This is a genomic window from Acinetobacter sp. AG1, from assembly GCF_001005525.1.
Lineage (GTDB): Bacteria > Pseudomonadota > Gammaproteobacteria > Pseudomonadales > Moraxellaceae > Acinetobacter > Acinetobacter modestus.
Genome location: NZ_LBMZ01000122.1, coordinates 115,343 through 162,467, shown reverse-complemented (window position 1 = coordinate 162,467; position 47,125 = coordinate 115,343). Strand labels below are relative to the sequence as shown.

The 47,125-nt window shown below is 38.3% G+C and carries 51 protein-coding genes (1 of these 51 only partly in view); 20 read left to right on the top strand and 31 right to left on the bottom strand.

Annotated elements, in window-relative coordinates; translation table 11 throughout:
* Positions 1–36: 36 nt before the first annotated feature.
* A complete protein-coding gene (locus AAV96_RS15835; RefSeq protein ID WP_046739997.1) occupies positions 37–1,311 on the bottom strand; it encodes a hypothetical protein in 1,275 nt (424 codons plus the stop codon).
* 121 nt (positions 1,312–1,432) lie between these two features.
* On the opposite strand from AAV96_RS15835, the gene AAV96_RS15830 reads away from it, so the two are divergent.
* On the top strand, positions 1,433–2,212 hold the full coding sequence (locus tag AAV96_RS15830; protein WP_046739996.1) for a class I SAM-dependent methyltransferase: 780 nt from the start codon (positions 1,433–1,435) through the stop codon (positions 2,210–2,212).
* A 19-nt stretch (positions 2,213–2,231) separates the two neighbouring features.
* On the top strand, positions 2,232–2,807 hold the full coding sequence (locus AAV96_RS15825) for a hypothetical protein (RefSeq protein ID WP_046739995.1): 576 nt from the start codon (positions 2,232–2,234) through the stop codon (positions 2,805–2,807).
* 45 nt (positions 2,808–2,852) lie between these two features.
* Here AAV96_RS15825 and AAV96_RS15820 read toward each other — a convergent pair whose 3' ends face one another.
* Positions 2,853–3,416 (bottom strand): hypothetical protein, encoded by a 564-nt coding sequence (locus AAV96_RS15820; RefSeq protein WP_004660247.1) that lies wholly within the window; start codon positions 3,414–3,416, stop codon positions 2,853–2,855.
* A gap of 169 nt (positions 3,417–3,585) precedes the next feature.
* On the opposite strand from AAV96_RS15820, the gene AAV96_RS15815 reads away from it, so the two are divergent.
* Entirely contained in the window at positions 3,586–4,209 is a 624-nt protein-coding gene (locus AAV96_RS15815) for a class I SAM-dependent methyltransferase (RefSeq protein WP_046739994.1), read from the top strand.
* 14 nt (positions 4,210–4,223) lie between these two features.
* Here AAV96_RS15815 and AAV96_RS15810 read toward each other — a convergent pair whose 3' ends face one another.
* Complete coding sequence (locus AAV96_RS15810) at positions 4,224–4,691, bottom strand: Holliday junction resolvase-like protein (protein ID WP_005156416.1); 468 nt, start codon at positions 4,689–4,691, stop codon at positions 4,224–4,226.
* Between the two features lie 128 nt (positions 4,692–4,819).
* On the opposite strand from AAV96_RS15810, the gene AAV96_RS15805 reads away from it, so the two are divergent.
* The 3 genes from AAV96_RS15805 (at position 4,820) to sodC (ending at position 7,369) form a co-directional block, all read left to right on the top strand.
* Positions 4,820–5,464 (top strand): ParA family protein, encoded by a 645-nt coding sequence (locus tag AAV96_RS15805; RefSeq protein WP_046739993.1) that lies wholly within the window; start codon positions 4,820–4,822, stop codon positions 5,462–5,464.
* 122 nt (positions 5,465–5,586) lie between these two features.
* Positions 5,587–6,684: an AI-2E family transporter gene (locus AAV96_RS15800; protein WP_046739992.1), complete on the top strand. Its 1,098-nt coding sequence runs from the start codon at positions 5,587–5,589 to the stop codon at positions 6,682–6,684.
* Positions 6,685–6,787: 103 nt separating this feature from the next.
* Positions 6,788–7,369, top strand: a complete 582-nt coding sequence (sodC, locus tag AAV96_RS15795) for a superoxide dismutase family protein (protein WP_046739991.1) — start codon at positions 6,788–6,790, stop codon at positions 7,367–7,369.
* Between the two features lie 95 nt (positions 7,370–7,464).
* Here sodC and AAV96_RS15790 read toward each other — a convergent pair whose 3' ends face one another.
* Entirely contained in the window at positions 7,465–8,697 is a 1,233-nt protein-coding gene (locus tag AAV96_RS15790; RefSeq protein ID WP_046739990.1) for an MFS transporter, read from the bottom strand.
* Positions 8,698–9,055: 358 nt separating this feature from the next.
* Positions 9,056–9,427 carry a hypothetical protein gene (locus AAV96_RS15785; RefSeq protein WP_046739989.1) on the bottom strand — a complete coding sequence of 124 codons (372 nt, stop codon included), beginning with the start codon at positions 9,425–9,427 and terminating at the stop codon, positions 9,056–9,058.
* A 181-nt stretch (positions 9,428–9,608) separates the two neighbouring features.
* On the opposite strand from AAV96_RS15785, the gene AAV96_RS15780 reads away from it, so the two are divergent.
* The 3 genes from AAV96_RS15780 to AAV96_RS15770 all read left to right on the top strand — a co-directional run bounded on the left by AAV96_RS15780 (position 9,609) and on the right by AAV96_RS15770 (position 11,507).
* Positions 9,609–10,481: a DUF4349 domain-containing protein gene (locus AAV96_RS15780; protein ID WP_046739988.1), complete on the top strand. Its 873-nt coding sequence runs from the start codon at positions 9,609–9,611 to the stop codon at positions 10,479–10,481.
* 108 nt (positions 10,482–10,589) lie between these two features.
* Positions 10,590–11,180, top strand: coding sequence for an NAD(P)H-dependent oxidoreductase (locus AAV96_RS15775; RefSeq protein WP_046739987.1), 591 nt, complete (start codon positions 10,590–10,592; stop codon positions 11,178–11,180).
* Between the two features lie 12 nt (positions 11,181–11,192).
* Positions 11,193–11,507 (top strand): putative quinol monooxygenase, encoded by a 315-nt coding sequence (locus tag AAV96_RS15770; protein ID WP_046739986.1) that lies wholly within the window; start codon positions 11,193–11,195, stop codon positions 11,505–11,507.
* Between the two features lie 259 nt (positions 11,508–11,766).
* Here AAV96_RS15770 and AAV96_RS15765 read toward each other — a convergent pair whose 3' ends face one another.
* Positions 11,767–12,531 (bottom strand): DNA polymerase beta superfamily protein, encoded by a 765-nt coding sequence (locus AAV96_RS15765; RefSeq protein ID WP_046739985.1) that lies wholly within the window; start codon positions 12,529–12,531, stop codon positions 11,767–11,769.
* 489 nt (positions 12,532–13,020) lie between these two features.
* Positions 13,021–14,430 (bottom strand): FAD-binding oxidoreductase, encoded by a 1,410-nt coding sequence (locus AAV96_RS15755; RefSeq protein ID WP_046739983.1) that lies wholly within the window; start codon positions 14,428–14,430, stop codon positions 13,021–13,023.
* Positions 14,431–14,787: 357 nt separating this feature from the next.
* Here AAV96_RS15755 and serA point away from each other — a divergent pair, with 357 nt between their 5' ends.
* The 3 genes from serA to AAV96_RS15740 all read left to right on the top strand — a co-directional run bounded on the left by serA (position 14,788) and on the right by AAV96_RS15740 (position 17,963).
* Positions 14,788–16,020, top strand: a complete 1,233-nt coding sequence (gene serA, locus AAV96_RS15750) for a phosphoglycerate dehydrogenase (RefSeq protein WP_004660223.1) — start codon at positions 14,788–14,790, stop codon at positions 16,018–16,020.
* A 115-nt stretch (positions 16,021–16,135) separates the two neighbouring features.
* Entirely contained in the window at positions 16,136–17,005 is an 870-nt protein-coding gene (locus AAV96_RS15745; protein ID WP_046739982.1) for an EamA family transporter, read from the top strand.
* 91 nt (positions 17,006–17,096) lie between these two features.
* Positions 17,097–17,963, top strand: a complete 867-nt coding sequence (locus AAV96_RS15740) for an EamA family transporter (protein WP_046739981.1) — start codon at positions 17,097–17,099, stop codon at positions 17,961–17,963.
* A 37-nt stretch (positions 17,964–18,000) separates the two neighbouring features.
* On the opposite strand, the gene AAV96_RS15735 is transcribed toward AAV96_RS15740, so the two are convergent.
* The 3 genes from AAV96_RS15735 to truB form a co-directional block, all read right to left on the bottom strand.
* Positions 18,001–18,447, bottom strand: coding sequence for a hemerythrin domain-containing protein (locus AAV96_RS15735; RefSeq protein ID WP_046739980.1), 447 nt, complete (start codon positions 18,445–18,447; stop codon positions 18,001–18,003).
* A gap of 151 nt (positions 18,448–18,598) precedes the next feature.
* Positions 18,599–19,369: a sulfite exporter TauE/SafE family protein gene (locus AAV96_RS15730; protein ID WP_046739979.1), complete on the bottom strand. Its 771-nt coding sequence runs from the start codon at positions 19,367–19,369 to the stop codon at positions 18,599–18,601.
* Positions 19,370–19,379: 10 nt separating this feature from the next.
* Positions 19,380–20,273 carry a tRNA pseudouridine(55) synthase TruB gene (truB, locus tag AAV96_RS15725; protein WP_046739978.1) on the bottom strand — a complete coding sequence of 298 codons (894 nt, stop codon included), beginning with the start codon at positions 20,271–20,273 and terminating at the stop codon, positions 19,380–19,382.
* 137 nt (positions 20,274–20,410) lie between these two features.
* On the opposite strand from truB, the gene AAV96_RS15720 reads away from it, so the two are divergent.
* Together AAV96_RS15720 and AAV96_RS15715 are read left to right on the top strand one after the other, a co-directional pair.
* The gene (locus tag AAV96_RS15720; RefSeq protein ID WP_046739977.1) at positions 20,411–21,454 is read left to right on the top strand and encodes a lipase secretion chaperone; all 1,044 of its coding nucleotides are present in this window, start codon (positions 20,411–20,413) and stop codon (positions 21,452–21,454) included.
* Between the two features lie 103 nt (positions 21,455–21,557).
* The gene (locus AAV96_RS15715) at positions 21,558–22,532 is read left to right on the top strand and encodes an esterase/lipase family protein (protein ID WP_046739976.1); all 975 of its coding nucleotides are present in this window, start codon (positions 21,558–21,560) and stop codon (positions 22,530–22,532) included.
* A gap of 58 nt (positions 22,533–22,590) precedes the next feature.
* On the opposite strand, the gene rplS is transcribed toward AAV96_RS15715, so the two are convergent.
* From rplS to ispH, 12 genes are all read right to left on the bottom strand, one after another.
* Positions 22,591–22,962: a 50S ribosomal protein L19 gene (gene rplS, locus AAV96_RS15710; protein WP_004660214.1), complete on the bottom strand. Its 372-nt coding sequence runs from the start codon at positions 22,960–22,962 to the stop codon at positions 22,591–22,593.
* 196 nt (positions 22,963–23,158) lie between these two features.
* Complete coding sequence (trmD, locus tag AAV96_RS15705) at positions 23,159–23,899, bottom strand: tRNA (guanosine(37)-N1)-methyltransferase TrmD (protein WP_046739975.1); 741 nt, start codon at positions 23,897–23,899, stop codon at positions 23,159–23,161.
* Between the two features lie 45 nt (positions 23,900–23,944).
* Positions 23,945–24,493: a ribosome maturation factor RimM gene (gene rimM / locus AAV96_RS15700; protein ID WP_046739974.1), complete on the bottom strand. Its 549-nt coding sequence runs from the start codon at positions 24,491–24,493 to the stop codon at positions 23,945–23,947.
* Between the two features lie 16 nt (positions 24,494–24,509).
* Positions 24,510–24,767 carry a 30S ribosomal protein S16 gene (gene rpsP, locus AAV96_RS15695; RefSeq protein WP_046739973.1) on the bottom strand — a complete coding sequence of 86 codons (258 nt, stop codon included), beginning with the start codon at positions 24,765–24,767 and terminating at the stop codon, positions 24,510–24,512.
* 261 nt (positions 24,768–25,028) lie between these two features.
* Entirely contained in the window at positions 25,029–25,487 is a 459-nt protein-coding gene (locus tag AAV96_RS15690; protein WP_004660207.1) for a type IV pilin protein, read from the bottom strand.
* Positions 25,487–26,074 carry a type IV pilin protein gene (locus AAV96_RS15685; protein ID WP_171249168.1) on the bottom strand — a complete coding sequence of 196 codons (588 nt, stop codon included), beginning with the start codon at positions 26,072–26,074 and terminating at the stop codon, positions 25,487–25,489. Before AAV96_RS15685 ends, AAV96_RS15690 begins: the two co-directional genes overlap by 1 nt.
* On the bottom strand, positions 26,062–30,264 hold the full coding sequence (locus AAV96_RS15680; RefSeq protein ID WP_046739972.1) for a PilC/PilY family type IV pilus protein: 4,203 nt from the start codon (positions 30,262–30,264) through the stop codon (positions 26,062–26,064). Before AAV96_RS15680 ends, AAV96_RS15685 begins: the two co-directional genes overlap by 13 nt.
* A gap of 18 nt (positions 30,265–30,282) precedes the next feature.
* A complete protein-coding gene (locus AAV96_RS15675; RefSeq protein WP_046739971.1) occupies positions 30,283–31,116 on the bottom strand; it encodes a PilX N-terminal domain-containing pilus assembly protein in 834 nt (277 codons plus the stop codon).
* A complete protein-coding gene (locus tag AAV96_RS15670; RefSeq protein ID WP_046739970.1) occupies positions 31,113–32,123 on the bottom strand; it encodes a PilW family protein in 1,011 nt (336 codons plus the stop codon). The genes AAV96_RS15675 and AAV96_RS15670 overlap by 4 nt, the downstream gene beginning before the upstream one ends.
* Positions 32,124–32,666: a type IV pilus modification protein PilV gene (gene pilV / locus AAV96_RS15665; RefSeq protein ID WP_046739969.1), complete on the bottom strand. Its 543-nt coding sequence runs from the start codon at positions 32,664–32,666 to the stop codon at positions 32,124–32,126.
* Complete coding sequence (locus tag AAV96_RS15660) at positions 32,663–33,181, bottom strand: GspH/FimT family pseudopilin (RefSeq protein ID WP_046739968.1); 519 nt, start codon at positions 33,179–33,181, stop codon at positions 32,663–32,665. The genes pilV and AAV96_RS15660 overlap by 4 nt, the downstream gene beginning before the upstream one ends.
* A 140-nt stretch (positions 33,182–33,321) precedes the next feature.
* Entirely contained in the window at positions 33,322–34,272 is a 951-nt protein-coding gene (gene ispH / locus AAV96_RS15655; RefSeq protein ID WP_004660189.1) for a 4-hydroxy-3-methylbut-2-enyl diphosphate reductase, read from the bottom strand.
* A gap of 102 nt (positions 34,273–34,374) precedes the next feature.
* On the opposite strand from ispH, the gene gmk reads away from it, so the two are divergent.
* The 6 genes from gmk to bfr all read left to right on the top strand — a co-directional run bounded on the left by gmk (position 34,375) and on the right by bfr (position 39,325).
* A complete protein-coding gene (gmk, locus tag AAV96_RS15650) occupies positions 34,375–34,998 on the top strand; it encodes a guanylate kinase (protein ID WP_004660188.1) in 624 nt (207 codons plus the stop codon).
* A gap of 70 nt (positions 34,999–35,068) precedes the next feature.
* Positions 35,069–35,347 (top strand): DNA-directed RNA polymerase subunit omega, encoded by a 279-nt coding sequence (gene rpoZ, locus AAV96_RS15645; protein WP_004660187.1) that lies wholly within the window; start codon positions 35,069–35,071, stop codon positions 35,345–35,347.
* A gap of 208 nt (positions 35,348–35,555) precedes the next feature.
* Positions 35,556–37,664, top strand: a complete 2,109-nt coding sequence (locus AAV96_RS15640; RefSeq protein WP_046739967.1) for a RelA/SpoT family protein — start codon at positions 35,556–35,558, stop codon at positions 37,662–37,664.
* 172 nt (positions 37,665–37,836) lie between these two features.
* Positions 37,837–38,226 (top strand): RidA family protein, encoded by a 390-nt coding sequence (locus tag AAV96_RS15635; RefSeq protein ID WP_004660185.1) that lies wholly within the window; start codon positions 37,837–37,839, stop codon positions 38,224–38,226.
* A 172-nt stretch (positions 38,227–38,398) separates the two neighbouring features.
* Positions 38,399–38,593, top strand: a complete 195-nt coding sequence (locus tag AAV96_RS15630; protein ID WP_004660183.1) for a bacterioferritin-associated ferredoxin — start codon at positions 38,399–38,401, stop codon at positions 38,591–38,593.
* Between the two features lie 267 nt (positions 38,594–38,860).
* Positions 38,861–39,325, top strand: a complete 465-nt coding sequence (bfr, locus tag AAV96_RS15625; protein WP_004660182.1) for a heteropolymeric bacterioferritin subunit Bfr — start codon at positions 38,861–38,863, stop codon at positions 39,323–39,325.
* Positions 39,326–39,378: 53 nt separating this feature from the next.
* Here bfr and AAV96_RS15620 read toward each other — a convergent pair whose 3' ends face one another.
* The 9 genes from AAV96_RS15620 to AAV96_RS15580 form a co-directional block, all read right to left on the bottom strand.
* Positions 39,379–41,013: a PglL family O-oligosaccharyltransferase gene (locus tag AAV96_RS15620; protein ID WP_046739966.1), complete on the bottom strand. Its 1,635-nt coding sequence runs from the start codon at positions 41,011–41,013 to the stop codon at positions 39,379–39,381.
* Between the two features lie 75 nt (positions 41,014–41,088).
* Positions 41,089–41,832 (bottom strand): TfpX/TfpZ family type IV pilin accessory protein, encoded by a 744-nt coding sequence (gene tfpZ, locus AAV96_RS15615; RefSeq protein WP_046739965.1) that lies wholly within the window; start codon positions 41,830–41,832, stop codon positions 41,089–41,091.
* Between the two features lie 24 nt (positions 41,833–41,856).
* Positions 41,857–42,387, bottom strand: a complete 531-nt coding sequence (locus AAV96_RS15610) for a pilin (RefSeq protein ID WP_046739964.1) — start codon at positions 42,385–42,387, stop codon at positions 41,857–41,859.
* 200 nt (positions 42,388–42,587) lie between these two features.
* Complete coding sequence (locus tag AAV96_RS15605) at positions 42,588–43,124, bottom strand: pilin (protein ID WP_413772449.1); 537 nt, start codon at positions 43,122–43,124, stop codon at positions 42,588–42,590.
* Between the two features lie 412 nt (positions 43,125–43,536).
* Positions 43,537–44,097: a TPM domain-containing protein gene (locus tag AAV96_RS15600; RefSeq protein WP_046739962.1), complete on the bottom strand. Its 561-nt coding sequence runs from the start codon at positions 44,095–44,097 to the stop codon at positions 43,537–43,539.
* Positions 44,091–45,101 (bottom strand): TPM domain-containing protein, encoded by a 1,011-nt coding sequence (locus AAV96_RS15595; RefSeq protein WP_413772448.1) that lies wholly within the window; start codon positions 45,099–45,101, stop codon positions 44,091–44,093. The genes AAV96_RS15600 and AAV96_RS15595 overlap by 7 nt, the downstream gene beginning before the upstream one ends.
* A gap of 85 nt (positions 45,102–45,186) precedes the next feature.
* On the bottom strand, positions 45,187–45,777 hold the full coding sequence (locus AAV96_RS15590) for a LemA family protein (protein WP_004660169.1): 591 nt from the start codon (positions 45,775–45,777) through the stop codon (positions 45,187–45,189).
* 181 nt (positions 45,778–45,958) lie between these two features.
* Positions 45,959–46,849: a metal-dependent hydrolase gene (locus AAV96_RS15585; protein ID WP_046739960.1), complete on the bottom strand. Its 891-nt coding sequence runs from the start codon at positions 46,847–46,849 to the stop codon at positions 45,959–45,961.
* Between the two features lie 167 nt (positions 46,850–47,016).
* A protein-coding gene (locus AAV96_RS15580; protein ID WP_004660164.1) for an FAD-dependent oxidoreductase crosses the window boundary here: on the bottom strand, positions 47,017–47,125 show its 3' end. 1,313 nt of this gene lie beyond the right edge of the window; the window shows 109 of its 1,422 coding nt (coding positions 1,314–1,422); its start codon lies beyond the right edge, outside the window; its stop codon occupies positions 47,017–47,019.

Sequence of the window (47,125 nt, the reverse complement as noted above, 5' to 3'; positions counted from 1 at the left end):
CCCTTTGCTTAAGCAAAGGGCTTTTGATTATATGATTTAATCTATCAATTGTAGTTTGGTCTGCTCATCCGCATGATCTTCAATAAAATGTCCCTGCCCATGATCATCACAACTCAAGGTTAAGTTTTTATAACTGAGTTGATAAAATTCAGGATAACGTTTAAAAATCAATAAAGACTGATCCAAAGCCAAAGCTTCACCGACTTTAACTAACTTATGAATCCCACGATCATTCATCGTCAAAACATAAGATTCTGCGTTTAAATCAAGTTCAACAACGGCATTCGCACTGACTTTCAATGGCAGCAGATATTGTTGATTCGCCTTAATTGCTTCAGCGTTATAAGCCTCTAGCTTTAAGCTGACTAAATTAAAAACTAACCATGTATTTTGAATCGTGCGAATGGTTGGCACTGAGCTGTCCATCTGTTGGATAAAATGCGGATGAATACCTAACTTCCGTAAATTTTGTTCAGTACCCTGTTGTAGATTAAATAATTGTTGAACCAATTTTTGCTTAAGAACAGCATCAAAATAACGTTCATCTAATTCAAAATCGTTATTTTGCAAGATTCGCAATAAAGCCTGATGATGTCTGCTCAATAATGCATCTAGTACATGGCGATAGTAGAACTTACTTTGCTTTTTAACCTCTCGAACGCGCTTATAAAAATAAGTAATCTCAAAAGGTTGCTCAACAAAATCATTGAGTAATTGCGAACTTGCCAAAACCGAGAGTGCTTCATGTCCTGTAAAAGGCAAATGAATCACATGCATCTTTGGTAATAAGGGCTGTATTTTTAAGAAATGTTCTTTATCTTCTGCATAGTATGGATCATAGACAATGATGTATTCACGAGATGAATCCACTTCATCCGCCTGAATCTGCATATTTTGATGAATAGATGCGTCAAAAAATTCTGCATAACGGCGATCATGAACCACATCAGGGTCTATCGAATATTGTGGTACAAAAGCAACGATTTTATGCATATTCAATAAATTAGAATATTTAATCGCAGCATAGCCTCCCATTGATCCACCGTAACCCACAATCTGCTCAAACTGTTGTAAGATCGGATGAATCTGTCGCTGCATCTCAAGCATGCTGCTTTTAGGAAACCAAGATTTTTGCTTCGGCATAATACCGATGACATTGTATTGATATTTTATGAGTGATTTTTCAGCATTAATTGACATTCCTTTGGCACGACTAATCAAATCGCCAAACGAAACCACCAAAGTGTCACTTGAACCTTTTAAAAAAATAACGCGAATATGTTCATCTTCAAATATTATTTGCTTATCCATGCTCACACTGAAAAATTAATCCTAGGCTTGTCGCAAAAAGCCATCAAATGATGTCTTTGCCAAACCCTATTTGCGGAGTATCTTATTTTATAGAGATAAGACAGATTAAAAAGCGCAAAAAATGACACAATCCTTACATCCTTCCGCTCAAAAAGGCTTTAGTTTAGGGGCTGAACTGTACCAGCAAGTTCGTCCCAGTTACCCACCAGAAATCCTCGTTTGGCTGCAAGATCAGCTCAAAGTCGGTGAAAATTCCACTGTTATTGACCTCGGTTCAGGGACTGGCAAATTCTTACCTCTCCTACTTCAAACACAGGCAAAAGTGATTGCTGTTGAACCTGTGACGGCGATGCGAGAACAACTGCAGCAAAGCTATAGCACAGTAGAATGTCTACAGACTTCAAGCGATCAACTTCTGGTGAAGGATGAATCCATTAACGCCATTATTTGTGCCCAATCTTTCCACTGGTTCTCAAATATCGAAACGCTCAAAGAAATGTATCGGGTATTAATTCCTGCGGGGCATCTTGGACTGGTTTGGAATCAACGTGATATTACTGTTGACTGGGTCAAAGCGTTGGCCGATGAAATCGCCCCATTTGAAGCAGATACACCACGTTATCATAGTGAGAAATGGAAACAGGTTTTTGAGCAACAACAGCTCTTTCAATTCAACGGTCTTCATACCTTTCAACTCCAACATACAGGCACAGTAGAACAAGTGGTCAGCAAACGGTTACTTTCCACGAGTTTTATTGCAGCAATGCCAGAACATCAACAACAGCAATTAAAAGCAAGATTTGAACAAATTGTATTTGATCTTACAGGGCGAACTGCTCAAGATCAGATTGATTTTCCTTATACAACCTTTGCCTACCATTTCCAAAAAATAGCAAAGTAACAATAAATCAGGTGTTTCTATGACCTTTAAATTTAAATCCACGATTGCACTCAGTTGCTTGATCAGCTCTACACTATTACTGAGTGCTTGTAACAAAGACCCCAAAGCCTCCTCTCCGCAAGAACAGCAAACTCAAAATTCTAATGATGCCATTGGTCAGCTTAAACAAATCCCTATTAAACAGTTCCCTACAACAGCTGACGATGCGCACGATATTGCGATTTTAGATGACTATGACCGTCGTTTTACCGAAATGAGCGACAGCATGGAAATAGAGCTGGCGAAGATGAAAGAAGCCAATACGCTCACGCCAGCGTTTGAACAGCAACGCCAAAAAGATAATGTTCAATCGGCACTAAATATGCTGAAAGAGTTAGAACTTAAAACAGAACAAGGTCGATATATTCAAGGACTTTTATATGAATACTGGGATAATCAAGCCAAAGTACTCGAGCAAAGCACCTTAGCGAGTACCACAGAAAATACTGATGCGGCTAAACAAGTTGATCATTTAAATGAATATCTACATGCGCAAAGCCAACTACACCATTGGAAAAGTTCTCAACCAACAGAAACTAAAAAGGCTAGTGAGTGATATAAAAAATTGAGGGTCATACGACCCTCTCTTATTTCAACAAGATTAGATTTTTTGTTTTTCTATCCACTGAATTGAATTAACACGGAATAGCTCACAAGCACCATCACCCGTATCCGTAGGTGTTAGAGAAGATCGCCAAACCAAATCTTTATCCCGAATTTCAACCAACTCACCTTTCAACTGCACCAAATCCCCACGCTTCACTTGTTTGATTTGTTGGGCAATTTCAGGATTTGCGGGAATAATATGCATATTGGAAACCATTTGCATGGCTTGATTTGCAGGAACAGGTAGCTTATCTATTTTCCAATTCAAATAGCGGTCATACTGATTTACTGAAATTTTACGTGCGATCTCGGGCTTGGCAAACAAACCCCAACTCACGGCATAATCAATCGGAGAAAATTTTGCTTGTTCGTCATCTTGATACATTTTAGAACCAAGAATACGGAAGTTGCCATAAAAAGGCTGTAACACCGAAATAGACTGATCCTTTGCGATCGGCGATAAACCATTGGCAATGTTATATTCTATTCCGCTGGTCGATGCATGTGCCTGCCCAAGCATAACCACCATGCCTAAACTCATCCATAGACGTTTTTTCATGGCTCATCACCCTCAAAATCTAACTAAATTCTTAGAAAAGCGTATCTCTTCATAGTATGCTTAGACGATGAAAAAAATTACTTTTTTTAGTAACAATCAAACTTACTTTAGTCATATTTTTGTGGCTTTGTTACTGATTTCTCTAATCTGAATCAACGAATGGATCTCTATGATTTATCAATTCTATCAACGTCGAGTTTTCCCACATTTACTCAACCAAGTCATGCAGACTGCAAGTCTAATGGATAAGCGTCGTGAATTATTGGTTCCTATCGAAGGTGAAGTCCTCGAAATAGGCTTTGGTACAGGTTTAAATATTCCTTTCTATGGCAATGTTGACTCACTTTATGCTTTAGAACCCAACCCAGATATTTATCATCTTGCCGTTGAACGAGTTCAGCATGCGCCTTTTTATATTAAGCATGTACAATCCAGCGCAGAGAAACTTCCATTTGCCGATGCAAGTTTAGATCATATTGTTTCCACATGGACACTCTGTAGTATTCCAAAACTTGATGTTGCCTTAGCAGAAATTTATCGTGTGTTGAAACCTACAGGCACCTTTCATTTAATTGAACATGTGAAGCATCCTGACTCGATCAAATTACAATCCTTACAGACCCTACTCACTCCGATACAGAAAAGAATTGGAGATGGATGCCATCTCAATCGTGATATTGAACGACACCTTGCACAAGCTAAATTTAAATTTCTTGAGAAAGAATATTTTGATGCAGATGGTATTCCCGCGATTGCACAAAAAATGCTATTGGCTCGCGTGCAAAAGTTATAAATTCAAAGCAGTCATTAATTTTCAAAATCAATTCTTAGCGTCTCAAAACGAATACGTCCTTCACGTACTGCTTGAGCAATTGCCTGCTGTCCTTTGCTCAAGCGCGCACCGCCACTTTTAATATCAAGTAGAATCACTTCAATATCGTCCGCAGTCCCATCTCCATCACGAAAATCGGTATAGCCATCAAAAACCACGTAATCGACAGGATCACCGAGAAATTTTGCATCACTAGGTAAATACTGAAATTCAGGTAAAATCGGCGCAAACTGTTCTGCCATTTTTCCTTTTAACACCGCACGACTGGTATTTACACTACGTTTCTGTGCATCTAGTAAAGCTTGCTTATGTTCTAATTCTAATTCAGCAATATATTTTTCATATTCCGCCTGAATACGACCATTCCGCGTATTGGACAAAATCAGCGTGGTAATCACAACACCAATACAACCACCAATTAACATTGCAAGCCAAACCGACATAAAACTTTCCTTTTTCTGAATCTGCTATTTAACTGCAACATTAAACTTTTGTCATGTGTCACACACTCTACTGAAAAAGATGCTAAGGTATAGTTGAATACAAAACGCTTGTTAAAAAATCTAATTTCATGAAGACAATATTAATTGCAAATCAAAAAGGTGGCTGTGGTAAAACCATGACAGCCATTACGCTTGCCGCAGCACTCTCACAAAAGGGCTATAAAGTCGCGTTAGCTGATGCTGATAACCAAAAATCATCATTACAATGGTTAAAACAACGCCCTGAAACTGTTGCTGCTATTCAAAGCCTCGACTGGAGGCATGAAAAATCAATTGGTGATGCACCTAAACATCTCGATTATTTAATCATTGATGCCCCTGGGGCACTGTCAGGCGAGCATGCAGAACAATTGGTCAGCGAAGCCCATGCGATTGTGACCCCTTTACAGCCCTCATTCTTTGATATTGATAGTACGCGTCGTTTCCTAAAACATTTACAAGACATCAAACGTATACGTAAAGGAAAAGTACAAATTCTGTTGATTGCCAATCGTGTAAAAGCGAATAGCTCTAGTTCAAAAGACATTCAAGACTTCTTTAATAAGATTGAACAAGAGCCTGTCACATGGATTTCAGAACGTAGTGCTTATGGCACGTTGGCTATGCAAGGTTTAAGTATTTTTGATAAGCCACAGAAAAACTTCGTTAGTATTCAAAGCCAATGGCAACCCGTTCTGAATCAGTTAGTCGATGATCCAAGTGAATGGTTTTAAGCTTTGCAAAGAAAGGTAATCTTTTGATATTGAATCTTTAAATAAGGAAATGAAAATTTCCCTAGACTAGTTTTTCAGTTAATATGGTTTTACTTATCTGCTAGTACTAGAGAAATATTATCGTGCAACAATACGCCCCAACATTACAACGCGTTTTGCTGTTTGGACTATTTTTTGTCTTAATGTTCCTCGGATTCAGTATCCTCAAATACTTTATCGTTCCTGTTCTTTGGGCAGCGATTATTGCTTATATGACATGGCCTGTTTATTTATGGGTACAACGTCGTTTTTTTGGTGAAAATCGACCAACGCTAAATGCAACAATCATGATTACGTTGGTCATTTTAGTGATTGGGGTTCCCTTTATTTGTGCCATTTTCATGCTGCAACTCGAAGGCCGAAATTTATATTTTAATTTACAAAAACAATTATTCTCAGGTCATATTCAAGTCCCCGAATTTATTAAAACACTACCAATTGTCGGTAAAGATATCAGTCGTACAGTCAATGAATTAAGTGCCGATCCGAATAGTATTGCGAAGAATGTTGCCGAATGGATACAAGGTCATTTGAGCTATGGTCGTTTTGTACTGAGCGAGATTAGTCGAAATTTAGTTAAGCTGACCTTTGCGATCATGACGCTGTTCTTTTTCTATCGTGATGGGCAAATGATTTTGTCTCAAGTGAGTCGCGCCTTAGAAAAGATAATTGGCCCTCGCGTACATCATTATTTAGAAACCATTTCAGAAACAACACGCGCTGTAGTATATGGTGTGGGGTTAACTGCTGTGGCACAAGCCATTTTAGCGGGTCTCAGTTACTTTGTAGCAGGTGTGCCTAACCCTATGCTGCTCACCATGGTGACTTTTATTTTGGCCTTAATTCCATTTGGAACTCCCATCTCCTATTTAGGGGTTGGTTTATGGCTATTTGCTCAAGGCCAAACTGTCGAAGCAATTGGTGTGATTACATGGGGTGTCTTGATTGTAAGTAGCTCAGATAATGTGATTCGACCTTTAGTTATCTCAGGCGCAACTCAAATTCCATTCATTTTAATTATGTTTGGTGTGCTAGGAGGAATCGCAAGTTTTGGTTTAGTGGGCTTATTTATTGGTCCAGTCATCTTAGCTATTTTATTGGCGATCTGGCGTGAATGGTTACATGAAAATGTTCAGGAGCCAATCGCTGCTATTGAAGCGCCACCTGAAACAAAGTTGTAATCTATTTACACGACTTACCATTTAATCTTACTGACAACTTGCGAGTTATCCCATACTTTGTTTGAATCAAACAAATAAAGATGATAGATAAGGATAATTTGCAATGATTTCAACGGTACAAAAGTCTTGTCTTCTGGCAAGTTTAGTTTTAATGATGAGTGCGTGTTCGTCTATTAACTTAGACAACAATGCATCTAAAATTCAAACACAGCCAACGACAACAGATCAGAAACAACTCATACAAGTTTACCAAGTCGATGCCAAAGGTGTAGGTGCATCGATTGGAACAGTAACATTTAAGCAAACAGCAAAAGGTTTATTAATTACTCCTGCACTTTGGAAACTTTCCCCAGGTGAACATGGTTTTCATATCCATGAAAACGGCTCATGTGAAGCAGCATTAAAGGATGGCAAAATGGGAGCAGCCCTTGCTGCTGGTAGTCACTTCAACCCAGATCATATTGCCAATCATGGTACACCTGAGAATGGGCATTTAGGAGACTTACCTGTGTTGGTGGTCAATAATAAAGGTTTTGCGGTTACACCCGTCATTGCTCCTCGCCTAAAACTTTCAGATATTCAAGGTCGTGCGATCATGATTCATGCGGGTGGAGATAATTATTCAGATACACCTAAGCCTTTAGGTGGTGGTGGCGAGCGAATTGCCTGCGGTGTTATTCAATAATAAAAGCACTGTGGGTATCTAAAAAGATATCCACAGTTTCGTAGATATTTTATGCAGCTACAAATGACTACGCCACTGGTTCAGCATATTATTCACTAATTGATTCCCTTGGCTTTACGTTCTTGCATCACTTGTTTGAGTACAGCTCTTGGTTGCATAAACCAAAAACCGATCAAACTGACACTCGTTAAAGCAAAAGCCCAAATATGGAAATGCGTATAAAGTACACGCACCAATTCTATAATCACAAAGAAACTCATCATCAATAGCAGTGAAACAGCTGCAGCGACTGTCCCTTTGGATACTTCTGAAGACATTAATGCAAAACGATATAAAACTGAAAAACTAATCCCCTCTCCTAAGCTTATTAAGGTCATACCCATCAATAAACACGGCACTAGATAAATTTGCCAAATCACACCTAATATCAGAAATAAGGTTCCAAGCAACATAATGGGTAGACCCATCAAAATCGTTTTACCTAATGGAAAGCGATCAATAATCTTAATCAGAATAATATTTCCCGCGATAAGCCCAAAAAATACAGGAAATTGCGCTAAACCATATTGCACACTACTGAGCTTTAACTCATCGACCAAGATAATGGGTGACAGCGCGATCCATAGCATTAATGGCATTCCAACCAAAGGTAAAGCAATGCTTAATCCTAAGAAACGGCGATTGGTGAATACTTTTTTAAAATCATCAAAAATATAAATAAAAGGTTGTCTAGCTCGACGCTCTTGGGTTGCTGGCATAAATTTATTTAGACCAAACCAACTCAGGAATGAAACGATTGCAATTGCAACAAAACCCCAATGCCAAGATACATAGTCAATTAAAAATGCACCAAGAACAGGCCCAAGTAATGGCGCGAGCAATGAGATATTGGCCATTAATGCCATCACTTTAATGGCATCACGTTCCTCAAATGTTTCCTGAATTGCAGCATAACCCACTGCCGAAATGACCGTAAGGCCAATTCCCTGTAAGAAACGTAAAGTCAGGAATTGTTGGATATTCTGGGTCAATAAGATCAGCAAACAACAGATGGTAAAGAAAGCTACGCCTGCCAATAATACCTTCTTACGTCCAAGACGGTCTGACAGAGGTCCAAGCAACCAAGCAACGCTTGCTCCACCCAATAAATAAAAAGACATGGAAGATGGTGCCCATGTTGCACTAACACCGAATTGTTCTGTAATTGCCAACATTGCTGGCTGAATTAAGTCATTACCGATATATACTGAAAATTCGAATAGCACTAAAGCTAATGGAAACATGAGCGTTATACGGTTTAACGCCATGCTTTGATTATTCGTCATCATGTTCTATTCACAAAAATAACCAATTCGCGTGCGGCCCATTCCCTTGAAAAAAAGAAAATAGATTCCGCACCACATCATTTTATGGTTTTGATTTAAATTAAATTTTGATTTCCATGCAGTGAGAGCGCATGTAAAAATGTGAAAACACCGTATTCACAAGGTGTATTAAGAAAACAATTTATTTACGTGAGATTGGTAAAAATTTTACCTATTGGAAAAATTTCCAAGCGCAACTTTAGCACTTTTTAAAAATGCCTGCAATTTAAGCAATAAAAGGAATTGTGTGGATATGTGAATAACCTAAAAGTTATCCACATTTTTGTTTGGTTTTTATTCATCGTCAATTTATCAAAGCGATTCAGGAACACAATTCAAACTGGAATTTATTGGTATTGTCCCCTCTCGCACACTGATAGCTTTGTTTTTTATTTACAACCTTCCAGACTTCTTGATCACGCTTTAACTCATATTCGGTACGAATAGCTGCAACAGAATCATCTAATTGGGCTTGCTCAACAGTGATTTCCGCGTCTGTTGGGTTTTCAGCACGATTAAACTGCTGATCAATTTTGAGATTAGTTTCATCATGAAATAAATTTGGTTGATCGAGTAAAACTGCATGTATTGCCGTACTTTTTTGTACCGCTGCTTGTTGCTGTGACTGTGCAATCGGCTGATTACATGCGGCTAAAAATAAGCTACACCCTAAAACCATCCAAATTTTATACATTTTGTACCTTTCCTATTTACCACATGTATTTATGCTACTATGCAAAACTTAATTTCAAAGCAACAAAATGTATGTGACTTATGAGAGATTTGTTGTATTTATCAATCATTTGAACATCATCACAAGTCACCAAAAAAACAAATTTTATAACATGAATATCACCACGGATTAGGCATCACCAATGTCAGATTTAGCAAAACAATTAGCAATTATTTTAGTCGTCAGTAGTACGATTGTCGGCTGCTCGAAAAAAGAAGAAGGTGCTGCAAGCGATGCATCTGTAGCGACAGAAAGTGCGGCACCTAATAGTGAAACAATTCGAGCAAATGCAGCAAAAAATCCTGAACAGCTGGTAAGCACACAACTAAGTGCTCTCGAACAAAATCGGCAATTAATTAAAAGTGCTGAATTGAAATTTGAAGTGAACGATGTATTAAAAACCACATCTACTCTTGAGCAACAGTTATTGCAATACAATGGCTATATTGAGAATAAGCAAATTGACTATCAAGTGAGTGACCGTTCTCAACATGATCGTATCGATGGAACCGTGGATATTTATGAAAAAATCACGCCGACGGTACAACTGACGGTACGTATTCCAAATGATCAAGTGACAACATTTCTAAATCATTTACTGCCTTTAATGCTGAACTTTAATACACAAAGCTACGAAGCTAAACGTTATGAATTAAAACTTTTAGAAGAGAAACTCAATACAGCGAACCAAAATAATAGCACATCCAATACGGTAAATAATCAATTACAACAGCTCACTGATTTAGAAGTGAAAGATCGCCTAGCGTATAGCACCATTCGTTTAGAATTTTTCCAACAGCCAAAAGTTCGTAAGAGTCACGACCTAAATATTCATCGTATTGCATCACTAGACAGCGATCCATTACTCACCCGAATAGCCGAAGCATTCAAAATCGGACTATCATATTTTAAAGAAACGCTCATATGGTTGATCCAATTTTGGGCGTTTTATATAGTGATTATTGCAATTTGGTTGATCCGTAAAGCCTATAAAACACGAAAACAGAACCCATAATTATTGATTATTAGTCAATAGTATTTTGCTTATTTATACATTTTTACTCATGAATAGATTCTCTAAAATGTGTCCAAGTTTTAGAAATCTATTTTTGAGTTTAATTTTATGAGCAATATTTTAATTATTAATGGCGCTAAACAATTCGCTCACTCGAATGGTGAATTGAATGACACCTTAACCGATTTTTCCGAATCACATTTAAAAACCTTAGGTCATACGGTACAAGTAACACGTACCGACAGTGACTATGACATCCAAGCCGAAATTGAAAAATATTTATGGGCAGATGTAGTGATCTATCAGATGCCAGGCTGGTGGATGGGTGCGCCATGGACAATGAAAAAATACGTTGATGATATCTTTACCATTGGTCATGGTTCACTTTATGCTAACGATGGACGTAGCCGTTCTGATGCTTCTAAGAAGTATGGTTCAGGTGGTTTAATCCAAGGTAAAAAATACATGTTGTCGTTGACATGGAATGCACCAATGGAAGCGTTCACTGATCCTGATCAATTCTTTCACGGCGTTGGCGTTGATGGTGTTTATTTACCTTTCCATAAAGCCAATCAATTCTTGGGTATGGAATCATTACCTACATTTATCGTGAATGATGTCATCAAGGCACCGAATGTGCCAAGTTACCTTGAAGCCTACAAAGCACATTTAGATCAGCTTTTTGCGACTGCCCATTAAGAGAGAAATCATATGTTGACGATTATTGCAGAAATTCAGACACATGCAGGTGCAGAACACCGTCAAGCAGTTTTAGATGCTTTCCAAAAAATCATTCCAACTGTACTGGCAGAAGATGGCTGTCATGGCTATGCCCCATTGATCGATCACCTACCAGCGATTGCTATGCAGACGCAAGATGAAAATAGCATTGTGATGTTAGAACGATGGGAAAGCACAGCTCATCTCGAAGCACATATGCAAACGGCACATATGCTGAAGCATTTTGAAGCGACCAAAGCGCATGTGGCTGATGTGAAAGTGCGTATTTTGGAAAGTGGGATTTAGAACAAAGATTGGTTATTTATCAAATCCTCACAAAATATATGATAGTTGGTAATGTCATCTGCAACCTACGAAATTTCAAGAAGATGCTGTTTCTGCGATAAATTTTAATTAATGCAAGAAGTGAATAGATTTCGCAGATGATAATGCCTTTGGTTACTTTGGGCAAAACCAAAGTAACTCCAGCCGAAGGCTAATCTTAAATATGAATGAGAACACAATACGACTCCGTCAAGACAAATAAAAATATAAGTAAATGATTTTACTTATAATAATACTGCTTCAAATGCCGACTATACTCCGTTAAATAACGCTCTAAGCCCTCTCGATGATCAGCTTTTTGCATCTCTTTAGCAGCCAACTGCTCAATTTTGTTTTCCAATAAATTCAGAATCGCTGCTTGTTCCACTTCAGGAAGTTGAGCTTTCTCTTTCTGCTGTTTTTTAATTTCTAAATAATCTTCTGCCCAACGGCGTAATGGATCATGCTCAGAGACTTGCGCAAATAAATCGGTAATCAATAATTCAGGCATGACTTCTTGGGTTGCTAACTCTGCCGACATCAAACCACGGATCGAATAAAATACTTTCTTATAAGTAAAATTATCCGCAGTTTGCATCACTTTCATACCACCTTTCGCCAGCGATAAGTAGTGATGATATAGCGCACTATAGTCAATTCGCTCAAGTAATCCATCGCGAAACGTTTGCCATTCTGGAAAAGCATTAAAATAAACGATATGTGCTCTGACCCATTCCAAAACCGTTGGGTTACTTTTTGCCAGTAATCCAAACATTTTATCAAGATCATATGAAACGAAATCGAAATCCCCATCCATGATTTCAATTAGATCACGGTACTTTTTATAATCAAAATATTGGTCTTTACTCGGCAAATGAAAACCACGTACATCATAGTCGCTGTCAGGGCTAGCCATACCCCATAAACGACTACCACTTTCGATATAAAATAATGGAATATCTTGGCGATGTTGAAACAGTTTTTCGATTTCGTGATGGATGTTCATATTTCCCTCTAAGATTCGATTAAACGAGAATTTTATTATTTGTAACCTGTCAATTTGATTCTCTACTCTTAATTTGTCTAATAAAAAATAGCATTTTTAATTTACTAGCTAAGTTAACCTATAACACATCAGTAAAATAGATAAGCCCTATTCGTTCATTTTTTAAGTTATGGAGCTCGTAATTCTTAAAGAAATTTAATTCTCCGTCATAACAAAGAAAATTTATTTCACAATGAATAAGCTCTCCTAATATCCATGAAGAGAAGTCTTTGAATATAAATGAACAGGAATAAAATAGATTTCCAATTTTTACTCTCAACATAATACGCATACACTTTACATTATGTTCATTATAAGAATGATCAATATAGTCTCCATATACTTGATCACTCTCTAGATAAATATAAGCTTGAGTTTTCATATTGGTTTTATAAAAAAAGCGCATCTTTCGATACGCTTTTAGCAGATATTCTTTTATTTAATCAAGCATTAAAGATCAAATAATTTTCCTGGGTTCATAATCCCATTAGGATCAAATGCCAATTTTAATGCTTTCATATATTCAATTTCTTTAGGCGAACGTGAATATTCCAAATATGGTTTCTTGGTCATCCCCACACCATGTTCAGCAGAGATCGAACCATCATATTTTTTCACAGTCTCAAACACATATTTATTCACCACCTGACACTTCGCAAAGAATTCGTCTTTAGTTAAATTTTCAGGTTTTAAAATATTTAAGTGCAAGTTACCGTCACCAATATGACCGAACCAGCAGATTTCAAAGTCTGGATAGTTGTCTGCAACGATCGCATCAATTTCAGCAATAAATGCGGGTACATGCGTAATCAACACTGAAATATCATTCTTATAAGGAATATACGGCGCAATTGACTCTGAAATATCTTCACGTAAACGCCATAAGCTTTGTGCTTGCTCTAGGCTTTGGCTCATTACACCATCAATCACCCAACCCTGTTCCATACAATGCTCAAAAATCTGCATTGCTTTATCCATAATCGGCTCATACGGCGCTTCAAATTCGAGTAATACATAGAATGGACAAGTTGTTTCAAATGGACGTTGTACATGACCACGATCCAATACTTTTTGCATTGCCACTTCACCAAAGAACTCGAATGCAGTTAAGTCGATTTCTTTTTGGAAGGCATGTAATACCGGCATTACCGCTTCAAAGTCAGGCGTACCCAATACCATGACTTGTAAGTTTTGTGGCTTACGCTCAAGTTTAATCTCAGCCTCAGTCACTAAACCTAATGTGCCTTCACCACCGATAAACAAATGCTGCAACGCATAACCCGTCGCATTTTTAATCATGCCTTTGTTTAAACGTAAAATATCGCCTTTACCCGTCACAACCGTTAAGCCAAGCACCCAGTTACGTGTCATACCGTATTTGATGACTTTAATACCGCCTGCATTAGTTCCGATATTTCCACCAATTTGACTAGAACCTGTAGATGCAAAATCAACTGGGTAATACATGCCTTGTTGTTCTGCATAATTTTGCAATTGTTCAGTCACAACACCCGCTTGAACGCGAACCATACGATCTGCTGGCAAAAATTCCAAGATTTGATTCATCTTGTCGAAACTAATCACGATTTCGCCATTATTCGCCACCGCACCAGCCGATAAACCTGTACGACCACCCGATGGCGTAATCGCAACATTGAATTGATTGGCAAGTTTTACAATCGACTGAACTTGTTCAGTACTTGATGGAAAAACGATGACTGATGGGTTCGGATCAAAATGTTTAGTATGATCTCGCCCCCAATTTTCTAAACTGTCAGCATCGGTTTTAATACGGTTTTCACCTACAATTGCCGTCAATTGGGTCAATAATTCAGGTGTCAAAGCGACTGAAGCATTCATCGTTTACAGGCCTAGCAAGAAGTAAATATAGGGCTTTTGGATGACAATATAATATTTTTCAAAACCTTATAAACAAAGGTCTGGAAACATCCAAAATATAGAAACGCTAGCGAAAGCATCAAACTTTCAGTTGATCAGTTTGATTATCGTATTTCTTTATTTTACATGTAAGCAAGCGAGGGATAAAGCACAGGATGGCAATAGTGTCATAACAAAATGTGAATAAACACTAAAATTCATTCGAAACTGAAAAAATCTCAACATTTATGCTGAGCTAATTTTAAACGAAATATCTATATCTCAAAGCTCTATGCTATGATACTGCAACTAAATTTTGGCCTTTGTAGCGGAGCCGTAATGAGCCAACATCTATCACTACCGAAAGACAAAATCCGTTTCCTTTTGTTAGAAGGTGTGCACCAAAATGCCATCGATACATTAAACGCTGCGGGTTATACCAACATCGACTACCACAAGACTGCACTTGAAGGTGAAGCTTTAAAAGAAGCGATCAAAGATGCTCATTTTGTTGGTATTCGTTCGCGTACTCAATTGACTGAAGAAATCTTTGAAGCAGCGAATAAATTGATTGCGGTAGGTTGTTTCTGTATCGGTACCAACCAAGTCGATTTAAAAGCAGCGATGTCTCGTGGTATCCCTGTTTTCAACGCACCATATTCAAATACACGTTCGGTTGCAGAATTGGTTCTTGCTGAAGCAATTTTATTACTTCGTCGTGTACCTGAGAAATCAAAAGATACACATGCAGGCGGTTGGAACAAATCTGCGGTTGGTTCTTTTGAAACGCGTGGTAAGACTCTAGGTATTATTGGCTACGGTTCAATTGGTTCACAACTTTCAGTTTTAGCTGAAAGTTTAGGTATGAAAGTTTGCTATTATGATGCTGTAACTAAATTACCGTTAGGTAATGCACGCCAAGTGGGTTCATTAGATGAGCTTTTAGAAACTGCTGATGTAGTTTCTTTACACGTTCCAGATGTTCCTTCTACACGTAACTTCTTCAAAAAAGAACAGTTCGCGAAAATGAAAGAAGGTTCGATCTTCATTAATGCTGCACGTGGTACATGTGTAATTATTGAAGATTTGGCAGATGCGATTAAATCTGGTCACATTGCTGGTGCAGCGGTTGACGTATTCCCGAAAGAACCAAAAGCGAATGGTGAAGAATTCCAGTCTCCACTTCGTGGCTTAGACAACGTGATTTTAACACCGCACGTGGGTGGTTCTACGATGGAAGCGCAAGCAAACATCGGTTTAGAAGTTGCTGAAAAATTCGTTGCATATTCAGATAAAGGTATGACACTTTCTGCGGTGAACTTCCCAGAAATTGCATTACCACTTTCTGACGGTCAACACCGTTTACTTCACATCCACAAAAACGTGCCAGGTGTGTTGTCTAAAATCAACACATTATTTGCTGAACAAGGCATCAACATCTCTGGTCAGTCTTTAATGACCAAAGGTGATATTGGTTATCTAGTTATGGATGTTGACGCATCTGCTTCTCAAGAAGCTCTTGATACCTTAAGCCAAGTTGAAGGCACAATTCGTGTACGTGTATTGTTCTAAGCTAAATTTAGAATAATCTGTAAAAAGCCACAGCAATAGCTGTGGCTTTTTTATTCACATTTGAATTATTATGTGAATAATATACCAATTGTTCAAATAATAAGTTGTTTCTCTAATGTTAAAAACCCCACTTCATGCCTTATTGTTATTAATGATTGCCATGTTGTGTGTACAAGGAAGCGGTTCTTTAGCCAAAATTCTGTTCCAAAGTTTTCCAGTCCTTACCGTATCAGCCATGCGTCTGTTTTTTGGTGCACTCATTTTAGCGGTGATTTTTAAAATTTGGACCATCAATTTCAAAGTGGTTCGTTGGAAAGCGATTCTCAGTTATGGTTTTGCACTTGCTGGAATGAATGCCTTATTTTATTTGTCACTAGAGCGTTTACCTTTGGGCTTAGCGGTTGCTTTTGAGTTTATCGGTCCTTTAAGTGTTGCACTATTTCATGCACGACAGCGCTATGATTTTATTTGGGTGGGTTGTGCCATTCTAGGTTTGGTATTGCTATTTCCTCTACAACAAGCACAACAACATCTAGATTTAGTCGGTGTATTTTTCGCTGTGGCTGCAGGCGCATGTTGGGCGCTATACATTATCGCAGGTCAAAAACCATCAGGTATTTCTGGTAATCATACGGTTTGCTTAGGCATGAGTATTGGTATGCTGTGTTTATTGCCCTTCGCACTCGCTGGTGGTGCCATCGATCGAGTCTTTGAACTACCCAATTTATACTATTTTATTGGGCTTGCGATTTTAGCCAGTGCCTTACCTTTTACGCTAGAAATGATTGCATTACGCAGTTTAACCCCTCTCAGCTTTGGTACTTTGATGAGCTTAGAACCCGCCGTAGCTGCACTCTCAGGCTTTATCTTTTTGAGTGAAACTTTGCTTTGGAATCAATGGCTCGCTTTAGCAACGATTATAGTTGCATCGATCGGTTGTACTTTTACAACTCAACATGCTCGACAACAGAAAGAGGCGCAATAAAATGTCACCGTATGATCATAATGTCGTTTTCACAGCATATAATCATCGCGCCTATTCTTAGGTCTGTTTACTTTGATTTTGTAGATCTCCCATGAAAAATATTCAGTTGGTCGCTGTGCTATATATGGTTCTTTCCATGGTGGCTTATCAAATCAGTGCTTCTTTTGCTAAACAACTGATTGCGACACTTGATCCGCTTACAGTCACAATATTACGCCTGTGTTTTGCGACTATTCTGGTTGCCATCATGTTCCGCTCATGGAAAGTGATCGCTAAACTTAAATACCTAAAATGGCGAGATTTACTGCTATATAGCGCTTCTTTGGGCTGTATGAATATCTTGTTTTATAGCTCTTTAGGGAAGCTGCCTCAAGGGATTGCGGTCGGTTTAGAATTCATAGGCCCTCTCGGTTTAGCTTTACTTTCAATTAAGCAGCGTAGTGATTACATCTGGGTAGCTTTTGCCGTCTTAGGAATTGTACTGATGGTGCCTTGGCATGATACGAATACTGAGCATTTTTCTTATCTTGGCGCGGCGTGCGCTTTAGGTGCTGGATTATTTTGGGCATTTTATATTTATTTCGGACATCGAGTTGTGCAACAGAATATTGGTATGCATGCCTTAACCATCGCAATTGGTTTATCTGCCCTGACCTTACTTCCCTTTGGTCTATGGAGTAATGCACCTGCACTACTCGACACTCAACATTGGGGTAAAGCTTTAGTGATTGCAATTCTAGCTACGGCTATTCCTTATGCGCTCGATCTCATGGCACTAAAACGTTTAAGTAAACTCAGCTATGGTACGCTTTCAAGCCTTGCACCTGCGCTTGCTGCTTTAGCAGGACTCGTGTTACTGCATGAACAAATTAGCTTCATCCAGTGGATCGCACTTGCATGTATTATGATTGCATCGATTGGAGTGACCTTACGTGGTGAAAAATCTCAAACACAGTAAGAGCACTCCTTTCTGCTCATTCTCGTTATAAAGCAAATTAGCTATCTGCATTTTTATATTTCTGATATTCAGTAAGATATTTTTTACCTAGTTTTTCCTTTTCATCATCCTCTAAAATTTTTCCAGCTTGTTGGAAAAATTTATGTTCTTCTTCCTTTAAATGATGATGGACTTTTTCACTTAATTGTTTTGCTGTCGCTAACCAACTCGGATTACTCATATCAGTTTCTTCTAATTTTTCAACCAGTTCATCCATTTCATGATGCTCAGATAAAGCATGGCGGGTAATGTCTAAACCCACATCATCAAACATTAAAGGAATATATAAATAGCGGTCTTCGGCAACTGAATGCGCATAAAGTTCATTCTTAAGCTGTTTAAGTAAATGTTCCCTTTCTTGAGTATATCCGCTGGTCTGAATTAATCGTTCAGCTAAGTTACGTTGTTGTTCGTGGCTTTCTCTGAGTGCCTCAAATATATTCATTATTTACCTCTACGATGGCTAGCATAATCAACACTTACTTCAATTCTTTATCTAGTTGATCTGTTTGGCTAAGCCTTAATATTAAAAAATCATACTTTTTTAAACAGCGATGTTTGCGTAGGTTTTTGTATGGAAAGTTTATTTTTATAGATTAAACTGCAACAAAGATTTGATAAGCCAACCGACAAATTAAAATACTGACCAAAATCAAAAATAAAATACGAATAAAACCACTACCGTATTTCAAAGCCAAACGTACACCCAATAATGAACCTGCAATATTGGCAGCCGCCATCATAAAACCAAGCTGAAAGAAGATATGGCCTGCGGGAATAAAGAAGCTCAGTGCCGCCAGATTAGTCATAAAATTACCAATCTTGGATAATGCTGAAGCATGTAAAAAATCGACTTGAAGAAAGCGAATAAAAAAGAAGATAAAGAAGCTGCCTGTACCTGGACCAAAGATTCCATCATAGAAACCAATCGCTAAACTACCCAATGCGGCAAAAAATAATAATTTTGGTGTGATGTGCTGATCAACATGTACTTGCCCAAATTGCTTTTTCATAAAGGTATAAATCGCAATCACAATCAGCATAACTAAGACAATCGGTCTTAATATATGAGTAGGCACCAGTGAAACACAGGCTGCACCTACATACGCACTGACAAAAGCAAAAATTGCGATCACCCATAATAATGACCACTGCAACTTTACTCGACGTACAAATGAAAGAGCTGCAGAACCCGTTCCAAAAATAGAGGCAAGTTTATTTGTTCCAAATAATGTTGCAGGAGCCGTTTGTGGTAATGCACCCATTAATGCTGGAATCTGAATTAACCCACCACCACCAACTGCCGCATCAATTGTTCCCGCACAGAATGCAAAGAACACTAGACTAAGAATCAGCTCCCATTCCATCAATATAACCTTATAAATTCAACAAACGTTTTGGCACAAGACGCTTTTTATCTGTAATTTCAGCTAAGCCTAAACAACTCTCACCATCAAATACCAATACTTCAGCAGCAGCTTCGTGCTCAATATTACTTTCTTGACCATTACCAAAATATTTTCCACGCCCTTCGGGTAATTGAACCCTTGGAAAATGTTCAACAGGTGCATAAACAGGCAACAATAATGCATCCCGCTGTTCCTGAGTAAGCGCTTCTAAATATTCGATGGTATAACTTGGATTAATTTCAAAATGACCTGTTTGAGTACGATGTAATTTTGTTAAATGTCCACCACAACCCAAAGCTTCACCAATATCTTCACCTAACACTCGGATGTAAGTTCCTTTAGAACACGTCACATCTAAGGTCAAACTGTCTTCTGTAAAACTTAAAAGCTTGAGTTCATAAATAGTGACTGGACGCGCTTCACGCTCAATTTCAATTCCTTGGCGCGCTAGCTCATACAAAGGGCGACCTTCTCGTTTCAGTGCCGAATACATCGGTGGTACTTGCTTGATATCACCACGAAACTGTTCTAGAACCTGTTCAATATTAGCTTCAGTTAATACTGGCACATCTCTTTGTTGAAGAATTTCCCCTTCAACATCACCCGTAGCAGTTGTTTGTCCAAGTTTTACTGTTGTTTGATAACGCTTGGTAGAATCCAATAAATAATGCGAAAACTTGGTTGCCTCCCCTAAGCAAATCGGTAATAAACCTGTTGCAAGCGGATCTAAAGCACCTGTATGTCCTGCTTTCTGTGCATTAAAAAGCCGACGTACTTTTTGCAATGCCGAATTAGAACTTAAACCTAACGGCTTATTTAATAAGAAAACACCACTCAGATGGCGATAAGAGCTTTTTTTCATAAATGAAAAGTCAAACAAGAAAGGTGTATTTTATCAAAACTATTCATCGGATTTTTAAAAATTAAACGCTTAAAAAAACAACATTTATGCTAAATTTATTTTCGTTTCCGAAATTAAAAGCAAATGGATTATGCTTAATGAATAAAAATGGAAAAAAAATAGCATTATTATGTAGCTTATTGATCATTTCAGCAGTCACGCTGAGCGTATTGTATTGGTTATATCCAAATCAGTCTCAACAATCACTTAACTCAACTGATCAATATAGCAACAACAGTAATCCATCACAGCTGCATAAGAGTACAAAGAATATCAATCAACTCGATGCTTCTTTTAATAGCACCAGCCAAATGGATACTGAGATTGACTGCAAATTACAATTCAATAGCGCTCAGCATTTAATTGTGAATGAACACACGCGGAATTGTTTTGAGTATTTTATTTCTCAATATGGCGAGCGAAATATTGATGAAATTCGGCATAACTTTCAGCTTTATATCGCTAAAACATTTCAAGCTTCACAACAACAGCAAGTTTTAACCTTATGGTCACGTTATTTAGAATATCGCCAAGAGCTCAGTAAATTACAGACTCAACAACCCTCACAGGAAAGCTATCAATATTTCCAAACTATTTTTAATTCGATGCATGATTTAAAACAGCGTTTTTTTTCAAATACCGAAATTGAGGGACTGTTTGGATCAGAGGATATCTATCAACAATACACACTTGATCGCATGAAAATTCTAGAAAATAACGAATTAGATGCATCAGCGAAAGCAAAACAACTACAACAACGTTTTGAGCAGCTTCCTCAAGATTGGCAAGACAACCTCAAAGATTTATCTAAGCTCGATGATTTACATTCATTAACTGCACAAATCAAAGCAAGACATGGCTCAAACCAAGAGCTGCGTGATATGCGTGTCAGTTTAGTTGGCGAGGCTGCTACTCAGCGTTTAGAGCAACTCGATCAACAACGATCTGATTGGAAACAGCGAGTTCAATCCTATCTTGATGAGCGTAAAACAATTGTAGATAGCAATATGAGCACTTCAGCCAAAGATCAAGCCGTTCAACAACTCAAACAAAAACAATTCCAATCAGCACAAGAACAACAACGTTTGCAAACTTTTGAAACTGTCTATGACCAAGGAGGAACCTTACCTTTTAGTAATTAAGAAACATCTTAAGGCATTGAAATAAAGCTATTTAGCATGGATGCAATGTCTCGTTCGCAAGAACATCAAGATCCATATGAAAACAAAAATCGAGAGAAATATCATGCAAAAACTAATCCGCTGTCTTGCACTATCTATGATAGCAATGGGCGTATCAACAAGTTACGCATCAAATACAACGCAAGTTAAAGACAATAATGTCACATCAACATATGCAAAAACCAAATATCCGATGGTCTTTGTACATGGTGTCGCAGGTTTTTCACGCGTTGGAAGTGATCCATTAGGCGTTGATTATTGGTATCAAATCCTACCTGACCTTGCTCGTAATGGTGCAAATGTCTGGGCGACACGACTTTCACCTTTTAACTCAAATGAAATTCGTGGTGAACAACTAGCGCAACAAGTTGAAGAAATTATTGCGATCACTGGACAACCTAAAGTTAATTTAATTGGTCATAGCCAAGGTGGTCCAACGATCCGTTACGTTGCTGGCATTATGCCAAATAAAGTTGCCTCATTAACCAGTGTAAGCGGAACACATAAAGGTTCACCCGTTGCCAGTTTGATTATGAAAGTGGATGGAACTGCATTAGGTAGCGCTGGGGCTGCAGTAGTCAACTTCTTTTCTGGCGCAATTACATGGGCACAAGGACTTGATCCAAAAAGCTATCCTCACGATGCTTTAGCCGCTGGACGTAGTATTTCTGTAGAAGGTTCAACCAAATTCAATACACGATTCCCAATGGGCGTACCAACTACAACATGTGGCGAAGGTAATTATCAAGAGAAAGGAATATATATGTATTCATTCTCAGGGACTCAAGCAGTCACAAACATTCTTGACCCACTAGATCCCCTATTTGCAGGTACTAGCCTAATTGTCGATATTAAAGGAGATAATGATGGTATGGTGAGCCGTTGTAGCGCTAAGTTTGGGCGTACGATCAGAGATAATCTCCCATGGAATCACGCAGATGAGGTGAATCAGGTTTTAGGTTTGAAATCACTTTTTGCACCTGATCCAATTGATATTTATCGTCAACATGCCAATCGACTAAAATTACAGGGACTATAGAGCAGACATAAAAAAATGCGCCAAAGGCGCATTTTTTTGCTTTACAACAAAGTTAAAATTAACCTTGTTTACGAGCTGGTAACTTTTCACGAATACGTGCAGCTTTACCAGACAACTCGCGTAGGTAGTAAAGTTTAGCACGACGAACGTCACCACGACGTTTCACTTCGATTTTAGCAACGATTGGAGAGTGAGTTTGGAAAACACGCTCAACACCAACACCGCTAGAGATTTTACGAACTGTGAAAGCAGAGTTTAAACCACGGTTTTTCTTCGCGATTACAACACCTTCAAATGCTTGAAGACGCTCACGGTCACCCTCTTTTACTTTAACTTGAACGATAACAGTGTCACCAGGAGCAAAAGCAGGGATATCAGTTTTTAACTGTGCATTTTCAACAGCTTGAACTAAAGGATGTTTACCACTCATTGTGGAATCTCCAATATGTGCGGGAGAGAAGAGGTCTCTTACACCGCTGAGGATAGAGGCTAAAACGCATATCGCTCGTTTAACTTTCCCTTTAAAGCAAAATTACTCTAAAGAGCCTATTTTCAACTTAAACTCAGTTTAAGTAGTAACTCGAAGCAAAGCTTCTCGTCTGTTGCAAACACAAACTTCTAACAGTTTAGTCTTGCGAATTTTTAAGCCATTTTTTTTGCTGTTTAGTCAACTCAACTTTATCAACTAACTCTGGTCGACGATCTAAAGTTCGTTGATAACGCTGCAAAAAACGCCATTTCTCAATATTGGCATGATGTCCTGATTTAAGTACCTCAGGCACATCTAACCCTTCGAAATGGTCTGGCTTGGTATATTGTGGACAATCAAGAAGGCCATCCACAAAAGAATCTTGGATCGCAGATTGCTCGTCAGACATGACATTTGGCAATCGACGAATAATACTATCAAGTAACACCATCGCTGGCAGTTCACCACCAGATAAAACGTAATCCCCAATTGACCATTCTTGATCAACATAATGCTGGATTAAACGCTCATCGACACCCTCATAACGCCCACACAATACAATCAAACCATCATAATCAACGAATTGTTGTACTGCCTGTTCATTTAAGGTTTTCCCTTGCGGTGACATATACACCACTGGGGCATGAACACAGCCTGCTTGTGTTGCAAGTTGTTTAGCATGGTTAATTGCTTTTGCCAAAGGCTCAGCCATCATCACCATACCAGGACCACCACCGAAAGGACGTTCATCCACTCGTTTGTAGTTGCCCTCAGCAAAATCTCGTGGGTTAATGCAATTGACTTGCACGATGTCACGCTTTGCTGCACGCCCGCTAATCCCGTGCGCTGTAATCGCTTCAAACATTTCAGGAAACAATGTGATGACTGCAAAAAACACCGCAGACTCCTTTATTTTCCTGCTGCGCTACTTTCCCCGAAAGGATTAGTAGTCTACGCCCCAATTGACGTAAATACGACCAGCTTCAAGATCAACGCGTTGTACCACATCTTTATGCCAAGGAATCATTCGCTCTTCAGCATCAATGCTATCAGGTGTCGCTTTTACGACCATGACATCATTGGCACCTGTTTCAAACAGTTCGTAGATTTGACCGAGATTCACTTCTTGTTCTTCATCATTCAGACCTAACACCGTTAGACCTTTAAGATCAGACCAGTAGTACTCGTCTACATCTGCTTTAGGAAGCTGTGATTTAGCAATCCAGATATTTGCACCAACTAAGTTTTCTGCACCCGTGCGATCATTCACGCCTTTTAATGCAACAACCAAGCCTTTGCCATGTGGTTTCCAACGTTTTACATCTATGGTTTGCCAACCTGCCTTGGTCTCAATGTACCAAGGAAGGTAGTCAAACATATTGCTCATAGGTTCTGTATTAGAGTAAACCCAGAGCCACCCATTCAATCCATAAGCTGAACGTAACTGTCCAATCTGAATACGATCTTCTGGCACATTCTGTGTTGATGTCATGGGCTACCTACTACAATTATGCAGTAGTTGCAGCTTTTTTAGCTTGAGAAGCTAAAGAAGCAACGCGATCTGAAGGTTGAGCACCTTGAGCAACCCAGTGAGCAAAACGGTCAGCATCTAAACGAACTTTTTCAGCTTTACCTTGTGCAGTTGGGTTAAAGAAACCAATACGCTCGATGAAACGACCATCACGTGCATTGCGGCTATCAGTTACAATGATTTGATAGAATGGACGTTTTTTTGCACCACCGCGCGCTAAACGAATAACAACCATGAGAACAACCTTATAATTTTTACGGATTATCCCTGCGCCGACCATCGGCAGCACTTCAAACCCCTTTCATAGAGGGCAATATTCTACGTTATATTTACTCTGAAAGAAAGACTAAATTAAGAGTTATCCACAGTTTTGAATTCGGCAAGAATAATTGCCAATAACTAAGGTGATAGGCTACTTTAACTAAATCATGAAAACTACTAAATAAAAAAGCAAGCTAGTTAAGCTTGCTTTTGGGACTGGAAAGGAATCAATTAACTAACGTCCATCCCAATTTGAAGTTGGCGAAAGAATACATGCAGATGCCCCTTTTGCCCAAAACCTCTGTCCTTGATCATTCAAACAGATAACGCCATTACCAAATTGATTTGTCCCACTTTTAGGTGTTGCAACTAATAACCAAGTTCTTACATTTGCATTTGAGGCAGTTAATGGATTGCCATTTGCATCTGTAAGTACAATATCATACAACGGCTTACCCAAAGGTATTGTTGATCTACCAAAGATATTAGAAACTGTACGCCCTGCATAATTATAGTTAGCTAACTTATAGTTAGATAAATTTCTTGCAACATCCAACATCTCAGTTTGGGCATTTACCCGCTGTGTGCGAATTTGATAAGCTGTATAAGACGGGTATGCGATAGCAAGTAAAATCGCAATAACAGTCACAACTATTATTAATTCAATTAAAGTAAAAGCGCGTTGGCTTATCATTACCAATCCTCTTTGCCAGTTACAGTAGTTCCACAATCAGCATAGCTAACATTCGCTTTTGTTTTGTTTTTACATTTCATACCACTACTAGTCATTAGAAAATTGTAATTTTTAACATCAGAAGTCTCTGCTTTCATCGCCCAGTTTCTACCACGAACAGTTGGTTTAGGCGGTGAGCTCCCATCAACTGCAGTCAATAACTTAGTTGAATCATCTGCATCACGAATCGTAATTGTATATTTGATTGCCGTTCCTGTTGCCCCCTGAGGCAATATAATTGATGTCATAGGACCTGTGGCACCATAGATATATGCAGGATCAAAACCACGATAAGTAAAATTTTTTGCTTTATGTCTAGCTAATTGTTCAGCAATTTTCTGCATTTCTTGCTGAACAGCAGATGCATCTGCTCGCCTTACATACTCTTGATAGCTAGGAATAGCAATAACCATAAAAATTGCAATCAAAACTAATACTAGCATCAGTTCGATTAAAGTGAATCCATTCACTCGTCGACTCTTGGAGGAGTCACGTTGAAAGAGCGTGACGTCTCCAATTGATTTCATGTGTTTAATTATTTCACCCATTTTTCATACCACCGAGTAGGGTTAATAATTGCACTGCATCCCCATTCACCAACACCTTTTATTGGTGCTGAAATCGTTTTACCCGCACAAGAAGATCCAGTATTAGTTTTTGGAACCAAGGCAACACCACGAATACCTGTACCAATTACATTAGAATTACATTCGGTGGCATTATCCGGACAATTTAGCGTTGTTGTTTGTAATCCAGAGTTATTCTCCATCCCCCCTGTACCAGTATCTGCAGTCTCATCTGCTTTTAAATATACGCCAAATGGTAAACCATATAGTTGACGATCAGTCTCACCAACTACCCTTGGTAAACAAGGATTCTGTGGAGCAATACCAGTTCCTTGAGGATCATAAACAGGAATAATAAGATTTCCAGTAATTGCTATTGGCTCTTCAAAGGCTTTCATACCACCAGCAATCCGTCTAAACCCAGTAGTAGTAGTAGACACTTCTGTTCCATCACTTTTACTTGAAAGAGAGCGATACCAACCATCTTTTGTTGCTGTTGCACCAATAAAGACCGCTGGAATATTTCCTGTCAATGTTTGAGGATTCTTTTGTAAATTAGCAAGTGTCTTATTTTGTGTTAATAGGGTTGGCGATCCGCTGATTAAATTACTCTTGATGAAATCACGATCAATAAGACCATATACATTATTTACCAATCGATCTGCCAATGCTGTTTTAGGCAACATCCCATCACGACCTATCAATGGATAAACATCTAGCGGAGTACTTCGATTTCCTGAAGCGACACCAACCAAAATAAAGGTTGTAGCACCTTGGTCATGAATTGTTAACGTTGGTGCTTCATAAAAACGAGGATTTGTGCCATTAGTTAAGGTAGTTCCAGTTGTCGTCGTTGCGAGATTAGCTAAACGAACAACTCGCTTACCTAAATTTGCGCTTGATGTACCTGAAGCATTATTAATATCTACACGGAAAACTTGACCACCTAAATCACCAAAATATAAATGATCAGCTAAACCATCAGCATCCCGATCAATAACACTAATACGACTAACAATACTGTGTTTCATATCGGCATTTGTTACATCAGCACCAGATGAACTACTTGCCCACCACAAGCGAGCACCAGTTTTAGCATCAATAATGTAAATCGCGTTCCCTTTTGCTTCAGTACGATTATCACAAGAAGCATCGGGGTAATCAGTTGGCACATTTACACCGTTTACGTTCGTATAAGATAATACTTTACCAAATTCAAATTTTGGATTTTCGTAGCATTGATCATATCCACCGCCAACGATCATCACTCGTTTAATCTGATTATTATATCGAATATTCGCTAAAATAGGTTTAGACCATGATTGCCCCATACGAGAATAAGGCGATTGATCAGCCCCTATTCTGAAAAGGAATTTTGGTGCTTTAGGATCTAAAACATCTAAACCATAATAGCTACTCCCCCCCATTCGCAAGCCACCGTACACATTCATTTGACGGGCTTTAACTAGACTACTATCTGTAGCAGATGCTGCTTTCTGTGTTGTATAGGCAGCATCAGCAACCCATGCAGCATCTACACCATGCACAGGCGCATTCGTATCATCTTGTCCTTTCACCAAAGCTTTTGAAGACAATGTACTTCTTAACAACTCAGCTGGAACAAAAACCATCTGTTCAACACCCGTTTCACCGTCAACAAGATGAAGACCACCATCCATCGTTCCATACAAAACAGATTGGCTTCTTGTACTTGTCAGTTTACCTGTTGAATCTAACGTACCTGAATAAGTTAATTGAATTGGATATGAGTGAATACTTCCACCCATCGCTAAATTCGGAGCATTTGGTGTAATTAATGACGTTGGTAAAGCTGTGGCAGTTTCATCTAAAGGAACACTATACCCAAGATAGTTCAAAAGTTTTTGCTTTATAAAGAGTGGAAAATCTTTTAAACCAAGTTGAGTAGAAAATTTACCCAAAACATATGAACCAACATTTGTAGTAGGTACGGTTCCTTCAGGAATTCGCAATAAACTTGCACCGTTACTTGCTCCTGTTAATGTACTACCACCAGTTACAGCAACATCTGTAAATAAAGTTCTTAAAGCATTTGGAGTCGCAGTTAATGCATATTCTTTTGGCTTTTTATTCAAATCCTGATTTTGACCTAGAATAGGCATAGGTACACGAGAGTATGCTCCACCTAAATTAACAATCCCGCCATCATCATAACTCGTATTCTGATAGACACTCGCATTGTTCCAATTATCTTTTGTATTTGTATTAAAACCGCCATCAGTTTTATAAACAAGTGTAGTTCCATTCACTGAAGTGAATGCACCTGTATTTGTACCGGTTAAAGCAACTTTATACTTTTTAAGATTACCTGCCCAAATCACTTTATTACTTTGCGGGTTAGGTTCTAGCGCACGTAAATAACCATAAGGTTGTAAACCCGATGGATCCAAATCATCGATTGGAACTGAAATTGCGCCTGTCGTTAATGGCTCCAATGGTGCCGAACCTAAGTTATTAATAAACGCAATAACACTGTCTGTCACTCCGCTTGAACTTTGGGTTGGGAAAAAACCACCATTACCATAACCAGGACTAGAAACTGCATAAGTTCCTTGGCCAGGTGAACAAGCATCGTTACCAGTACGATCAGCTTGTGTCCGAGAACTGATTTTGCAGGCATTTCTAGCATCTTCTGCACCGCTAGTTGCTGTTAAGTTATTCATGACTGAACCAAAACCAACAAAAGCTGTCTGAATAGATACACCTGCTGGGTTTTTTGTACTGTCATATAACTTCTTAGCGAATTCCCCCATACAATCCCAAGCTGAGTCACTACCTGTATTGCTTAGTCCACCACTACAACTAAAACCAGTCCCACTATTACCTAATGCTTTTGACATTACTTGCGTAGCTTCTGCTGTGCTAGAACTGTTTGCAGCACCATCTGACAAGAAATAGACCCCTTGACCATCACAAGATACTCGATCAGCGGTATCAGGCAATGGGGATTTATATGCCACATCAATATCAGCCGCCGTTCGATCCATTACAATATCTGGATTCGACGTTGTATCTCTACTTTTTGACTTCGGAACGCCGCTATTCGCATCCGCATTGATTTGATAGAGTTGAGATTCATTTACCCTAAAAATAATCTGTTGATTGGTATTATTTCCAGGGTTATTACTGACTGAACTTGGATTTGTCGAATCATATGTAAAAGTTGGTTGAGATGTCCATAATGGGTTTGAAGAACTAGTACTACCTGTACTTGTGCCTGTTGTTGACGAGTTAGCGACCCAATTTGAACAAGTTTGTGCATTAGTACTGCCAAAAACCGTAGTATTCCAAGCCGTACAATTCGATACTGTGTATGTATAAGTATAATTATATCGACCAGACACAAGCGTGCTAACGTATTTTCTGACCAATCTTTGTTTTTCTACAGCTATGTCGCGATAAACTCGGTTTTCAGTATATGTAGATGTTCCCATCAAATAAGCTGCAGCTTCTGCGAAGGCATGAGCAGATGGGGTACCATTACTTGCAACCAGACCTGCAACCGCAGTTTTTAACGCCACACGCTGGGTAGAACCAACAGTCCCAAGCGCCTTAGCAGGTACTAGAATTTCACCTGATGAACCATCTCCAGTTGTAGTACCTGAGTTATAGGCTGAAAAATGCCCGAGACCTACACGCACATTATTTAATGTTGGATTATTACTATCTAAAAAAGCAAACATACCATCTTTGAGACGACTCAACCGATCATAGCAACGATAGCCTGTAATTGATGCTCCTGTCGCACCTAAAGGTTGTGCCTCACAGCCTGAAGAAGTATCTTTAACCTTCGCGTTGGTTGTACTTGCAGATATTGAACAATAATAACGCGTATAAGATGGTGTTGTTGAACTCGTGGACGAAGTTACACTACAACTATTACTTGTTAAACCATAATCGTCATACAAGCTATACCCAGAACTGAGGGTATAACCCATCGAACCAGAAGTATCCAACATCATGACAATCGTTTTTTTACCTGCAGTAGGTACGGCATAAATTTGCATATCGGTAGCTTGCGCAACAGAAGAAGCAACCAACATCGTTCCAGTAAATGCCCAAGCAAATGACACACCATATTGAATATGATGAGTTTGATTTTGAGAATTCAACCTATTTTTTAATTTTTTCATCATCATTCTCCATTTTCATTATGGGGTTGGTACTGGAGCACTTATTTGCTGCTCACGTTCACGTAGAACTAATTCTTGTACTTGCGTATTTACAGGAATACCGTACCCAGATAAACACTCGGCCATCGTTTTTTTACCTGCAACTGCCTCATCAAGATTGTCATTGATATATCCTACGGATGTCGCTGATCCAATACAGTCTTCCTGCACTACAGACAAATCCTGTGTTGAGTAACTTGGAAGGATTGATGTAATTGTGATGCGTACACGTGAATCAGAAGCCTTACTATTTTTTACAAGTGAGTTTTCACTCAAATCAGAGTTACGATCTAAATAAGCTCCTATACCCGCATTTGCAGCATCTGTTGGTATACGAACAGCAACTTGTGTTACCACTGCTGACCGAGCACTTCCAAAATCCTTTTCTAAATCACAAAAACCACTACGATTAGACTGCGTAGAATCAATTGTTGCTTTGGTATTAGCAGGATCAGTCTGTGCTGGAGGAACCAATACGGTTGCATCTAAAGCAGCTCCCATTTGTTGCGCCGATGTAGGTCTGTAGCAAAAAATAAATTCTTTACCTGGCGCACTTTTATGTTCCAAAATTGCTGCTCCGATGACGACATCCGCTTTTTTTAATGCTTCATAAGTTGAAACATTTACAAATTGGTTTGTAGGTGCATCACCCGTTTGTACTAATAACTGACCAATTTGGCTATTAGTTGCGATATTTAGAGAAGTAATTGCCGTACGGATTGCCAGAATCCCTAGAATCGTAATCAGTAACAATAAAATTAAAACTACAATTAAAGTAGCTCCTCTTTGTCCTTGGCGATAAGCTATTTTCATATTCTTTCCCCTAAAGCATTTCGAAGCGCTACCGTTGTAGTGTATACACGACGGGCATATTTTGTATTTTTATCTTTCAATTCAACACTTTGATTCAAAATATCTATTTTTTTAGTGAGATCAATCGATGCATTTTTTGTATCATCCAAAGATCGAACTAACACAGCAAATTTAACTGAAACGATTCTTGGGGGAATCGTAGCAGGAGTTGCAGCTCTAGCATTTGCAGCAAGTTGACGATATTGATTAATTGTATAGTAAGCTAGATTTCCTGTTGGAGTGCGCGCACCTAACTGAACTGTAAAGTGATCAACACGAGGAATAATCATTTCACCTGCATCACCAAAGCCAGTTAGATTTGTTGGAGTAGAAACAGCCGCTGTGCCAACAGGTGTAGGCGTATTGGCATCGCAAGCTAAACCAAAATCAGTACCAGATGTTGCGGTTGCAGGATCTCGTCGGATAAAGTAACGTTGAATGACATAATCACGAGCTTGAACTATACCCCCCTCACAGTTAACCATATCATTCGGAGCTACAAATTGAATCGTTAACTGATCACTTTGCACATCCACATTTGATAATCCTTGCCATTGGTTTTGGGTAGTGCTCACAGCTTCATTTAGACCCACACTATGACTCAACAGACCTTGAGCAATAAAAGGTGCTGCTGAAGGAATCGGAAGATTAGTGTTGGTTAAGACCCCATTATTAGCTGTTAGAACAATTCCCCCCCAAGGTGTTTGCTCATTCAACTCTGGGTTATTAATATTTTCATAATTTGCTAAACGAATATCACGGACAATATAATCTAAACCGAAAATACCACTATTCTGCAACTCATCATTCGCTTGTTGCATACGCGTTGATAAAATACTACCTGTAAACAATTGCACTGCGGCTGCAGAAACCAATAGGCCCAAAACTAATGCAACCATCAATTCTATTAAGGTAAAACCCTTTTGATATTGATTGGAGATATTATACTTTTGACGAAGACTAGTCATTTAATATGCCTCCATCATTAAACATTTAGAATTACTTACATACACACCAGTTGCAGACATACATTGACTAATATCAGCAGTTGTGCCACTTACACTTAACACCGTATCCCCCCAAGCAGCAAAAAGACATTGTCGCTGAACTGGTGCCCCAGCTGTACCTGGGCAAGCGGTCATTGTAATATTCATCCCTAATTCAAATGCGGTTTTTGCAGCAAAATAGGCATCATACGTCGCCGCTTGCGCTGGCGTACAAACTGTCGCAGGATTAAAACATGTGGTTGTAGGAGCTGTAGGTAAAGCTGTTATATTCGTATAATTACGTACGGCCGCTGGGTAGTTCGCTTGTCCAACAGAATTTACTCGAATACCCTCAGCAAGACTTCGTAAAACCAAAACCCCTTGGGAACGAGTTAAAGCTTCACTCGATGCATCTATGGCTCTAAATTGCAAGATACTGTATCCCAACACACCTACAGCAAGTAATAACAAAGCAACCAAAACCTCCACAAGACCAACACCCTGTTGATTTTTTATATTTATCATACACATACACCCGTATTTTTTGCCTGTGTCACGCTGCCTAAACGAGTTATTGTTATCGTTCGCTTATTTGCAGAAGCGCAAAGCCTAAACGTTTTCACAGCAGCCACACTACCCGTAGCATTAAACAAAATAAAAGAATCACTCGTCGATTCAACAGCTACTTTTGAATCAATATCAACTGAAAAAACACGATTATTTAAAATATCTTGCTTTTGGGTTGTAGTTAAAGCTGGACTAGTAGCCGTATAAGCTGGTATTGCGGCTTGTGCACATTTATCTTTATTAAAATCTGGATCAGAAGCCAACTTATTTGGACAAACTGCAACAGTTGATCTTAATACTGTCGCCTGAGATCTAGCTTGACTCAATGTAGCCATAAAACCACGCGAAGATGCATCAAGTTTTTGTCGCGTCAACATATCTCCAAAAGAAGGCATAGCGATCGTAACAATAATAGATATTATTGACAGTGTTACAATCAACTCTATCAAAGTGAATCCTCGATTGTTCCCCATCGCTTTACACCTAATTATCCAAATTCCCTTACTTTATATTAAATCTTATTTTTACAGAACCAATACAAAGCAGATAAACTCCATAAAAAAACGGATAGGCTGTACACTATCCGTTTCAAGTTCACATTTTTCTATAAAAATTAGGCTTGTATCACCTGAATACGCAACTCTTTAGGTAAGCTAAACGTAATATTCTCTTCTCGTCCGTCCAACTCTTTAGGAGGGGTTGCCCCCCAATCTTGTAACCGTTGAATCACTTGTTTAATTAGTATTTCTGGTGCAGATGCACCTGCTGTCACACCTATTTTACTTTCCTGCTTAAACCATTCTTTTTCAAGCTGATCAGCATTATCTACTAGATAAGCAGATTTACCCATCCGCTCTGCCAACTCACGTAAACGATTTGAATTCGATGAATTTGGAGAACCTACCACTAATACAACATCACATTGTTCAGCTAAATCTCGTACTGCATCTTGACGATTTTGAGTGGCATAACAAATATCATCTTTCCTCGGACCTTGGATCTTAGGAAATTTAGTTCTTAATGCATCGATGACCTTAGCAGTATCATCAATCGAAAGCGTCGTTTGAGTGACAAATGCAACTTTATGAGGATGCTCAACCACTAAAGCTTCAACATCTTCTTCATCTTCAACCAGATAAATCTTTCCACCACCAGATTTATCATATTGTCCCATTGTGCCTTCAACCTCAGGATGCCCCTCATGCCCAATTAGGATTGCTTCCGTTCCTTCTCTGGCATATTTCGTGACCTCAATATGTACTTTAGTCACTAAAGGGCAAGTTGCGTCAAATACTTTTAGACCTCGACGATCTGCTTCTTGTTGTACAGCTTTTGAAACACCATGAGCACTAAAAATCACAATCGAGCCATCTGGCACTTGGTCCAGCTCATCAACAAACACTGCGCCACGCTGACGTAGATCATCAACCACAAACTTGTTGTGTACCACTTCATGACGGACATAAATTGGCGGATTAAAACATTCTAGTGCGCGATTGACGATTGCTATCGCACGGTCAACACCAGCACAGAAGCCTCGCGGATTGGCCAATACAATTTCCATAACATCCTCTCTTATCACCTGAATATTTATGCCAAACTATTTCGTTTAATGGCACGCTACACTACAATAGCCAAGATATTTTATCATATCAGGAAAAATATCATGTCGGGTCTATTGTTTGTCGTTTCTGCGGCATCAGGAACAGGCAAAACATCTCTCGTTAAAGCCCTACTCGATCGAGTCAGCAATTTACACGTTTCTGTCTCTCATACTACACGTGGTCAACGCCCTGGTGAACTTGATGGTGTTCACTATCATTTTACTGATACTGAAACTTTTTTAGCTCAAGTAGAACAAGGTGGTTTTATTGAGTATGCAGAAGTATTTGGTAATTACTACGGTACATCTCAAGCCAAAGTCAAAGAACAATTACAACAAGGTCATGATGTGTTACTCGAAATTGACTGGCAGGGTGCTGATCAAGTTCGTCGACTTTTTCCTGAATCAAAACAAATTTTTATCTTACCGCCAACTCAATATGATTTAAGACAACGATTATCTAATCGTGGAACAGATTCAGTTGAAGTAATTGAACATCGTTTAAGTTGCGCTGTAGAAGATATGCGTCATTTCGCAAATTTCGATTACATCATCATCAATGATGATTTCAATAAAGCTGTTCATGATTTAGAAGCAATTATTACAGCAAATCGTTTAGTTACCTTACAGCAAAGTGCTCGTCACCAGCAATTAATTGAAAAGTTAATCACCCTTAATCGCGAATAACTTGAGTCTTATTTAAAAGCCTTTTATACTATTTAGTCTTTTCAAATGTAATGTTCAAACGAGACAACTTATGGCACGTGTAACCGTTGAAGATTGTTTAGACCACGTAGATAACCGTTTTGAGTTAGTACTGGTAGCGAGTAAACGTGCACGCCAATTAGCACGTCAAGGTATGGAACCAACTGTAGAATGGGATAATGATAAACCAACAGTCGTTTCATTACGCGAAATTGCGGCAGGTCATGTCACTAAAGAAATTTTAAAACAACGCGATCAAGATTATCAGACTTCAAATCTTGATATGGTGTTGTCTACAAACTCATTAAATTTAGAAGGCTTCTCTTTCTAAATTGGATTTGCTTTGTCTAAAAGCCCATTGTGAATACACTGGGCTTTTTTGTTTGTTGAAAATTTCAGCGCTATATTGGTAAAAACAATATATTTCATTGAAAAAATTTACGAGTTTTTCTAATGAACAAATTGACAAGTTTCACAATATGCTTTTCATTAGAAGCTAGTCTTATTTATTCCTGAATTCATGTTATAAAAGGTGTTTTATGCCAGGCGAAGAGGTCAGCCAAGCCAAGCAACAACTCAAGGTCATTATTGAAGCCTATCTCAAAAATAGTGACATTCAGAGTGTACTTGCTGCCTGTGATTTTGCTGATTTAGCACATAGTGGTATTACGCGAAAAAGCGGCGAACCCTATGTTCTTCATCCTATTGCTGTGAGTTGCATTCTGGCACATATGCGTTTAGATGCTGATACACTTATGGCAGCCTTATTACATGACGTGATAGAAGATACTGAATTTAGCAAAGACGAGATTGGTGAAAAATTTGGATCCGTCGTTGCCGAACTTGTTGATGGTGTGACTAAACTCAGCCATTCTAGTGATAAAGAATATAACAAGGCAGCATCATTCCGAAAAATTCTACAAGCCACTTTACAAGATCCACGTGTCATTATTATTAAATTAGCAGATCGCTATCATAATATGACGACCCTAGGTGCATTGCGCCCAGATAAACGAGCACGTATCGCGCAAGAAACCTTTGATATTTTCGTACCCATGGCACGTCTTGTCGGTATGAATGAGATGGCCGATAACCTAGAACACTTATGTTATCAAAATCTTGATTTGGATATGTTTAATGATGTGCAAACCGCATTATTAGAAACCAAACCCAAACGTTGTGAATACCAAGCGGTATGGGAGCAAAAATTATCAGATTTGCTGAAAAAATATAATCTACAAGGGCGTATTAAGAAGAAAAATAATAACATCGAACTACTACGTCATTTTGTAAAAAATGAAATTGATTTAAATGAATTAAGCCATAGCCATGCTTTTGAAATTATTCTGCAAAGTATTGCTGATTGCGACCGTCTAGTTGAAGCACTCAAAGATAATTTTCAAGTCTTACAATATAACGATCATATTCGCCGCCCTTTACCAGGTGGCAATCAATCATTAATGATTAAGCTAAAAGGTGAAAAAACAACATTATCTTTGACTATCCAAACCGAATTAATGCGTAAAGCTGCTCGTTTTGGTGTAGTACTCGGGGAGAATGCACCTCAAGCATGTCGTTCAGCAATTCAAGCTTCGATGCAGAACCTAAATACACTCATTGATAGTGATTGTGCAAAAACCACTTTTAGCGATTTACTTGATTATTTACATCAAGAAAAAATTTGGGTCTATACGCCGCATGGTCAATTACATGAGCTTCCTCAAGGCGCCACTGTCGTTGATTTCGCCTACTCAGCTAGCCTATTTTTAGGCAATCATGCTGTTGGTGCAAAAGTTGATGGTGAAATTCGTCCTCTTTCAACTCCATTGCATAGCGGACAAGTAGTTGAAATTATCACAGACGTATTAGCAACGCCGAATCCAGATTGGCTCAGTTTCATTAATACTCAAAAAGCACGTCGTGCATTACAGAATTTGCTAAGAGAACAAGATATTGATGAGCAACGCCTTGTAGGTCAACAAGCTCTTAATCGCGCTTTAAAACTATTTCATCGCTCTATAGATGACCTTTCAGCAGAAGACTGGATTAGTGTACTTGAGTGGCGACATTTAGCCGATAAAGATACGCTATTTGAACAAATCGCAGTTGGGGATTTATTACCTCAATTGGTTGCCAATCATTTATTTGCTCAAGATTACCACTCTCAGCATCATGAAACTTCTGATCGCTTGATTTTAGGAACTGAGGGTGTTGATGTAAAATATGCACACTGTTGTAATCCTGTGCTTGGCGATCCAATTCAAGGACATTTATCTCGACGTGGTTTAATCGTACACCGTTCACGCTGCCGTAATTTACTGCATGAACAACACCTCCATCCTGAAAACATTATGCCTTTACACTGGCAATCAGAAGAAATTGATGATGTTCGCTTTAGTGCATTCTTATGTATTCATATGACGATGAGTGACGAACAAATTTCTGACCTGATTTATCAATGCCGAAAAGCCAAAACAGGCGTAGAAATGGTCTATTCACAAGACCAGAAAACCTATGTGAATATAGTCGTGAGCAATCGAAATCAAATTGCCCAAATTATTCGTGATTTACGCATGCATTTTGGCTTCCCACGGATTGAACGCTTAAATATGCCAACCGCCCAACCAGAGGTTGCAAAAGTCAGTTAATCGTTTAATACACAATGTTCGCCCAGACCTAAAATTGAAAGATTCCTTATTATTAAAGCTAATGAATCATTTGCAAACAATTGCGACTAAACAGTATTCGACCGTTTCCGAGCCAAACTTTTGTGTTAAAGTCACATTGTTTAAGATAGAAACAATGACATAGGAGAGCTTAATGTCACGTCAAGTTATTCATACTGAACACGCCCCTGCTGCTATCGGAACATATTCTCAAGCAATTCTTGTTGGCAATACGCTCTATCTTTCAGGTCAAATTGGCTTAGACCCATACAGTATGGAACTTGTAGAAGGTATCGAGGCTCAAATTCGTCGTGTATTCGACAATCTAAAAGCAGTATGTGCAGCCGCAGGTGGCAGCTTAGCAGATATCGCTAAATTGAATATTTTCCTTACAGATCTTTCTCACTTCCAATTGGTGAATCAAATTATGGGCGAATATTTTGCTCAGCCGTATCCAGCTCGTGCAGCATTAGGTGTAGCAAGCCTACCTAAAGGCGCACTAGTCGAAATGGATGGTATTGTTATTATTCCAACACAGAATTAAATACGATATTTATCAAATAGATAAAATAAAGAAAGAATACTACCGATCAGGTGGTATTTTTTTATTCAAATTCTCAATAAGAATATATTCACTCTAAGAATGAAATTCATTGACAAACGATAACAATTATCAATAATATCAATTATCGCATTAATATTTGTGGATCACTCCCATGTATGTCTGTTTATGCCGTGGAATCACAGATCAAGATATCAAAGACGCTGTTGCAAATGGCGCTGAAAGTTATCGTGAAATTCGTGATTTACTCGACTTAGGCACTTGCTGTGGTCGTTGTGCACCCGAAGCTCGTTCAATTATTAGTGATGAGCTCGCAGAAATAGCTGCTCGTATTTCAGTTGCTGCATAATTTAAATTAATCCAATATCTCAACAAGCTCATTTAAACTATCCGTTTACGACTCCACCGCTTCTTGTCGAACTTTAACCACTCCTCAGATAAGCGGTTTTTTTATTTCAATTATTCCCCCTTACTATAAATCCAAAATGCTTTTCGTATTTTGATTGTGATTTTCATTTGCCGTTCTATAATTTACTCGTCAGATTATTATTTGTTGATTAAAATCATATAAATTGCCTTAAAAACTAGGGCATCATGGTGTTATGGAGTAAGTGCAATGAAAGGCAATCGAGACGTGATTAATCAACTGAATCAGGTGCTTTATCACCATTTAACTGCAATTAACCAATATTTTTTACACTCTCGTATGTTTAATGACTGGGGAATTGAAAAACTTGGCTCCGCTGAATATAAAGAATCAATTCGTCAAATGAAGCATGCGGATAAGGTCATTGAACGGATCTTATTCTTAGAAGGCTTACCTAATTTACAGCATCTAGGTAAATTGTATATTGGGCAACATACCATCGAAGTCCTCAATTGCGACATTCGTAAAGTAAAAGAAAACATTGAAGCGATTAAACAAGCTGTTGAACTTGCTGAAGTACAACAAGACTACGTTACACGTGATTTAGTTCAGGAAATTTTAGAGAAAGAAGAAGAATATTGGGATTGGCTCGATACACAACTTGATTTAGTTGAAAATGTTGGCATCGAAAACTATATCCAAAGCCAAATTTAAAGCATGTCATCTACTTTATCCCTTAAAAGATAAAGTAGATGAATTTTACAACTTTATTTATTATTTAATTCCATAATTTCTGCCAAACTTATTTTTTGCTTATACAATTGTTGCAAAACAAATAATTGTTGCTCCGCCTCATCAAGTTTATGATTATAAACAAGTAATTGTGCATATTTTTTTAAATTATAAGGTGTGGCCTTATTTTCAACCATTTCGCCAATTACGCTAAGATCTGAATCAGACATCAATGTCTGAGGTTTTAAAGCAATCCAATCTAATCGTTGTTGAAATTGAGTGAGTATCAATATTTTAGAACTGCCCAATATCTCTTCTGAAACTGGTTTTTGCTTAAAAACCAATTTACTATTCTCTTGAAAAAGTTTGTAATCTCGCCAAATCAACAGTAAGACAATCAGAGAAACGAGCCATACACAACGAATAATATTTCGATGTAAGGTAACACCGTTTAAATTTGGCGTTTGAGCTTGAATTAACCCCAACAAAAAACCCATTGGTAATAAAAAATAAGCATAGCGCTGCGGAAACTCCAACATTGCATGCATCAAAATTGCGCTGACCATTAATATTGCCACAATCGAAATTGTATCTTTTGCATTTTTACTTAACCAAAACAACCAAATCGCAAAATACGCAATAATTAAAAAGCCTAATGGCAAACCATTCCAAACCAACAGATCTAACACAATATTATGTGCGCTATTAAACCAAACTTGTACGGTATTAAAATGGATACTTTCCACAACCGCGACACTTGTTTGATTCCAGCCATAACCAAACCACGGACGCTCACCTATGGCATGTATAATTTGCATCCACATCCCAAGACGCTCATGCCCTGAACCTGCACGTTCTGCTAGTGATGCTGTATGGGTTACCGCCTCTCCAACACTTGTCGTCATGACTTGTGCGATAATAGGCAATAAATAGCCCGCAATTAAAAAATAAGTAGCAGCCCAACCAAATAACTTAATAAAATTAAGCCTTGGTTTATTCTTATATTGCTTAATCACCCAATAGATACAAATAAAAATACAGACTAGCCAGGAAGTACGTGACTGCGTTAAGCAAATCGCAAATAAGATAGATAAGCTTGATGGGATAAGTAGCCACAAAGATGCTTTATGCTTTTCATATAAGAACAACGCACCCATTAAACCTACAATCAAAAATGTAGCTAAATTATTGGGTTGACCAAAATTCGCATATGGCCGACTTCCCTTTAGTTGAATAACCCAACTAAAATTTGACTCTAGATTCAACCATTGAACAATCGCAATCAAACTACTTATAAGAGCAACACTCAACACTACATAACTCATCCCTTGCATAGAGCGTTCACGATTTTGAGATGTAGAGGACAGGTTATATCCACCTATCATCATCAACCAAAACATAAAAACATATGAAAAACTGAGCAATGCCACACTAAAATCTGGAACGAGTCCAAATAGCAATTGAAATAAAGGAATCAAAAGCAAGGGCAACATTAAAAGTTGTGGTTTAGGAATTTTAATATTTTGTTTGAGCAGAACACCCAGTAACACCAAAGCAGCCCCGAAGCTTGCCAGCTCACTAGAAAATGTCACCCAGGGATAGGTATGAAATGGCGACAGCCAAGCAAAACTAATCAGCAATGCTGCAACTAAACTACAAAGAATTTGCATATCGACATAAAAAAATGAGCTTCGATAGATTATACATCGAAGCTCATTTAAACAAATTTTCAAAATCGAATAAATTTAATTTAATTTCCAAGGTCGTAAATCTACAATTTCAATTACCTCGGCAGTTTCTTTATGAATTAACACAGTCATATCTACTGCATTTGCTTTTAATGGAACAAAAGCATTTGCTTTTGGATATCGATTTAATATCTTTTTCACAGAATCAGGATCATTATATTTCGATAATAATACCAAATCTTGTGCTCGTTTCTGAATCTGAACTTTAGCTTTATCAATCGCCACATAACGTTCTGGTCGTTGGGAAATATCAACCCCACCCAATACCTCATCAAACATATCTTCATTACGTTGTTTTTCATCTTTCGAAAACTCAATTGCCGCAAATTGTGGTGTTAACCAAGATGTTTGTTGATATTTTTTTTGAGCATGGTGAATATTTTTTGTATAAAGCTCATTATTCCTAACAAGATCAAATCGGTCAACACTATATACAATCCATACTGGGCGTCCTTGTGCAATATTATAAATTCCATAACCCAGTGCAGCGATTTGAATCAAAATAATAACTACTAAATCAAATACTAAAGTCTTTTTGCCTTCTTTATAAACCAACCAAGTAAAAAAGGGACCTAAAACAATATCTATTGCGAGCATCATTAAAAAAATGTGCGTAACTCCAGTCGCTTTATTCAAAGGCAACGGATACCAAAAAACAAAAATAAGCACGACGACGCATAATGCAACACACAATGAAAAAAATAAGTGCGTTATTACAAATTTTGTCTTTGCTGATCGCATTTTTTAATTAAATTCCTTCTAAAATCATCTACATGCTGCTGGAACATATTTTGGCTGAATTGTGCCTAACGTTGCTCCTGGCATACCTTGCATTATAGCAGATTGTTGTGTTTGCGATGAACAAGCCCAGTCAACTGATCCGCTGCGACCTGCAGTCAAAGCAGCCAATAAAGTTAGTGCATTACCATTGCTCGCCCGAATATAAGGGCTCAGCATCAACGTATTTTCTGTTGCAGCAATACCGACTTGAGTTGGGTTAAATGTTATTTCAATTTCACCTGTCACTTCATCAACTTGTATGCTATTAACATATTTACTATTTGCCCCAGTACCTACAGCTTGTGCATTCCAAGCCTGCGCTACACGCTGTAAATCTGCTGCCGAAATAATTGCTTCAATCGATATTGCCTGTTTTGCTTGATCAGCCAAACCAATCCCCTCAACGACACGAGTACGAACCGTATAATCCTGATACGCAGGCATTGCTATTGCAGCCAAAATACCCACAATTGCAACAACGATCATCAACTCAATCAGTGTGAATCCCTTTTGCATACTCCACCCCATAATCCCATTTATTATTATTTTACAATCAAAAAGCGTACCATAAATTAAAATGTTATTTTACAGTAACTTATGTTTATCAAAAAAAAATAGGTAACCTAAAACGTCACTTTATTCGTATTTTTATTACATTCGAGCATTTATATTGAATAAAAAAAAGCAGCCCTAAGGCTGCATTTTTTAGGAAAGTATTAACGGCAAGCTGCTGGAGCGTATTTAGCACGCACACCTGCAGCTACAGCAGGAGCTGTAATATTACTTGCAGTTGCAGTTGCATTTGTTTCAGAAGCACAACCCCAGTCAATTGTACCAGTACGACCAGCAGCAATTGCTGCTGCCAATGATTCACCAGCTTGAGCTGCACCACTACGCACCCACGGCGTTAAAGTAATTATATTTTCTGCTGCAGCCAAACCAACTTGAGTCGGATTATAAGTGATCGTGATCACACCTGTACCAGCTGTCATCAATACAGAATCTACATATTTAGAGTTAGCACCAGTACCAGCAGCTTGAGCATTCCAAGTTGTAACAGTACGGTTAAGATCAGCTAAAGACGCTGAACCATCAGTTTGAATCGCTGATTTTGCAGATTCAGCAAGACCTAAACCTTCAGTGATACGTGTACGCACTGTATAGTCTTGGTAAGCAGGAAGTGCAATTGCAGCCAAAATACCAATGATCGCTACAACGATCATCAATTCGATAAGAGTAAAACCTTTTTGCATTGATTTCATAACATTTCTCCAATGTATTAAATTTTTATAAGCCTTTTCAGCTACTTTGTATTTAGCATGTTCTATGCCAATCCTTAGCTTAGCCAATTTTAACTCAAAAAAACAGAGACTTAAAAGAATATTATTGCAGATTAGTTTTAACGCAATTATCACCCTTTATGGCAAAAAATGACAAAAAATGTCACCTTTCACAACTTATTTTCAAATCCCGTACCAATTAAGCATGATTTCTATCGAAGAGACGCAAAATTGAGCGAAACAAATCACATAAAAATTATGAATATTTACATGACCGCTTATCGGAAGATAAAAAGTTCATTCCAGAAATAGGTCTTTACAAAACTATTTACGAGATAAGCCTACTCTAAATGTGTCAAAAAAGATCATAAAACTATTAAATCATTCAATTTAGAATGATAGGCTCGTTTGGCAATTCATTTTTGTTATCTATCTTCGAATTAGAATAATAATGATCTAATACTTGACCAATCTCGTTAATTCCGTTTTTTATAGCTTCTAAATGTTGTTTTTGAGCAAGTTGATAGACAATACGCTGACAAATCTGATTCCAAATCTCAGTTTGAGTCGCATTTTTAAGACCACGATCAATCACAATCTCAACTTTGCGCTCACAAAGGTTCAAATAAAGCAAAACCCCACTATTCAATTCAGTATCCCATACACCTAATTCAGCAAATAGCTGCTGAGCACGTAGCCGTGTGTTTTGATGATAAGCTTGTGAACAGGGTATATGCCCTTCTATTACCACTTGAATTTCCCCAACATGCCCTTTTTCGGCTTGCTGCACAGCTTGTGCAATATCTAAGCGATCTTTTTTATTAAAAAAACGATGTGCAGAAGAAATATAGAAAAAATGTTTGAACCAGCGTTTTAGACTAGGTTGTGCATATTCTTCTAGTTTCGATTGCGTAATGATTTCCGTTGTATCCGTCTTTGTCACCATGAACCTGATGCTCCTCCTCCACCAAAACTACCACCACCGCCACTATATCCGCCACCGCTTCCTCCACCAAAACCACCGCCACCTCGTCCCCCTCCAGATAGAAAAGCTTGAAAAATAAGCTGAGCTAGTGAGGTAATCAGTAAAAAGAAAATACCAAAACCAAGCAATAAGCTCATCAAAATACCAGCGCCATTTAAAAGCCCAGCAGCGGCAGCGGTAACGCCTGCTGTAGCAGCGCTTAAACGATTGCCAACAATGAATGAACCGACAACACCAGCTATAAGGATAAATAGCGCCATAGTTAGCGTATTATCTTTCGCTTGTTGCTCACGTAAAGCTTGTTCATGACGGTCTTTTAATTCTTGGGCAGCCTGTTGTGCAATTTCTGGATCTTGATTTACAATCCGGCTTATCTCATCCAAACCTGATGAAACTCCTTGAGCATACTGACCTTGTTTAAAATAAGGTGTAATTTGATTACGAATAATGCGGCTCAGTACCACATCAGGTAAAACACCTTCTAGACCATAGCCTGTTAGAATCTGAATTTTGCGATCATTGACTGCAATTGCCATCAACAAACCATTATCACGTTTAGCAGAACCTAATTGCCATTTTTCACCTGTACGTAAAGCAAAATCAAAAATAGCTTCCTGTCCAGTGGTTGGCACAATAATCACCCCAATCTGAGCTTTACCCTGCTGATACAACGTCAGTATTTTTTGATTGAGTTGCTGTATTTCTGCATCACTTAATATTTTGGCTTGATCTATGATAGGCTGATTTAAAGTCGGTAAACCACGTATGGATTCACCCTCAACCATATCATTCGCAACTTTAGGCAATACCGATGTTTCAGTATTTGAAGCACTTGAAGGCGTGGGCTTATTCTTTTGCTGTTGTTGAATAATTTTACTTGCAACGACTAAATCAGTTTCATCTGCTGCAGTCGCAACCTCAGCCCAAACTGTATGTTGAAAAAATAGTGTTACAAAAACAATCATGAGAACAGCCGAAAGCTGCTTAAGTTTTTGTCTAATTTCTTCCAACATATGGCAACTCCAAACCCATCAAGAACAATTTCAAATCTTAATTAAATGAAACTGTTGGCGCTTGTTGCGCAGATTGCTCTGCTTTAAAGTTCTCTTTGGTTTTCATACCAATGACTTTTGCCGTCATTGCTTGTGGGAACTGACGCACATATGAGTTGTAATCTTGCACGGTCGTAATATAGCGATTACGAGCAACCGCGATTCGATTTTCTGTACCTTCCAATTGTGCTTGTAAATCACGAAATTGTTCATTGGCTTTTAAATCTGGATAATTTTCAGAAACAGCAATCAAACGAGATAATGCACCAGTCAATTGACTTTGTGCTTGTTGATATTTTTCGAATAGCGCTGGGTCTTCTAAAACTTCTTTATCTACTTTTAAACCCGCAACATTAGAACGAGCTTGTGTAACCTCTGTGAGGACTTGTTCTTCATGTTTAGCATAGCCCTTAACCACATTGACAAGATTGGGCACAAGATCTGCTCGACGCTGATACTGATTTTGCACCTCAGACCATGAAGCACTTACGGCTTCATCTTTCACTTGTAAAGTATTATATCCACAACCTGTGAACAACAAGGTGCTTGTTAATACTGTTGCTAATGCGGTTTTCTTAATAACTTTCATAAAAATTTATCCTCAGGTTTTTCTTTATATTTTTTGCAATAATTCATTGTAATGTGATTTTTTGTTCGCTGTGTAACATTTATTAAAGTTACTTTATACGTATTTAAATAAAAAAAGACATTACTCAATGGCCTTGAGTAATGCCTTGTTAAGCACAACATTTATGTTTATAAAAAATGGATTAACTATATAATTTTGAAACTTTTTCTTCTTGAAAACTGACCATACCGTACTCATCTGCCATACGTGCTTTCCAATAATTCACTAATTTTGTATAGTCGTGCTTTGCAGGATGAAAATCCGCTTGATAATAAGACAAGTATTCTGGAATCAGTTGAATAAACATTTTCCCAAGCAAATACATCCCAAATACATTGCCACCAACTTTCGGAAAGCTTTTCCACTTATCTTGCCAAATCAAACGTGATGTTGCATAAAAAGTGAGACTTGCAAATCCGGTGGTCACGCTACGCATCAACAGGCGACGAATTCGGTCATCACCATAGACCTCTTGATAGACATCAAAAGCAACCGAGCGATGCTCGATTTCTTCAATCGCATGCCAAACCCAAAGTTTCATCGCATCATCATCTAAAGTACTTAGAATCTCTGGATGCTTCAGAATATAACCACCTAACATCGCTGTAAAATGTTCAAATGCACAGGTCAACGCAAGCTGTAATTTAGGGTGAATATTTCTCAGTGTATCATCACGTTTTGCGAGCCACGCTTGAAAACGGTCTAGATTGTAATCATCTCTTCGCCATGCATCATTAAATTCGGTATGTGCTTTAGAATGCATCGCTTCTTGCCCGATAAATGCTGCAATTTGTGCTTGTAACTGCGGCTCTTGGACTTTATCCCTGACATTCCTCACGCTATTTACAAAATACTGTTCACCGATTGGAAATGTTGAGGACAAAGCCGTTAAGAGATGTGACATTAGTGGAGAATTAGCAAAATAATGTCGTTTAATTTTTTTTGGATTAAACTGCAAACGACGTACCGTAATACCCAAAGCTTTTGGTCTATTTAAATAGGTTCTTTCAGCATTCACATTTGCAAGAGCCATCTTTATTGCCTGCACAATTTCCTGATTGGTCTTCGAGTATCATGCTGAAAAATGATCAGCGACAGGGCAAAAAAGCTTACGAGATTTGCTAAAACTACCAAAAAGATAAGATGAAAAAATAAAGCCTGCTTAAGCAGGCCTTATCGCAATCAAACTATAAAGATTAATTAGACACCTAAATAATCTAAAATACCTTCTGCTGCTTGGCGACCTTCCCAAATTGCAGTAACAACAAGATCAGAACCACGCACCATATCTCCGCCAGCGAAGATTTTT

Bases quoted from the DNA above. Each gene is read 5' to 3' on its own strand.
- AAV96_RS15835 (WP_046739997.1), bottom strand. From the start codon at position 1,311: ATGGATAAGCAAATAATATTTGAAGATGAACATATTCGCGTTATTTTT.
- AAV96_RS15830 (WP_046739996.1), top strand. From the start codon at position 1,433: ATGACACAATCCTTACATCCTTCCGCTCAAAAAGGCTTTAGTTTAGGG.
- AAV96_RS15825 (WP_046739995.1), top strand. From the start codon at position 2,232: ATGACCTTTAAATTTAAATCCACGATTGCACTCAGTTGCTTGATCAGC.
- AAV96_RS15820 (WP_004660247.1), bottom strand. From the start codon at position 3,416: ATGAAAAAACGTCTATGGATGAGTTTAGGCATGGTGGTTATGCTTGGG.
- AAV96_RS15815 (WP_046739994.1), top strand. From the start codon at position 3,586: ATGATTTATCAATTCTATCAACGTCGAGTTTTCCCACATTTACTCAAC.
- AAV96_RS15810 (WP_005156416.1), bottom strand. From the start codon at position 4,691: ATGTCGGTTTGGCTTGCAATGTTAATTGGTGGTTGTATTGGTGTTGTG.
- AAV96_RS15805 (WP_046739993.1), top strand. From the start codon at position 4,820: ATGAAGACAATATTAATTGCAAATCAAAAAGGTGGCTGTGGTAAAACC.
- sodC (WP_046739991.1), top strand. From the start codon at position 6,788: ATGATTTCAACGGTACAAAAGTCTTGTCTTCTGGCAAGTTTAGTTTTA.
- AAV96_RS15790 (WP_046739990.1), bottom strand. From the start codon at position 8,697: ATGATGACGAATAATCAAAGCATGGCGTTAAACCGTATAACGCTCATG.
- AAV96_RS15785 (WP_046739989.1), bottom strand. From the start codon at position 9,427: ATGTATAAAATTTGGATGGTTTTAGGGTGTAGCTTATTTTTAGCCGCA.
- AAV96_RS15780 (WP_046739988.1), top strand. From the start codon at position 9,609: ATGTCAGATTTAGCAAAACAATTAGCAATTATTTTAGTCGTCAGTAGT.
- AAV96_RS15775 (WP_046739987.1), top strand. From the start codon at position 10,590: ATGAGCAATATTTTAATTATTAATGGCGCTAAACAATTCGCTCACTCG.
- AAV96_RS15770 (WP_046739986.1), top strand. From the start codon at position 11,193: ATGTTGACGATTATTGCAGAAATTCAGACACATGCAGGTGCAGAACAC.
- AAV96_RS15765 (WP_046739985.1), bottom strand. From the start codon at position 12,531: ATGAACATCCATCACGAAATCGAAAAACTGTTTCAACATCGCCAAGAT.
- AAV96_RS15755 (WP_046739983.1), bottom strand. From the start codon at position 14,430: ATGAATGCTTCAGTCGCTTTGACACCTGAATTATTGACCCAATTGACG.
- serA (WP_004660223.1), top strand. From the start codon at position 14,788: ATGAGCCAACATCTATCACTACCGAAAGACAAAATCCGTTTCCTTTTG.
- AAV96_RS15745 (WP_046739982.1), top strand. From the start codon at position 16,136: ATGTTAAAAACCCCACTTCATGCCTTATTGTTATTAATGATTGCCATG.
- AAV96_RS15740 (WP_046739981.1), top strand. From the start codon at position 17,097: ATGAAAAATATTCAGTTGGTCGCTGTGCTATATATGGTTCTTTCCATG.
- AAV96_RS15735 (WP_046739980.1), bottom strand. From the start codon at position 18,447: ATGAATATATTTGAGGCACTCAGAGAAAGCCACGAACAACAACGTAAC.
- AAV96_RS15730 (WP_046739979.1), bottom strand. From the start codon at position 19,369: ATGGAATGGGAGCTGATTCTTAGTCTAGTGTTCTTTGCATTCTGTGCG.
- truB (WP_046739978.1), bottom strand. From the start codon at position 20,273: ATGAAAAAAAGCTCTTATCGCCATCTGAGTGGTGTTTTCTTATTAAAT.
- AAV96_RS15720 (WP_046739977.1), top strand. From the start codon at position 20,411: ATGAATAAAAATGGAAAAAAAATAGCATTATTATGTAGCTTATTGATC.
- AAV96_RS15715 (WP_046739976.1), top strand. From the start codon at position 21,558: ATGCAAAAACTAATCCGCTGTCTTGCACTATCTATGATAGCAATGGGC.
- rplS (WP_004660214.1), bottom strand. From the start codon at position 22,962: ATGAGTGGTAAACATCCTTTAGTTCAAGCTGTTGAAAATGCACAGTTA.
- rimM (WP_046739974.1), bottom strand. From the start codon at position 24,493: ATGACATCAACACAGAATGTGCCAGAAGATCGTATTCAGATTGGACAG.
- rpsP (WP_046739973.1), bottom strand. From the start codon at position 24,767: ATGGTTGTTATTCGTTTAGCGCGCGGTGGTGCAAAAAAACGTCCATTC.
- AAV96_RS15690 (WP_004660207.1), bottom strand. From the start codon at position 25,487: ATGATAAGCCAACGCGCTTTTACTTTAATTGAATTAATAATAGTTGTG.
- AAV96_RS15685 (WP_171249168.1), bottom strand. From the start codon at position 26,074: ATGGGTGAAATAATTAAACACATGAAATCAATTGGAGACGTCACGCTC.
- AAV96_RS15680 (WP_046739972.1), bottom strand. From the start codon at position 30,264: ATGAAAAAATTAAAAAATAGGTTGAATTCTCAAAATCAAACTCATCAT.
- AAV96_RS15675 (WP_046739971.1), bottom strand. From the start codon at position 31,116: ATGAAAATAGCTTATCGCCAAGGACAAAGAGGAGCTACTTTAATTGTA.
- AAV96_RS15670 (WP_046739970.1), bottom strand. From the start codon at position 32,123: ATGACTAGTCTTCGTCAAAAGTATAATATCTCCAATCAATATCAAAAG.
- pilV (WP_046739969.1), bottom strand. From the start codon at position 32,666: ATGATAAATATAAAAAATCAACAGGGTGTTGGTCTTGTGGAGGTTTTG.
- AAV96_RS15660 (WP_046739968.1), bottom strand. From the start codon at position 33,181: ATGGGGAACAATCGAGGATTCACTTTGATAGAGTTGATTGTAACACTG.
- ispH (WP_004660189.1), bottom strand. From the start codon at position 34,272: ATGGAAATTGTATTGGCCAATCCGCGAGGCTTCTGTGCTGGTGTTGAC.
- gmk (WP_004660188.1), top strand. From the start codon at position 34,375: ATGTCGGGTCTATTGTTTGTCGTTTCTGCGGCATCAGGAACAGGCAAA.
- rpoZ (WP_004660187.1), top strand. From the start codon at position 35,069: ATGGCACGTGTAACCGTTGAAGATTGTTTAGACCACGTAGATAACCGT.
- AAV96_RS15640 (WP_046739967.1), top strand. From the start codon at position 35,556: ATGCCAGGCGAAGAGGTCAGCCAAGCCAAGCAACAACTCAAGGTCATT.
- AAV96_RS15635 (WP_004660185.1), top strand. From the start codon at position 37,837: ATGTCACGTCAAGTTATTCATACTGAACACGCCCCTGCTGCTATCGGA.
- AAV96_RS15630 (WP_004660183.1), top strand. From the start codon at position 38,399: ATGTATGTCTGTTTATGCCGTGGAATCACAGATCAAGATATCAAAGAC.
- bfr (WP_004660182.1), top strand. From the start codon at position 38,861: ATGAAAGGCAATCGAGACGTGATTAATCAACTGAATCAGGTGCTTTAT.
- AAV96_RS15620 (WP_046739966.1), bottom strand. From the start codon at position 41,013: ATGCAAATTCTTTGTAGTTTAGTTGCAGCATTGCTGATTAGTTTTGCT.
- tfpZ (WP_046739965.1), bottom strand. From the start codon at position 41,832: ATGCGATCAGCAAAGACAAAATTTGTAATAACGCACTTATTTTTTTCA.
- AAV96_RS15610 (WP_046739964.1), bottom strand. From the start codon at position 42,387: ATGCAAAAGGGATTCACACTGATTGAGTTGATGATCGTTGTTGCAATT.
- AAV96_RS15605 (WP_413772449.1), bottom strand. From the start codon at position 43,124: ATGCAAAAAGGTTTTACTCTTATCGAATTGATGATCGTTGTAGCGATC.
- AAV96_RS15600 (WP_046739962.1), bottom strand. From the start codon at position 44,097: ATGGTGACAAAGACGGATACAACGGAAATCATTACGCAATCGAAACTA.
- AAV96_RS15595 (WP_413772448.1), bottom strand. From the start codon at position 45,101: ATGATTGTTTTTGTAACACTATTTTTTCAACATACAGTTTGGGCTGAG.
- AAV96_RS15590 (WP_004660169.1), bottom strand. From the start codon at position 45,777: ATGAAAGTTATTAAGAAAACCGCATTAGCAACAGTATTAACAAGCACC.
- AAV96_RS15585 (WP_046739960.1), bottom strand. From the start codon at position 46,849: ATGGCTCTTGCAAATGTGAATGCTGAAAGAACCTATTTAAATAGACCA.